Below are 57,671 nucleotides of genomic sequence, written 5' to 3'. Positions count from 1 at the left end.
AGCCAAGCGGCAGAAAAATTGCCGCCACAACCGACAACACATAACTGTTTCGACTGAGAGCATGCGCGCGATCCGCATCGATATGGTCCCGCAATGCAGAGAGGCGGTCGCGTGTCGCATCAAGTTCTTCAACAATACGTCGAGTGCGGTTCGCAGTCTCACGCAAGAGTGCCAATTCATCTGGCGCAATAATCCAGTTTTCCAATGTGGCAAGCATAGATATCGCTTCGCGCTGTGGATTGATGAACCGGCGCATTTTGATGACAGCTTGCCGTATATCTCCGAGCTTGCCAGTTGGTATACGCCTGCCTTCTGCAATGGCTTCTTCCAGTTCATCCGTTTGTTCCTCCAGCCCAAGTGAAACGGTCTCGATGCGGCTTGTAAGCCCATACGTGAGCTCTGCTAAGAACTTGCCGGCGGTTTCAGGGGCCGCCCCTGCTTCGGCGGATTGTCGGATGGAATCTAACGCCCACACTTTTCGTATCCGTGCCGACACAATCGCATGTTCAGTGATCCACATACGGAGTGACACCATATCTTCTGGATCGGACTCCGGGTTCAGGTTGACGCCGCGCAAGTTCAGGATCAGGCCGTCATCCAATCGTTCACAGCGAGGACGTGTTTCACTTTGCCAAAGTGCGCGGGCAGCGATGTCCGGCAGATGCTCCTTCGCCCATGGACGCAGCGCTTCATCTTGCGAATTGACGTGTATCCAACGGTAGCCTTGGCTGGCATTCAGGTCCAAAGGGCCGCCACCGATCGCTGTCGCTTTGCCTTTTTCAACATCGAAAGCCGCTATTGGCGTGATACTATGCATGTCCATCTGGCCAACCTACGGTCAAAACTTGCTTCCAGCCAGATACTAAACGCGAGTGCGCAAACTGCAGGACACTGGCCGCGACGATCATACACATGATCCCTTTTTAAAGGTTGCCGACAAGTTTGAATACCATGTCATTCTTGTTCTGATGGGCAGCGTTGGGGTGATCACCTTGCTTGCCATGGTGTGGCTTTTTTCGGGATCTATGATGCCGTCTTTGTCGATTGGGATGTCAAGAACTACCATGCGGTGCAGATTCTGTTCGGCATCGTCATGACGTTCTGATTGCGCTGGAAATTGGCAATTCTATCCTGCGACATATCCGCGAGCATTCGACCATTGTTCAGGCGAGAGCGGTCATCCTGATCGGCATGATGGCTGTCGTTCGCGAAGTGATGATCATCGACCTTTCGGTGGCTTCCCCTTGGCAAATTGCAGCACTGGGAGCCGTCGCAGTATCGCTTGCCAGCGCATATTGGTTCATGCGCGACAATTGATAGAGCTGGTCACTGCACAGCCTGTCGTTCGCCATTTCATCTCAATGACAACGGCATTGCGACATGAATGGAAACAACATGTTGGGAAGCTTGCCGATGGTGTTCGGCGGCTGGAAGTTTCATAGTCATACGAAAGCAACATGAGGATTCGCCACATGCTCGTTATCGGTTGGCAGGAACGGGTGGATTTACCCTTGCTCGGCCTCACAAACCTGAAAGCCAAAATTGACACTGGCGCGCGGACATCGGCGCTGCACGCGACTGACATCGTCGAGTTTGAACGGAATGCCGCGCCATGGGTCCGGTTTCATACGCGTTTCGATGATGATGCGCATGACACGGACGTCGAATGCCCGATCCATGATCGTCGTCAGATTACGAACACAAGCGGTGTTCCTGAGACCCGTATTGTTATTCGTACCAAATTTCGCATTTCTACACACCTTTGGAAGATTGACCTGTCACTGACAGAACGCACGGAGATGAAGTTTCGGATGATCGTTGGGCGCACTGCCATGCGGCGACATTCGATCCTTGTCGATCCCTGCAAACGAAACTTAACGACCCCCACCAGACCCAAGCGGCCTAAGGAGAAGTCATGAAAATCGGTATGCTCGCTCGCAACCCAGAGCTCTATTCGCACAAGCGATTGGTCGAGGCCGCTGAAGAGCGCGGGCATCAACTCGACATCATCAATACCTTACGCTGCTACATGAACATCGCCTCACGGCGCCAGGAGATCTACTATAACGGGGAAAAGCTAGAAGGGTATGATGCGATCATTCCCAGGATTGGGGCCTCTGTCACATTTTACGGAATGGCGGTCCTGCGCCAGTTTGAAATGATGGGCGTTTATCCTGTGAACGAAAGTGTGGCGATTGGCCGTTCGCGTGACAAGCTGCGGTCGATGCAGCTGTTGGCGCGCGATGGCATTGGCTTGCCAGTGACGACCTTTGCACATGATCCCAAACAAACCGAAGAGGTTTTGGAATTGGCTGGTGGCGCGCCTTTGGTCATCAAGCTGCTTGAGGGGACGCAGGGTTTGGGTGTTGTGCTGGCTGACACGGACCGGTCCGCAAAATCTGTGATTGAGGCATTTCGTGCGACCAAGACCAATATCCTTGTGCAGGAGTTCATCAAGGAAGCTGGCGGTACTGATATCCGCGCCCTTGTGGTCGGGGGTAAGGTTGTGGCGGCCATGCAGCGTACCGGTGCTGAGGGTGAATTCCGCTCGAACCTGCATCGTGGCGGATCGGCCAAAATCATCAAGCTGTCGCCTGAAGAGCGCTCAACCGCTGTACGGGCGGCAAAATCGATGGGGTTGAATGTTTGTGGGGTTGATATGCTGCGTGCCAATCACGGGGCGGTCGTGATGGAGGTCAATTCCTCACCCGGTCTGGAAGGCGTCGAAAAGGCTTCTGGTATTGATATCGCAGGCAAGATTATCGAGTTCATTGAAAAGAATGCCAAACACGGTGCGACAAAGACCAAGGGCAAGGGCTAGTGAAAAAAAGACAAGGTTTCACAATCGGCGACACTGTTGTTCCTGCCGGGAAACGTTTGACAGTCGATATGCCCGTCAGCGTGTTGTCTGATCACACGCCGGTTACGATGTCAGCCCATGTCATTCATGGCAAAGAGGCCGGTCAGACCGTTTTTGTCAGTGCAGGCATTCACGGCGATGAAGTGATCGGCATTGAGATTGTGCGCAGACTGCTGGGCTCGCCGAAATTGCGCGGTTTACGGGGAACACTGATCGTTGTCCCTATCGTCAACTCCTTTGGGTTTATCAATAAATCCAGATATCTGCCCGATAGACGAGACTTGAACCGCTGTTTCCCGGGAAGCGAAGGCGGATCGCTCGCGGCGCGATTGGCAAATCTGTTTCTCAGCGAGATAGTCGCGAAATCGGACCTTGGCATCGACCTGCACTCGGCAGCTATTCACCGGACAAACTATCCGCAAATTCGTGTGACACCTGAGGACCGCGATATGCGCAAGCTGGCGGAGGTATTCGGTGCCCCAATCATCATGAAATCGCCATTGCGGGATGGATCGCTGCGCAAGGCCGCCGATGATCTTGGCAAGAAGGTTCTCCTCTTTGAGGCGGGCGAAGGTCTGCGATTTGACGAAACATCTGTGCGGGCAGGGCTGGCTGGCATACTACGACTGTTGAAATCGCTCGATATGATACCGGGTAAAGGTATCGTCCCTGCCAAGGCGCCACCACAATTCTGCCCATCAAGCAAGTGGTTACGCGCGCCGATGGGCGGATTGCTTCGCAGCTTTAGATCAGACGGGGATCTTGTGCGGGAAAACGATGTGCTGGGGTCGGTGGCTGACCCCTTTGGTGAGGAAGAACGGGACATCAAAGCACCCTTTGGTGGCATCATCGTTGGACGGGCGGTCATGCCTGTCGTCAATGAAGGTGACGCGGTATTCCATCTCGCGCGCGTCGGATCTCTCAAGGAGGCCGAGAGCAAGCTGGACGAACACGCGACCCAACTCTCAGATGATCCCATGTTCTATGAAGACGAAATCATCTGATACTCATTGGTCCAATGCGCCTTTTCCAGCAATGATCTTTTCGTGAAAGCCAGCAATGCGCCTGAATCCGGTTTCCGATTGCTTTGCCGAGTTTAGGTTAGGGACATAGCTTTTGCACGACCACGCGTGAGGTTGTCAGACGCCTCAGCCATTTCCGGATCGGCAGCCAATGCGTCGACCCGTTCTGTTGGAAAACCGGGCTCGGTTGTGTCCTTTGGTGCTTTCAAACCTTTGACGGCATATCTCATTCGCCTCACTCAGATAAGAGCGAATGATAGCCTCCATATCGGCGACTTGTTCGGTTTCGATGAGACGTAGCATATCGCGGTGCTGACTGTTTGGACCTGTCGCGGTTTGATGCCGCCTCTTTGATAGTATTTACTGCACCAACTAAGCTCGGGCGCGGGCTTCCCAAGCGGGCTACGCCCTCGCAAGCCTGACATGTTTGCAGACTGGGGCGAAGAAATCCGCCCTTTTTTGTTTTGAATAGGGGCGCTGGGTTCTGGCGTCGTCGATAGTTAATCCCAAATGTGAAGCAACGGGAGTAACCGGCATTCGCTGCAGTGCCGAAATGCAGTAATCTTGGATTCTCTGCCGAATTCGTCGCGCACCGCATGAAAGTTTGCTCCGTCAGCTCTGAAGGGAATGTTCAGTTTTCGGCCATTCGGCCATTCGGCCTGTTGGTGAGATCAGTCCCTAGTGCGGGACGAATCGACCTTTCGCCGCGATTGTATCAAGGTCAGCTCTCTGTGGCTTGGTGACGCAACAGGGCAGCGCTGTGTCGACAACGCTTATCACTCACATGCGAGGAAACGTCTGTGCCCTGGGCATAGGATCGGCTGACTAGGACCTCTGCAATTCATCAAGGAGCTGCTCGGTCGTCACCTGTCGACAATAGCCTTTGATTGTGGAGAGCGAATTGTCCTGCCGCGCTTGGGTTTCGGTGGCACAGGCGTCTGTGACTTGCGTGACCAAATACCCCAGATCGCAGGCGTCGCGGATGGCGCTTTCGACACATTGATCTGTCAACAAGCCGCTGATGACCAGTTGTTTGACACCCAGATTGCGCAGGACATAGTCGATATGGGTTGAGACAAACACCGAGGACGAGGATTTCGGCAATACGATCTCATCCTCAGCCGGGGCGATCTGGTCAATGACCTTGCCGTCCCAGGATCCCTTGGCCACGTTGAAGCCGGTGATTTTGTAATCGAGGCTACGGTCTCGCCCGTCTTTGGTTAGGCTTTCGATAGTGGTGTACATCACTTCTATCTGCGCCTTGCGAAACGCTGTTTGTAGGGCCTGCATACGGGGGATGACCGTTTCCAACTGTTGGAATAGCCAGCCGTGTTTTTGGGCGAACTGGGCGTCGCTCAGGCCAGCAAACTCGCCGCCATCCCGATGGGCCGAGAAGTTCTGAACATCAATGAACAACAGTGCCGATTGCGACGGCACCAGGGCGAGGTTTCGGGTCAGGGTCATGCGGTGTCCTTTAGGTATTGGTTCACAGCAGATACAAGCATATCCGCCCAGGTGGATTGCTCATTGTCATCACGGATCAGGTCGTTTCTGATTTCAATCAGGCTATGTGGCAAATTTCTCGCCTCGCCGTGTTGGGGCACAAACCAATCAGACGCATCTTCGATCTGATAGGGTTGGTTCATGCCGATGATCAAATCGGGTTTGGTTGCGGCGATGAACTGACTCAGCCGGGTTGAAGTTTCGGTGTCCTTGCGAAACAGGAAACCCACGTCCCAAGGCCGTTGAACCCCTGCTAGTGACGGCGTGAAGCTATGGATAGAGAGCACGATACGGCGCGGTTGACGGTCAAAAAGCGTATCCACTGTGGTGTGAAATGGGGTGAAAATCTCATCAACACGGGCTTTGCGGTCTGCTGCGTCCAGGTTCTGGTTTCCGGGGACAGTAATGCCGTGATTGTGAGCGGGCATGGCATCCGCCGCGTCTGGCGGACGATTGCAATCTATCACCAGACGGCTGTAGCGCTGGATCACAGCCGGGGCGCCCAGAGCCCGCGCCATTTTCCGCGTGACCGCCTCGGCGCCGATGTCCCAGCCCACATGGCTTTGAATTTCCGCGCCCTTAAGGCCAAGGCCATGCAGTGCTTGCGGCACCGCTTGCCCGGCGTGTTCGCACACCAGCAGCAGCGGATGGGCGCTGTCGGGGTTCAGCAGATCAACCGGAGCCGGGTCGCCTTTTTGCAGCAGCGTTGCATTCATACTTTTTCACTCTTGAGAGAGGCGGCAGGGATCAGCCCGTTTGGCCGGAACAACAGCACGACAACCACAAGGCTCAACCCAATCGGTTCGCGGAATTCCTGCAATTCAGGGGGCAGGAAGGCAGCGAGGTATATTTCGATAAAGCCCAACAAGAAACCACCGGCAACCGCGCCGCGCAGGCTGCCCAGCCCCCCAAGGATCGCGGCGATAAAGGCTTTGACCACGGGCAGGAACCCCATATGCGGATCAACGGAGGAGCGTTGCGACACCCAGAGAACGGCGGCTACACCGGCAAGCATGCCCGACAGCGCAAAGGCCCCCGCGATGACGGTGTTGGCGCGGATCCCCATAAGGCGCGCGACGTTGAAATCTTCGGCGGCAGCGCGCATCGCAATGCCTGTCTTCTGGCGCTTCATGAAGATATCCAGAAACACCAGCATCACAATCGTGGTCGCGATGGCTGCGATTTTGTTCACGCCGATGATCAGTCCAAAGACATTCACGGAATCCGACAGGATCTGCGGCAGCAGCACAGGCTGCGAACGGGTGGAAATAAAGTTCTGAAACAGGACCTGCAGGATCATGGAAACCGCAAAACTGGTCACCAGCATCGTCGCGCCGGAGCTGTTGCGCACGGGGCGAAAGGCGATGCGTTCCATCAGGATGGCCGCGATCATGGCCACCGCAACGGCCAATGGGACAGCCAGCACAAAGGAGACGCCCGCGATCCCACAATACATCAGCGTATAGCCGGAGATCGTCATCAATTCGCCATGGGCAAAGTTGATCAGCCCCATGATCGAAAACACCACCGCCAGACCCAGCGCCAACAGGGCATAGGTGCCGCCAAGGGCAAAGGCGTTCACGGTTTGCTGCAACAGTAAATCCATCACGCGGCCCCCAGATAGGCAGATTTCAATGCATCGGACCGGGCCAGTTCCGATGCCGCGCCGGAAGCGACGATTTCTCCACTGGCAAGCACATACCCCCGGTCCGCGACCTCCAGCGCCATTGAAACGTTCTGTTCGACAACCGCCAGCGTGACGCCCTGATCGCGCAGCAGCGATATCAGATCGAACACCTGACCGATGATCTTGGGGGCAAGACCCAGTGACGGTTCATCCAGCAACAACAGTTTTGGGCTGCTCATCAAAGCGCGCCCGACGGCCAGCATCTGTTGCTGGCCACCGGACAGAGTTCCGGCGAATTGGTCACGCCGTTCGTGAAGAATGGGGAACAGGGAATAGACGCGGTCCCACGCGGCCTCAATCGCCGCTTTGTCCTTGATGGAAAAGGCCCCCATGCGCAAATTCTCGGCCACACTTAGCGCGCCAAAGACGCGCCGTCCTTCGGGGGATAATGTCATGCCCGCGGGGGCCAGGCTTTCCGGCGGCCAGTCGGTGATATCCTGCCCTTTGAAACTCACCTTGCCACTGGTCACAGGCACCAGCCCAACCAGGGCGTTCAGGGTAGAGGATTTTCCCGCCCCGTTTGCGCCAAGGAAGGCGACGATCTCGCCTTCCTTGATGTCAAAATCAATCCCTCGCACCGCTTCAATCGGGCCATAGCTGATGCTGAGCGATTGTACTGAAAGAAGCGATGTCATGGGATGTGTGCCTTACTGCATACGTGGGGCTGGGATCAGATCAGCCGTTGGGCTGGGCTGGCCAATCAATTCACGTTCGCCGTCCTTTACGCGGATCAGCGTGACTTCACGTACAGGCATGCCGTTGGTGCCTTTGTATGTGATCAGGCTGGTTGCACCGCGCACATTTTCAAGCTCTGCCATGGCAGTGCGAATGGCCACAGGATCGGTGGAGCCACCTGCGGCTTTGACCGCTTCGGCGACAACAATGATCAGATCATAGCCCACCGCGTTGAACACCGTTTCAGACGCACTGCCGGTGGCGGCTTCATATTTGGCGTTGAAGTCTGCCAGTGGGCTGCCCTCCGTCGCGTGACCGGCTGTTGTGAACACCACGCCTTCGCCCGTGTCCCCCAGTGAGAAGGTCGTTGGGCTGTCGATCCCGTCTGATCCGATCATCTGTGCCGTCACACCTGCAGCGCGAAGGGCTTTCAGCATGGACGGGAAATCAGGCTCGTAAGACGAGGTCATGATGACATCCGGCTGCGGATTAAGTGCGGCAATGCGCGTGGCAATCGCTGAGAAATCCTGCTGGCCGATGGAGTGTGTGTCCTCACCCAGCATCTCGCCCCCCAGTGCCTTGAACACATCTGCGAAGTAGAGCGGCATGGTCGTGTACTGGCTATCTGGAGAATAGATGATGTAAGCCGATTTGTGGCCTTGCTGATGTGCCCATTCCGCGCTGACCGTGGCCTGTACATTGTCGCCTGGGAAGTTGGCGAACATGAAGTCACCCCCGATCATCGGCAATGTGGGCGACGAGGCGCATGTCGAAATCGCCGGGATCTGGGCCGAAGTCACCGTGCCGATTGCGGCCAGTGATGGGTCCGCGTCACAGGGCAGCACAAGGACAGATACGCCTTCATCGGCCAGTTCCTGCACCGCAATCGCTGTTTGTGCAGCGTCAGAGCGAACATCTTTTTCGATCAACTCAATCTTGATGTTGCCATTGATGCCACCCGCTGCGTTGATCTCATCCACCGCGATGTGCAGGCCTTCGATGACGGGGCCGTCATATCCCGCAAGCCCGCCCGTTTGGGCCGTTGCGAGGCCGATCTTCAGCACCTCGGCAGAGACAGGTGCGGCTAGCGTCGCAACTGCCATGGTTGATGCAAGCAATATTTTTTTCATTGTTTTTCCTCCGGTTGGTTTCGTTCGTCCTGTCGACTGGGGCCAAGATAAGCTTCGATCACGTCGGGGTTGTTTTGAATGTCTTTGGGGGTGCCTTCGGCGATCAGGCGACCTTCGTTCAGAACGGCGATCCGGTCACAAAGCTGATTGATCAGTTTCAGATCGTGATCGACCAACAAGATGCCGAGACCCAAATCGCGGGTCAGGCGGCGCAGGGTTTCCATCAGGCTGTCGGTTTCTTCGCGGTTCATGCCTGCGGCGGGTTCATCAAGAAACAAGAGTGATGGCTCACAAGCTAATGCACGGGCAATCTCAACCCGCCGCTGGTCCCCATAGGACAAGGTCCCCGCATCTGCATTGGCGTGGCGTTCAACCCCCATACGGGCAAGGGCTGCATTGGCCCGCCCCTCGGCATTTTCACCGCCGCGCGTGGACAGGGCCGCGACGAGCACGTTTTGAAAAACGCTCAGATTGTCGAACAGGCGGATGTTCTGAAAGGTCCGGGCGATGCCGTGATCCGCGATCTGATGTGAGGTTAAGCCAGAGAGCTCATCCTTGCCCTGGAAAAACTGACCTTTCGTCGGCACCAACACGCCTGAAAGCATGTTCATCAGTGTTGTCTTACCAGAGCCATTCGGGCCGATCAGCCCGGTGATCTCTCCGGGCTTCAAGGTAAGGTTCACATCGTTCACCGCGATCAATCCGCCAAATTGCATTGTCATGCCCGTGGCCTTCAGTGGCACGGCCTGTGTGATGGTGCGCATGTCAGACTGGGAATGCGGTTCGCGTCTGTCCGGAAAAACCCGTTCCTCCCATTCCTTGAGACCGGCCAAACCGTTCGGTTTACGGAACATGGCAAACAGGATAATCAGACCAATCCCGATTTGCGTGGTGCCAAAAACCGCAGGCATCTCCAAACCCGCCAGCGAAAAACCGCCCTCAAACCGGCGCAAAATCTCGGTGACGATTGTGATCGCGACAGCCCCTGTAATGGCGCCGGTCACGGTGGTCATGCCGCCAACAATCAACATGGCGAGCAGCAGGAAGGTATCAGTGAAATAAAATTTCTTTGGGCTGATCGCGCCTAGGAAATGGGCTATCAACGCGCCTGACAGGGCCATCAGGGCGGCACTGATCACAAAGGAAACCAGCCGTTCCCGTCGGATGCGGATGCCTACGGCACTTGCCGCGATCGCGTTTTCCCGTCCCGCACGCAGGCGCAGTCCAGAGATGGAATCGCGATAAAGCCGGGCCACGATCAGCGCCACGACAACACCCGCAGCTGCCACCCAAAGCGAGGTTTCGCGTGGAATGCCGAAGAACGTTTGCGAGCCACGGGTGACATCGCGCCAGCCAATGGCGATGCCATGAACGATGATCAACAGCCCAAGGGTTGAGATCACAGCGGCGGAGCCTTCCAGCTTGCCGATGGCCATCCCGATCAGCAGAGCCACAACGCTGGTCAAAAGGACTGCCACCAAGGTCGCAGGCAGAAGGCCCAGTTCGGTTGTTGCCAGCCAGTCGGGTAGTTTGGGAAGGGTCGCGACCTTCAGTTGCGCAGGCAAGGTCAGTAGGGCGGAGGCATAAGCCCCGATGGCCATAAACGACAAATGCCCGAAACTCAGGATGCCCGAATTGCCGCTATAGACTCCCATGCCAACCACCGCGATGAGCGAGATGAAAAACACGCTCAACACCCGTTCGCTCGCTGCGCCAAACGTCGTTGCGACCAAACAGGCAACGATCACCGCCAGAGCGATGGCGGCAATGGAGACGAGGATATGTTTGCGTGGAGCCGTGATCATGACGAATCCCAAAGAACAGTTGCATCACAATAATGATCTACATTTTTCAAAGTCAATATTTGCGTAATTGTTGACATTTTATTTTCACAATGGTTCATAAACACGGCAGGAGGACACATGCAGGTTCGAGAACGCATAGAAAAATTGTCAGAGGATCTGACCGCGACAGAGCGTAAGCTTTCGACGGCGCTGTTGCTGGACTATCCCTTTGCCGGGCTGGAACCGATACAGGACCTGGCCAAAGCCACCAATACCTCCCCCCCCAGTATTTCTCGGTTTGTGACCAAGTTGGGGTTTCAGGGGTTTCAGGAATTTCAACGCCATTTGATTGGCGAATTGAAGCAAGGCCAGCGCTCTCCCGTTGAATTGCAAGCCTCCAGCGCGCCCATCCATGGCGCGTTTCTGGAGAGCTTTCTGGACCGGGCCAGCGCCGTGGTGAAAGGCGCAACCAAGGCCGTGTCCGAAGCCCAGTTCGAACGCGTGTCGGAAAAGCTGGCCGACGAAAAACGCAGCATCTATGTGATTGGTGGCCGGATGAGTGATACATTGGCCCAACACCTGTCACGGCACCTGCGCCAAATTCGCGCCAAGGTGTTCCATCTACCTTCCGACCCAGAGGTTTGGCCTGAATACCTGCTGCGGATGCGCGCGCGCGATATCTTGTTTATCGTCGATTTTCGCCGTTACCAAAACAGCCTGTCCATTTTTGCGCAAAAAGCCATCATGGCACGCAATGTGCAGGTTGTTCTGATGACAGATGCCTGGTTGTCACCAATCTCGGCGCAAGCAAGCGAAGTGTTGGCCGTACCAATCGACAGCGGCACCCTTTGGGACAGCTATACCGGTGCATTGGCGTTGCTGGAGGCCTTATTGACCCGCATCGCCGAAGAAAACTGGGAACAAACAAAAGGCCGCATTGAGGAATGGGATTCCGTGCGGTTGGATTTTGGGGAGACTGAAGATGATCAATAACCCTCTGATCTTTGCCGCCACCTCGGACATCGCCGGCAAGACACGCGGCAAGGCCTTTCCCCTGTCCGATCTTGAAAACCGCCTGGAAAAGGGCGTGGGCTGGACCCCGACCAATGTGATGATCACCTGCTTTGATGCCATCGCTGACAGCCCCTTTGGCGCCTTAGGGGATTTGCTGTTGCTGCCGGATGAGAGTGCGGGCGTCACGCTGGATTTTGAAGATGGCGGGCCGGTTGAACGCTTCATGCTAGGCGACATCACCGATCTGGACGGCACACCATGGGCGTTCTGCACACGCTCGCTGCTGAAGGCCGCGCTTGAGCGGTTGAAGGCTGCGGGTGGGGTCAGCCTGATCTCAGCATTTGAACATGAGTTTCAGTTCAAAACCGGCGGCGACCAACCGGGGCAGGCCTATGGTCACGGCGGTTTTGCCACGCGCCGCCTGTTTGGCGAAACCCTGATGGCCGCCCTTGATCAAAGCGGGCTGGGTGCGGACACCTTCATGAAGGAATACGGCGCCAAGCAATATGAGGTGACCAACGATCCCGCCCCGGATCACCGATCCGCCGACCAGGCAGTGGTCCTGCGCGAGGTGACACGCTTGACGGCGCAACGCCTTGGTGAGGACGTGACCTTCACCCCGATCCGTGACCCCGCAGGGGTAGGCAACGGCGTGCATATCCACATGAGTTTTCTGGATGAAAGCGGCACGCCTGCCACCTATGACGAAAACGGCGTTGCAGGCATGTCGACCGTTACCGGATCTTTTATCGCCGGCGTTCTGAAATACCTCGACAGCATCATCGCGCTGACTGCCCCGTCCGATGTGTCCTATCTGCGCCTGACGCCGCACCGCTGGTCGGCGGCCTACAACAATCTGGGCTTCCGCGACCGCGAAGCTTCTGTGCGGATTTGTCCGGTGACGGCGGCGGACCCCTCTGGCATCGCCCGCCAATACAATTTCGAATACCGCGCCGCAGATGCCGCTGCCTCGCCCCATCTGGCGCTGGCAGCTATCATCCATGCTGGGGCGCAAGGGATCGAAGACGCTTTGCCAGCGCCACACGTGACCGAAGAAGACCTATCTGTTCTGTCTCCCGAAGACCTGGAAAAACGCGGCCATGTCCGGTTGCCCGGAACACTGGAGGACGCCTTGCAGCGGCTTGAACGCAACGAAACGGTCTGCGGCTGGTTCCCGACGGATTTCACATCTGTCTATGTAGCCCATAAACGAGGCGAGCTTGCCTATCTGGATGACATGGACACCGCCGCCCGCTGCGCGGCCTACGAAGCCGTTTTTTAAATATATCAAGCCTAACTTCCGAGATGATACGACGGCTCTCGACGCAGTATACGCGTTCATACATCACGCAGCAGTGGTCAAGGGCTCTCTGAGTGGGCGCAGCCCATCGATGCCCTGCCACGACACCCGGTATATGCAATCCGAGCACGCGGGCGAAGCCGTTTATAGGTGCAGCCCTGCGTCAATTTTCTGGAGTTTTTTGCGTGGTGTCGCTGGTCCGGACTGTTGCCGGAAAGCGATTAAACCTTTGTCGTTGAAGAGCTTTGACAGATTGGAAGGTTTTATTCGTTTCCGCCTGGCAAGGGCTTCACGGCATCTCTTTGGCAAGTCGTGATTGTAGAGATCCGATCTGCCATGCGCTCCAATATCGGCAACCCGACGTTGGTAGAAGCCCTCTATCACAAAATACTATGCTGCCTCTGAAGCCGGGAATGCGCCCAAAGCCACCGAAGCTGTGTTTGTCACGAATGGCGGCGCTTTCGTTTCAGCTGTTTGTCATACCAGCAATCATTGCGCCAAGCGCGACGAGGTGGACCAGCATTAACGCCTTGTCATTCCACAGAGCGCCCACAGCGAACCATCCGACCACACCTACAATGAAAAGGTAGAGGTTCCAGGGTGTCCAGCCGAACCCTGTTGCAGTGTATCCCATGATCTGAACAGCGGAAGCGCCCCATTTAACCGCCAAGATAAGACGCTCACGCGATGTTTCGCGGGCAATGATATCAGACGGCACGGGTCAGGCCGCCATCTATGCGCAGGTTTTGGCCAGTCATGTAGCCACCCTCGTCGGAAGCGAGCCATGAAATCAGTGACGAAACCTCCGACGCGGAGCCGTAGCGGCCCATAGGAATACGCGCTTTGCGATCTTCGGTTTCGGGCAGGCTGTCAATGAACCCGGGAAGGACGTTGTTCATGCGGATATTCTCGGGTGCGTATTTATCCGAGTAGAGCTTTGTAAATGCGGCGAGCCCGGCCCGAAAGACGCCAGACGTTGGGAAAAGTGAGTCGGGTTCGAATGCCGCAAAGGTCGAGATGTTGATGATCGTCCCGCTGCCTTGTGCTTGCATCACTGGAGTGACCAGCCTTGTCGGGCGGATCACGTTCATCAGGTAGAATTCCATTCCTTGATGCCAATCGTCGTCACTGATCTCAAGAACCGATCCCTTTGGTCCGTGACCCGCTGAGTTGACCAGGACATCAATACGGCCCCAACGATCCGTGGCACCCGCAACCAAGGCGTTCAACGCATCTGGGTCAAGATTGGAACCAGTCACACCAAAGCCGCCGAGTTCACCGCCGAGTGCCTCACCCTTGCCAGATGACGACAGGATACCGACTTTGAACCCGTCTTTCGCCAACCTGCGGGCTGCGTCCGCACCCATGCCGCTACCACCTGCTGTAATCAGAGCTACTTTTTCTACTGGCATTTCGATCACCCTTTCATGCTTGATCTCTATAATATCAATGTTTTTTAGATTTTGGATTGAGAATTGATGTTACTTGGCAGTAGATATACTATTGTTAGATGGCTGAACTTCCCCCTCTCAATAGTTTGCGCGCTTTTGATGCAGCAGGTCGCCGCCTAAGTTTCCGAGCTGCAGCAGATGAATTGGGTGTCACACAGGGGGCCGTTGCACAGCAGGTGCGACAGCTCGAAGCGCATCTTGGTGTGGTTTTGTTTGAACGTGTGCCGAAGGGTCTGGCGTTCACGTCGGTTGGGCGCAGCTTCCACAATCGGGTCGCCGACGTGTTCGCTGACCTTCGATCCGCAACTGCTGAGCTGAAGCCTGAGCCAAATAAAGTGCTGATCAGTGTCACCCCGACCTTTGCCGCGAAATGGCTGATCCCTAATTTACCAGACTTCACGGCAGCACATCCCAATATCGATTTGCGAATTATGGCCACCGAGAAAGTTTCCAGCTTCCAGAGCGACGGGATAGACCTTGCGGTGCGCCAAGGGTCGCCGCCATTTGGTGCATCATTGGACGTAACATTGCTGTTCAAGCAAACGCTGATCGCTGTAGCAGCGCCATCGATTACTCGCGATGCACCACATTCGTTTGAACCAGAAACACTGTCAAAACTGCCGAAGATCCATGACGCGCATGACCTCTGGCCAAGCTATCTTGCGCATTTGGATGTGCCAGACCAGTCGCCTCGTGGTCTTCGCCTGAGCCAGACATCACTTGCGGTGGATGCCGCTATTGCTGGCCAAGGCGTAGCCTTGGTGAGCCGCTTTTTGGTGGCTGATGATCTCGAAATCGGTCGCTTGGTTGAGGTTGGTGAGGCTTGGGAAGCAGGCGGAAATGACTTCTACGTCCTCATGCCGCGCACCGCAAAAAACAATACACCGGTGGTGGATGTCCTGACCTGGATCAAAGCGCGTTCCGCCGCTGCGCTCTGACGGCCTTAGAAGTTCAAAAAGTCAGTCAATTGATCAAGACGACTGGCGCCATGGTCCTGGTCGAAGCCGACAGAAGCATCTTTGCATAGACTGCTTTCCTGTGCCTCAGGCGCCGCGGCCCCGTTGATCTGTGACGCGGCGAACGTAGGAGCGGCAAGGCGATGCCATTCGACGGACGATGCGCTCCTGCAGGTGCAGCTGAGGACACGGCCCGGTCTACCGGGGGCGGAGGTGGAGGGCAGCGCCATTACTTTCAGCGTCAAGGATGTTTGGAGGATCAGATATTCGCGCTGTTTTGCCGCCCCGGGGCCAATTGAGGGCGCATACAGGTCCTTGTAGGTTCGGAAAAACTATGGGGGGGCATGTGATGGTCAGTGGGCATGGGGCTAAGACCTACGCTGCCGCCGAGGACAAGATCCTGCTGCTTCCTGAGGGGCTTCACAGCTTCGCCGGGGCAGAGGCTATCATGACCAATGGTCAGGCCGGGATTTTTCATAAGCTGCTGTATCAAGATGCCTTTGGGACTGAGTTTTTCTCCAATGTGCCCTGTCTTGCGTATGTGCTGCGGGGGCGTGAAACTTTTTTCGACGCGGATGGGGAAGAGACGGCTGTGGCACCGGGTGACACGCTGTTGGTGCCGCGGCATCACCACATGGTGTCTGAGTTCTCAAGTGAAACGGGACCGCTTGAGGCGGTTCTATTCTTTTTCAGCGATGCTGTGATCACGGAGTTTCTCGCGGCCACCTCATGTGGTGTGACAACCGCACCGCGCAGCAAGACCGCCCTGTTTTCGGGGTCGCCGTCGCTGCGCGAATATGTCGGTGCGCTGCCCCGGGTATATGGCCGCCTGCAGGCCTCCCCTGCACTTGTGAAGTCGAAACTGTTGGAGCTGCTGTTGCTGCTGGATCTGCACGATCGTCAGGGGCAGCTATGGCGATTTCTGGCACATGAGAACTCCCAACGCGCCCGCCGCAATATAAAGCAGGTTATGCGAGCGCATGCGCTTGCGGATCTTTCGGTTGCGGATTATGCGAGGCTTTCTGGGCGTTCGGTCTCGACATTTCAGCGTGACTTCAAGCGTGCCTTTGGGGAGGTTCCGAGTGTCTGGCTGCGGCGTGCGCGGCTGGATCATGCCCGGGACCGGGTGATCGAGGGGAAAGATACGATTGCCGATATCGCGCTTGCTGCAGGGTTCTCCGACACCTCACATTTCATCAAAGCCTATAAGTCTCAGTTCGATCTTACGCCGAAGCAGCACCGGTTGCATCTGGCCTGATCCGGTGTGTGTAACTGACCAATAAACCCGATTTTTGAGGCTGGTTTTCTATCTCTAAGTGCAGGTTGCGGTGACACTGCCCCTGTCACAACGAAGGAGACTATCCATGACGATTTGGGTCACGCTTGAAATGCGCGTAAAGGACGGGGCGTTTGATGCATTGTCGACGTTTCTGGAAGAAAATTTGCCGAACGTGCGCGGCTTCGACGGAGCGTTGAGTGTTACGCTTTACTACGATGGGCAAACACGGGCGTTTCTCCTCCACGAAGAATGGCTGAGCCGTGAGCACCATCAGGCCTATCTCGCCTTCATTGAGGAGCGCGGAGTTATGGCAGCTCTGCTTGGCTTCATGGAAGGGCCGCCTAGGGTCACCTACTACGAACGGCTTGTGGTATGATGGCTGCGCGACTTCACCTTTCCCGGCGTAGTGTGATTGCTGCAATGGCCGCCTGTCTGCTGGCTTGCCGTGCAGGGGCTGGGGGTGCGCCTGACGCGCCTGCGTTCGGTTCTCAGCTCGTTTTGCTGATCAAAACCAGGGTATCGGAGGCTGAAGCGGCTTCTTCGGCGACCGCTTTGCGGCGCGCCGGGATGTCTGCGAGTCGATGTCCTCCGGGGGGCGATCTAGATTTGCCACGGCCACGATGCGGGTTTTGCCCTGGTGCAGCTTGCCCTGCCGCTCGTGGGCGGGGTCCTCACAGCGCCGTGGGGCTTTTGCGCGACAAGGGGCGTTACGCGGCGTGGCGATCGGCAATGTCGCGGCGTCTGAGGGATCGGCGGGCGAGATCGCCGTAGGTCTTGCGGACCTGACGGCGGCCGGGCTCACCTGACAGCCCATGCACTGTTGCCAGCTCCGGGAACAGCGTCAGCAGCTCACGCAGGTCATCTGCCGACAGGCCGCGGATCGCCTCCGGGCCGGGCCAGAAGGTTTCGGTCGCGATGCCTTCTGCAAAAATGACCTCGTGTTGCTCAGTCATCAGGTGGACATAGGTGACTGGAGCCCGGTGCATTACCTGTGCGACAAAATCCTCGTCCATCTCAGCAAGGAGTTTTGCGGAAACAAAGCTTTCGTCACGCGGTTGTTCCGGCATCAGGCAGCGGTCATTGACGATCAGGCGGTGTTGCGGGGACAGCAACATCGGCCGGTCCGGTGACAGCACCCCGCCCGGGCGCAGGCAATAGGGGCGCAACTGCGGGCGCTTTTCCAAGTCCGCCACGCTCAGAGACCGCTTGCCAACCCAGATCACTGGCTGAAACCCATTGTCTGCGGTTTGCAGCAGATCCCCGACACGGATTTGACCGGCCGGGACAGCGCCCCGGCGTGTGGCCAGCTGCACGTCAGGCGTAAAGCAGGGAATGCCCGCCGCGTAGAGCTGGTTGTGACTGCTCATCTGTGCGGGGGTGACCCCCTGAAGCACCAGTTGCTCCCCGCCGGGGAAGGTCAGGAGCGCGTTGCCGAACCCGTCGTCGGCCACGGCGACATCGCCGGTCAGCACGGCGCCGCCGGTCCCGCTGCCGCCGGCCAGGTCAGAGACATCCAGCTGGTCATTATAAAACCCGTTGCCATCGTCATCGTTCAGATCGAAGTCGCTGACGGTATCGACACCGCCGCCCTCCGTCAGAAGCAGGTCATCATCGCCGGCCCCACCTGTGATGGAATCGTCGCCTTCACCGAATGTGATCGTATCATCGCCAGCACCGGCATCGATATTCACCCCGGCGTTATCAGCAGAGGCATCAACCACATCCGCCTGATCGGTCAGCGTCAGCTGTTCAATCTCGCTGAAAGAGATCGTGTCGGCCCCATCGGTGATCTGGCCGGCCTCAAATCCGGAATACGTAACGCTGACACTGCTGGTGACATTCGACATGTCGATATGGTCGGAGTCATTGCCGGCCTCACCGCCAGAGATGGTGTCATTGCCAAAGCCATCCGACATCTGGAAGGTATCAGCATCCGCTTCGCCATACATCTTGTCATCGCCGGCGCCGCCGACCAGAAGGTCATCGTCGTTGCCGCCGTACATGGTGTCCGCGCCATCGCCGCCTTCCAGCGTGTCATTGCCATCGGTGGCGACAATGCTGTCATCACCGGTACCGCCGACAAGGCTGTCATCGCCCGCCGAGTTGCGCAGCGTGTCGTTACCGGCCCCACCGATGAGCGTGTCATTGCCAAGCCCGGTGGTCAGACTGTCGTCGCCGTCGCCGCCGTCAATGTAATCGTCACCATCGCCACCTGCGATGGTATCGGCCCCAAGGCCACCCATCAGGGTATCGTTGCCAACCCCGCCATCCATGACATCGTTGCCATCGCCCCCATCCAGGCTGTCGTTGCCCGTTTCGCCGTACATCAGGTCGTTGTCGGCGCCACCCAGCAGCAGGTCATCGTCATTGCCGCCGTACATCGTGTCGTCGCCATCGCCGCCTTCCAGCGTGTCAAAGCCGTCTGTCGCAACAATACTGTCGTTGCCGACCCCGCCGACAAGACTGTCATCGCCGGCAGAGTTGTTTAGCGTGTCATTGCCCTCACCGCCGAGAAGCGTGTCGTTGCCAATACCGGTCGAAAGCTGGTCGTCACCTTCGCCCCCTTCGATGTAGTCGTCGCCGTCACCACCAGAGAGGGTATCACCACCGCTGCCACCCATCAGGGTATCGGCACCCACACCACCCTCTATGACGTCATCGCCGTCACCACCATCCAGGCTATCGTCGCCTTCTTCCCCTAGCAGTGAGTCGTTCCCGCCCTGACCGTAAACCACGTCATTGCCTTCGCCGCCCATGACAGTATCGTCACCCTGCTCGATGATTGTGGTCACCGGATCGTCCAGAACATCACCAGACAGGGTGAAACCAGCCAGGCCTGCACGGGTTTGCAAGGTGAACTCAATTGACGATCTGTCCTCGAATGAGGCGGAGAACCAGGAATCCTGGTCGGTGTAGTCGTTAAGCTCGGAACCGGTGGCCTTGACCACGTTTCCATTAACGTCCGTCGTTAGCGAGGAATCGGAGGAAACGCCGAAAGATGTGAAGCTGTTGCCATCAATGATCACCGCCTCGGCGTCGCCGGAATAGCTGTTGTCGTCGATGTCATTGAAGGTCGCTGTGGAGTTGAGATAGACTGTCTCGCCGGTGGCTGGATCGAAGAACTCCAGCCGGAATTTGGCCTGATCGCCGGGCTGGTCCCCATCCAGCAGGATTTCGGCACCGTTCGTATAGCCAAATTCCACCGACATATTGGCATTGGATTTTTCGACCAGAATCAATTTTCCAGAAATGCTGGTGCCGTCCTCAAGCGTGGCGACATTGCTGAACACCGCGTAGTTGCCGACGGAGCCTGTGCCACCGTCATGGGACACGCTGTGCATATTGTTGATATCAAGGGTCAGGGGAGAGGCCTGCACACCCTGCTCGAAGCCATCCCCCATGTCGCCATAAACAATGTCATCGCCTTCGCCAGCATCAATGACGTCGTGTCCTTCCTCACCCGCAACCGTATCGTCGCCTTCGCCGGCGTCCATGGTGTCGTCACCCTTGGTGCCACCCATTTTATCCTTACCCTTACCACCTTTCAGGGTCGCGAGGAGATCTTCGAGCCAACTTGGACGGGGCATGGGGGTATCAATCCTTAATCAATTTATACAACTGTCGTGTTGACCAGTAAGCACGCGCTGCATGGTCGATGGTGGGGACATACATCAGCGGAAGCTTAAGCGTTTCGCGATAAAAAAGCGTAAATCAGCAAGGCTGCGTGTTGCGCAGCGGTACAGCAGGCATCGCAAAACGGGATGCGAAGTCCGGTGTTTGCTCTACAGGCTGAGAAGGATAGGCGTTGAGCCGCTGGCCAGATTTCGCCGTAAGCTCGCAACCGAAGCTGCAGTCTGGCGGCTCAAGGGGCAGCCTATGTCAAAAGACGCTCTCAGTGATCACAGGCATCTTCGGGAGATAGTGCTACGATGCTGGAAATTTTATGAGTGTTTGGTGGAGCCTAGCGGGAGCTGACTGCCGCCACCACTTATCATTCAAAATCAATGGCTAATGCTGAGTGCTACAGCCAATTGTGTACCACGTGTGTGGTCCCCTGAAAAGCCCACTTTCGCTCACGTGATCTCGCGCAGGCAAGGCTTCTGCAACGGAGCAGCGTCTGGTAGCGGAGGAGGGATTTGTGATTTGAAGTCATAAGCATTTGTAAGTATTAAATTTTAATATTGGGCAGGTGTACCCATGTGTACTACCTTAGTCACCCAAGGTTAGGATATTGATCTGACCAAGCGGTGTCAGTTTTTGGTATGTGGGGACAGGCAAGCTCCAGTATTTGCGATGGTTGCCCCGCTAGCAAATCAATGACGACGACCGGCCCTGATCCGCTCGTATAGTTCTCGTGCAAGACCCTTGTGGACTGCGGCTCGAAACGGTTGGTCGCTCATTACTTTCGAGAACACCTCTTCATTGCCATCCATGCGGTCTATGAACAGTTCATCCAACATCCGTTCGAGATAGGACGAGAAGTTGTCGTACTTGTTGGCAAGCGCAGCTTCGACAATGCGGTTATCGCTTTCGGCACTCTCACGGATCTGTTCGAAGAATAGCTGATCCGCACGGGTAAAGCTGGTTCCGAACCGCTCGTTCAGCCTCTCCACAAGGTCTCGCAGCCCCACCTCCTCATCTTTCCGCCCACCCGAACCCACATCTGTCGGCCCTTTCAGCGGGTCGGTCTCGCCATCATCAAGGTCGATTGATCCCTGTGTCATCTGCTGGATGCGGAAGTACTTCAACGCAACTTCGTCATCCAAAGTGAATGACGACCCATCTCCCGGAGGGGGCAGCTTGGAGATCAGGTTGCGGCAGAAGGTATAGAACTGCTCAAGCTCGCTATCCTGATAAGGGATGATCTGCGACAGGAAGGCGTAGAGGTTGCGGAACGCGATGATCTGCCCCCTGAACTCTTCACGCTCTTCTTCCTCACGATCCTGAAAAGCGTCAACCGCGCGATCCAGAATAGCGTTCATCGTCCGATGGTCGGATGCGGTGTGATCCTTCTTCTTGCCATACCAGACGACAGAAAAGGCGCTGACATCCTCTGGCGTGAAAATCGCCCACTCCAACAGTCGGTGCTGTAGCTCGTTCAGGCGCTGCGGGTCTACGTTCTCGCCGGTAGGCGTGTCCTCGTAGTACGGCTTAAACGCCTTGAAGATGTCGTCTTCCTCATTTGCGAAGTCGAGAACAAAGGTCCGAGACTTGCCCGGTGCCATGCGGTTCAACCGCGACAGTGTTTGAACAGCCTGCACCCCCGCCAACCGTTTCACCACATACATCGTTTGCAGCAGCGGCTGATCGAACCCGGTCTGATACTTGTCGGCGACCAAGAGTACGCGATACTCATCGCTGTCGAATGTCTCGGGCAGCTCTGCTTCCGGCAGCCCATTGTTCATTCCAACTTCGGTATAGGCGCTTTCGGGGATGCCGGGGTCTTCGACGGTGCCCGAGAAGGCCACGAGAGACTTGATCCCCTTGTAACCGCGCTCCTCAAGATAGCGATCAAAGGCGAGTTTGTAGCGCACGGCCTCTAGTCGAGAGCCGGCCACAACCATCGCTTTTGCCCGTCCGCCAATCTCGTGCATCACGTTCGAACGGAAATGCTCGACAATGATCGTGACAACCTGCTCAATGTTGTGAGGGTGCAGCGTGAGAAACTGTGTCAAGGCCTTCGCGGCTGCCCGCTTCGGAACCTGTGGATCGTTCTCGATCTGCTTCACCAGCCCAAAGAACCGTTTGTAGGTCGTATAGTGCTTGAGGACATCCATGATGAAGCTCTCTTCGACGGCCTGCTTCATCGTGTACTCGTGGAATGGCGACAGACCATCCGGCCCCGGCTCATCGAACATCGCCTTGGTCTTGAACTTGGGTGTGGCCGTGAAGGCGAAGAAACTCAGGTTCGGTTGCTTCCCACGCCGCAGCGTGTCCCGCAGGATCGCCCATTTTGCGTCATCCGTCAGGTTCTCGTCTTCCACATCTGAAAGCTGGGCAGCAATTGCCGCCTCGATACCGTCCTTGTTCAACATCCCCCGCAGGGCTGATGCTGTTTCACCAGTCTGCGACGAATGAGCCTCGTCCACGATCACCGCGTAACGCTTGCCTGCTGTGGTTAGCGTCAGCTCTTCGCCCTTGTCCTCCAACGTCCGTAGCGCCTGAGCGATGAACGGAAACTTCTGGATCGTGGAAATAATGATCGGGACGCCATTCGAGATCGCACGTGCAAGCTGCTGGGTGTTCTCGTCGATCTTCTCGACAACCCCGGTCTTATGCTCGAACTGGTAGATCGTGTTCTGCAACTGCTGATCCAGAACAAGGCGATCCGTCACCACGATCACCGAATGGAAAATCTTCGCATCAACCGCGTCATGCAGGCCCGCCAGCCGGTGTGCCAGCCACGCAATGCTGTTCGACTTGCCCGACCCCGCCGAGTGCTGCACGAGATAGTTGCGGCCTGCTCCATGCTCTTTGGCATGGGCCACCAGCTTCCGCACTGCATCAAGCTGGTGATACCTGGGGAAAATCATCGTTTCCTTACGAACGGTCTTCGGACCCCGGTCGGTGGCGACCTTCTTCTCCTTCACCTCCAAGTGCATGAAGCGTTGCAGGATGTCCAAGAGGCTATCCCGCGCCAAAACCTCATCCCATAGGTAGGCGGTCTTCCAGTTCCCCTCTACAGGCGGATTGCCCGCGCCCCGGTTGTGCCCTTTATTGAACGGCAGGAAGAACGTCTCGCCCCCCTTGAGGCGCGTGGTCATCCACACCTCGTCAGGGTCCACGGCGAAGTGGACAAGGGCGCGTTCCTTGAACTTGAACATCAGGTCGCGTTCGTCGCGGTCGCGCTCATACTGCTTCTTGGCATCCACCGCCCGCTGGCCGGTCAAAGGGTTCTTCAGTTCGGCAGTGGCGACCGGCAGACCGTTCACGGCAAGCGTCACGTCCAGGATGCACCGCTTGGACTTGCCGCCGGGGGCTTTCTTGACCGAGGTGAAGGCGACCTGCCGCGTGATCGTCAGTTGGTTCTTGGCATAAAGCGCGGTCGTCTCAGGGTTCATACCCGTGTTGGGTTGGAAGTATGCCAACCGCAGTGTCTTGCCATAGCAGCGGAACCCGTGACGCAGGACGTGAAGCGTGCCCTTGGTCGTCAGTTCCTTGGTGAGGTCGGACAGCACCTGATCCTCGGTCTGCCCCTTCAACAGGGCTTCGAGCTGATCCCATTTCTGGGGCTGCGTGTCCTTGAGAAACCCGACTACATCGGCAGGAAACAGGCACAAGTCCTCATCGAAGTCGGCAGGCGACCGGCGAGCGTATCCCCCCTGCGAGGTCAGCCCGTGTTCAATCGCCTTCTCAAAATGGGTCTCGGTGTGCCCTGCCATATCATCAGACCCCGCAGCCCGCGATTAGGGCGTCGTCGATCTCGATGCCTGCCTTTTTCATCCGGGTTGCAAGCCGAACTGCAACTTCACGAACCTCATCATTGAAGTCCAAGCGCAGAACTCCATCGACATCGCTCGGATGCTCCAAAGCACCTTTCTTTAGGATCGCCATGCGGTCCCTGCCAAGCGAGGCCAGCACCATACCCATCTCAAGAATGACGTTCTGACGAGCACGGGGTTGCGTCGCCTCGTCCCCCTTGGCTTTGGCATAACCGTAGTCGTCAGGCGTCATCAGGACGATCCCGAATGCCGCTTCTTTGTAAATCTGCTGCTCCAGCGCCTCAATGATGGTATTCCCGCCGCCGTCATTGTTTTGCAGGATGAAGGGATCAAGCCCAAGACGGCGCAGGATCAGTTCCAGTTGGTCAAGCGTGTGCCTGTCGTGGCCATGCACCACGAAAATCTTGGTTCGCTCATCTTTAACCGCAGCAGCAACTTTCGGAGCGGCGGCGGCAGGTGCATCACCCGCAAGCACTGCCTTCAAGGGAGCCTGCGCCTCGGGTTTACCCTGATACTGCACGGTCCCTTTGTTGGGCCAGTAGTTCAAAACCCCGCGTTCACGGGACCGAAAAACATGCTTTGTGCCGCCCGCCTCTTCGGTCCATTCACCAATGATGCCACTGGCGGCAACCCGTGCCATCAGAGCGTCAATCCCATCGTGAAATACGTCAGCCATCTAATCCCTCCATCAATACTGAAGCGCCACGCGCCTTAACTCTTTCTCTTCGTATGCTCACCCAGCCCGCGTGGGGTGAGGCCCTTTTCGCGCATCCATGCGAGGGCGCCATGCCAGCGGTCGGAGCTGATCTGGCGTTTGCTCTCGGTCCAGTCGTTCAGGATCAGGTTCACAATCTCATCATCACTTGGCGTCTTGCCCTCCAGCAGCAGATCGTTCCACGCAGCGAAAGCGGTCGAGACGATTTCAGCCTGTTGGGTCTTCATCGGCGCGATCAGGGCGAGCAGGTCTTCTAGCGCCTCCTTGCGGTTGCCGAAGTAGCGGTCGAAGTGATCGCGATAGCTGTCTACTTTCTCGCCTCGGGCATAGGTCCAGCCCTTGTCGCCCTTCACCGGCGCGATCCAGCCCTGCTTGTCGATCTGGGAATGGACCGAGCGCATCATCTGCGTGTCAAACGGACCAGCGGCATCGCGGTGGTAGTTGCCCGCGACCTCCTTAATTTCCAGATGCGCTTCGCACAGGTGCAAGAGCTTCTGGAACTTCACCCGGCCAAAGGTGGGTTGGTCACAGAGCGTGTCGGCGATATAGGCGGCCAGCACCGAACGCTTGAAGGCGGTGGGGGCTTCCTTCTTGGCGGACTTGGGTGCATCCTCAGTGAGCAGCGCCTTGATCTTTCCTGTCACGGCGGCGGTTACGAGGGCAGCGCGGTATTCAACCAACTTCTCAATGGAAGCTTCAACGCGCCGCATCACGTGCTCGGCCCGTGCTTTTCGCTCGCTGACATAGGCAATGATGTCGGTCTGCTCGTCGTGAGGCGGGAGTGCAATGCGGATGGTCTTCACATCGCCCATCCCAATGGTTCCGATGGTCGTGCCGTTCGTGATCCTCATCAGCTCACCCCGCATTCCGTAAATCACGAAGAGCAGGAACTCGGGAGCGAGCACCTCTTCGGAACAGAGCCATGCAATAATGTGCTGTGAGACTGCCATAGGGCGCGTCGTGATCGCGGCCTCGCCGATAGTCGCGTCCCGAGTGAAGACAACTGCACGGGCAGGAAGCAGACGGGCCGACGAGTTGGCGATGCCTTCTGTCGTGATGCTGAAAGCCGTCTCCTCGATATAGTCGCCACTGCGAATGGCTGCGGTGTCGTTCAGCGACACCCACGGGATTTCTCCGTTCCAGTACTCGTCCTGCTGCTTGTCGGGGGTGTGCCCACTTTGCAGCTTGGCAACGCGCTTGACTGGCTTCACCTCCCAATGCGCCGGAACCTTGCCGAGCCAGTCTATGCCGCTGTCTTTCAGGGGGGCGTCGGGGTTGAGGCCACGTGTGACGGCACGGGTGATGAGGGTTTGGCGTTTCTCGACCAGGCGGTCCAGCAGCGCCCGTTTCTTCGCGATCAGCACATCAATCCGCGCCGTCTTGTCATCCAGATACCCCGCAATCCGCCGTTGGGTGTCGAGGTCGGGAAGGGAAACAGGAAGTGCTGCGAGCTGATCCCGAGCCAGTTCTTTGAAAGTCGTACCATTGGCCCGAGCATTCAGCTCATCTACCCTTGAAGCTAGTAGATAGTAGCAAAAGTGGCTGTCTAAGTTAGGGCCAGGCACAATCGAACGACAGCCTTGATTGAAGACCATTGCCTTGCCCGCGATCCCCATATGACCAATGGGTGCGCGAGTGGACAAGAGCAACGAGCCCGCTGGCACGCGACTTAGATTGACCTCTGTGACAGCTAACTCTGTGACGGTTCGTCTTGTGCTGTCGATTGTCGTCCCCGATAGTTTTCCCAAGTCCTCAGGCGTAGCCCACAAAACATCGCCACTCCAGTAGTCCGGGTCGCCGCTTGCGGGCGTCGTCCCATTTCGGACCTGTGCAAACCGCTTAAGATTTCCGGCAAACGCACTCAAGACACCAGCCCTTCCAGAAGCTTGGCGATCTCGCCTTCCAGTGTCTCAATCTCGCCTTCAATCTCATCCAGCTCGCGCGGGGGCTTGTAGACGTAGAAATGCCGGTTGAACGGGATTTCATAGCCGACCTTGGTCTTTTTGTAGTCCACCCAGGCATCAGGCACATGGGGCAGCACTTCGGCCTTCATGTAAGCATCAATGGCCGGGGTCATCAGTGTGACTACCTCGCCATTCAGCTTGTTCTGCGGGTCCGGGCCGAATTGCATCGGCAGGGGGAACCGGGTGTCGTCGGGTAGCGGCACGTTCTCGGTATCGCGCAGCTCGGCATCGGGTTCGGGGCGGTTGCCCACCCAGACGCACGGCTCGGCCTTTTGATCCTTGTCGCCGATGGTCAGCCACAGGGTCTTGCGCACGCCCTTGCCCAGCTTGATGTCCAGATCGGCGGCGGTGGCAACCACATCGGCGTCAAACTCGGCAAGGTCCATGTAGAGGCGATCAGCGTCTATCGCCTCGACCACCGCCCGCATATCCGCGACCGGGTGCTTGTCGGGGTCAAGGTCGTCCAGCCGCGCGATCCGTTCCGGCGTCGTCTGGAAGTTCATGCGCAGGGGGCGTTCCACGACGATGCGCAGGAAGCCGAACTCATGGTTCTTGAAGATGCGCGAGACCGTGCGGCTTTCCTTCTCGCCCGTCTTCTTGTTCACCACCACCTCGGCCTGTTCGCCGTCGCGGTAGTTGCCATAGATACGGGTCAGATCGGCGATCTGGGCATCGGTGATGCGGTGACGCTTGTTGTTCAGGCTCTTGTCCATCCGCTCGGCAAACAAGGTGCCGTCGATCAGCTGCACCTTGCCGCGCCGCTCGGGTGGTTTGCGGTTCGTGACCATCCAGACATAGGTGTAGATGCCGGTGTTGTAGAAGAGCTGATCCGGCAGGCCGATGATGGCGTCCAGCCAGTCGTTTTCGATGATCCAGCGCCGGATGCTCGACGGACCACCCCCTGCGCTGCCGGAGAACAGGGGCGAGCCGTTGAAGACCACCGCGATCTTGGACCCGTCGCCGGGGTTGTCTTGGTCGTCCGGGCTGGGGTGCATCTTGGAAATCATATGCTGGAGGAACAGCAATGACCCATCGTCGATGTCGGGCGTGCCCGCGCCAAAGCGCCCGTTGAAGCCCAGCGTTTTGTGCTCCTTCTCTACGACCTTCTTCTGGTCCTTCCAGTCCACCCCAAAAGGCGGGTTCGCCATCATGTAGTGGAACTGGTGCCCCTCGAAGCCGTCGCCCGTCTTGCCGTCGCCCAGCGTGTCGCCAAGGATGATGTTGTCGGTTTCTTCGTCCTTGATGAGCATGTCCGAGCAGCAGATCGCCCAGCTCTCATCATTGTATTCCTGACCGTAGAGCGCGAGGTTTGCCGCGTCGTTGCCAGCCCGGATGTGCTGTTCCGAGATCGACAGCATCCCGCCCGTGCCGCAGGTCGGGTCATAGATCGTGCGGTAGATGCCGGGTTTATAAACGTCCTGTTCGCCCGTGTAGACGAGGTTCGCCATCAGCTCGATCACCTCACGGGGCGTGAAGTGGTCCCCGGCCTCCTCGTTGGCCTGTTCGTTGAATTTCATCACCAGATGTTCAAACAGGTAGCCCATCTGGAGGTTGTCCACCTCGTCAGGGTGCAGGGGCACGGTCGCCATCTGCTGAACGATATGGAACAGGCGGTTGCTGTCGTCGAGCTTCTGGATTTGTTCAGCGAAGTTGAACTTCTCGAAGATCGCGCGGGCCGTGGGGGAGAACCCGTTGATATAGGCCACGAGGTTTGGTGCGATGTTCTCAGCGTCGGCGGTCAAGCGGGCGAAGGTGTATTTGCTGGTGTTGTAGAGGGGCTGCTTGCGGTCAGGGTCAGCAACCCGCGCCAGCATCCGTTCCATCGCCTTTTCGGGTGTGCCCGCTGCCCTGAGGCGGGTGTATTCGGCATGAACCCGGTCGATACTGTCCGCAAGCACACAGTCGAGACGGCGCAGAACCACCATGGGTAACATGACAAGACGGTATTGCGGGGGACGGTAGGGGCCGCGTAGGCGCTTGGCAATTTCCCAAATGTCGTCTGTAAGTTTCTTATGCTGCTGAACGTTCACAAATCTCCGCCCCGTAGTATTGCCCCGGTTGTGGAAGTGCTAGTTCTGCACCGGGGTTCAATCAGTATGCTTGTTCAGCAAGCGATAAACGGTCGAACGACCTAGTGAAAGCTCTTTCGCAATCTCAGGGGGAGTAGCGCCTTCTGATTTCAAAGCGATAGCCTGTTTGATCTTGGTTTTCGGGACAGGTGCTCGACCTTTGTACCGCCCTGCTGATTTGGCCTTGGCGATGCCTTCCCGTTGGCGTTCTAACATCATCTCGCGTTCAAACTGCGCCATCGCGGCGAACATTGTGAGCATCAGTTTGCCGCTTGGGGATTTGGTGTCGACCTCAGCGCCACCAAAATCGAGAATGCGGAGGGCAACACCCTTGGCTTCCAGCTCATCAACGATCTTGAGTAGGTGCTGGGTAGACCGAGCAAGGCGGTCCAGCTTGGTGACGACCAGCGTGTCTCTGCGCCGCACAAACTTCAGCACGTTCTCCAGTTCCGCGCGTTGGGCGACGGACGAGACTTGTTCACTGAACACCTCCTCGCACCCAGCTTGGATGAGGTCACGCTTCTGGGCTTCAAACCCAGCGACCTGATCGGCGGTTGATGTGCGTGCGTAACCTACCTGCATGGTGAACCTCCCAATAGCATCTAGAGTTGGAGAGAAAGGCGTCTCTCTTTGAAAAACCACTTCATAGAGACAGGTTTCAGGCGGCGCGGTCTGTCTCTGATAACCCCGCCCTATAGAGAACCGGGAAGGGTCTGCGCGCGGGCGCTGGGCGGTTGTTTCCAGCCGATGTTGAACGCGTTGTCGTTCTTGAACCGCTTGGGCTCTGTGCAGGGTAGAGAGGCTATCAGATGGTCTGCAAGGTCTTGCCACCCATCATGGTCCGTATGCCCCTCGTTGAAAGCAGGAACGATGATACAGGCTGATGCACCCGCGTTTCCGTCAGCGTCTCGGTGGTCCCAGATATGGGCGGCATAGTTCTTTTCGTTGCTTGCGCATTTGAGGCCCAGCCTGTGCCCCAGCGCATTCAGACTGGCGGAGCGAAAGCCGGAGCGCACGATGATCGGACCGAACTCAGACACGATGGGTTCCAGCACATTGGCGCATAGCCCGCGCCCCACCTCGATAGCCAGTTCAGCGTCATCGGGCATGTTGACGACGCCATAGGCCGCAGCGATTTCAGAGTGGAGGAACTGGCGGAACGTGAAGTGCTTGGACAGCTTGATGCGTCCGAGCCTTTCCAACTCCCAGAAGGTTGATTTCATGTCAGACCTCAAGTCGAGAGGGTGCAAAGAGCAGTGTTGCTGGTGCGGTTCGATGCGCGCAAGCAGTCCGCGCCCCTTGCACCCGGGTTCATTTTCGAGCGAGGTCAGTCAAACAGCTCATCGACTGCTGACTGATCAACCTGGCCTGCGAACTCGGCAAGGCGCGCTTCCGGAGCGTAGGGGGCTTGAAAGGATTTCAGATCACCTACGCTAGTAATGTGGTCAGATGCCTCTCCGTCGATGGGGGCGACTGCCAGTTGCCCATTCTGAAGCCTGCCCACGACAAACACATCCCAACTGGAAGGGTTGGAGAACGACTGAAGAATGCAGCCCACAAGATGCAGGCCGTCAACAGCTTTGCGTCTGCATGTCACGGCGGCATATCGGCTGTTGTCAAAGTAAGACGACCTGTTGCCCTTGAGGTTCATTTCATAAAACCCACGCAGGGCCGCGAGGGCTTCCTTTGCATCAGATCGAGAGGTCGCCGCCGCAAGTTCTGGTGCGACCACAGCCCAGCCCTTGCTATTTGCTCGACAGTAGGTAGGCCAAGGGGCACTCATGGAAAGCTTGTTGAGCTCCCATTCCTTGATCCCTAGCTGAGACGCGAGGTTCACCGTTAGATCCCGCTGTAACGCGTCATATCGCCCCGTGATTTCTTTGCGGGCTTTTTCACCAAGGTTAGCGTCCAGCTCGGCATCACGCTGTTGAGATAAGGTGCGTTGTGCCGCCTTCATCTCGCACCACCGCGCGATTGCTTCGGCGTTGTTGCGAAGTTGAGAGGCTGTCGTGATGGCCTGCCCATCGGAACTCGGCGCTGTCGCAGCCGAAGCTGTTTCTACGCGGTCGGTGGCACTCTCCAGAGCGAGCGGTGCTGATGCTTTGCCGCTGCTCGCGTCAGCCAACCCCTCGCCCAATACCCCGCCCAGAGCAGCGGTACACACAAGGGCGCTGAAAGCTGAACCTGTGGCCAGCCACGCTCCCTTCCTGCGACGGCTTCTGAATAGAAGCATGACCAGCCCGACCAATACGGCGATGGAGGAGGCAAGAATAGCTAGAGATAGAATAGTAGTAATGACGTTCACGTCTAAACTCCCAATGTTCCAAAGAAACGGTCACCAGAGCGCCTCTGGTGACCGGGGAGTTAGTAAGCCGCCAAGCGACAGCCGCTACGGCCTTCGGGCCAAGGCCCTATTGTATACGCCGCAGCCTCCCCGACCATAAAGGTTGAGGAGGCATTTTTCCGGTCATGCCAGACCGCGCTTGGAGGGGTTACTAAGCCCCGAGGTCACGCCGTTTTACGTAGCCCTGCCAACATTTTACCCTGTGCCAGAGCCTAACTCAAGGAGAATGGGGCATAGCTGACAGGTGATTTCGAGGCATGCACAGGGGCGTCGCGGTAGCCTTGCTGCGGTGCGTACCAATTGCGTTCTAGGGGGCTGACATCGGAGACACGCTAAACGGCTGAGCTATGCATTAGTATCCTGCTCTGAAACGCCTTCGCCACCGTGCACCTCAGCAAGAAGCACCTCTCTGGCACGCCGATATTTCGGGGCAAGAGTGCGGACATGGCCACTGTTGGGGGCTAGGAGTACTCGACGCCTTTGCAGTAGAGCGACAGCCTTGCGAAGCCGCTCCTGTGGCATTGGTGCAGCTCCATTACGTCTCACGATGAGGCTAATAAGCATCTGCTGTGCAGTGGCTATTCGGCGTCTGTTCTCCGCTGTGTTGGCTAGGTCGCGGTGTTCATCATTCACGGCCCGCATAATCTCCCGAACCAATTCGTAAGGCGGTGACTGTTCGACGTGCGTAGTCCCACCGGGAAGGCCCGGGCGCAACATGTCCAACGCGCTGTTCACGTGGGTGGTTGCATCTTCAGCAATGGCCTCCATCAGGGCGATCATACCCTCAAGGTCTGATGTGGTCTGTGCCGTGAAGGGGAAGTTCCGGTCGTTCAGGCGCTCATCAAGCGCGGTGCGGGCCTCCACTCGGATACGTTTGTTAGTCTTCGCATAGATGACCAGCTCAAGACCTCGTGCCAGATCCACCCTATAACCGATTTCGTTGCCTTGGATGTAGTCGCTTTGGGACCAGTCGCTGATGCGCAGGTTTCTCATGTTCTGGCTCAGGGTGCGGATGTATGGGCGCAGGCTTTCTATCGTCTGCAATGGGTTGTCGCACTGGAACTCATGATAGTTCTCGACGCTTTGCAAGCTGAAGCGCGGCAGGAAGGCGAACTGGTTCGGCATGTCAGGATCTTCCAACTGCGCTCGCAGGCGCTGATCGAAGAATTCCAGCCATGCACGAAAGTAATTGTCGCGCAGGTGCCTGTAGTGGGGCGGCTGGGACATGAGGTGACGTCGCACGTCGATGATGACGTTGTCATGATTGGCGAGGGTGAACTCGCCTTCGTGGTTGCCGTCAGCCACGCCGCGCCGGGAGGTGAGTAGCATTATCTCGGGATAGGTGAACCCCGGTTCATTTCTTTGGGAAGCGGCGTCCCGCAGGTACTGATGGTTGATCATCCGCGTAGGGTTAAGGGTTAGCTGCGCGGAGATGTGATAAGGCGTCGGTTCGAAGTCATCGGGATCATATGGCGCTGGCTCTTCAAATTCTTGCCCGGCCTGAAGTGCCTCGCTTCGCCGCTGGAGGTACTCTTCTCTTTCGTGCCTTAGCCTCTGCAGTTCGATTTCAGGAAAGGGGGTGCGTCCCACGCGGCTCTGGTCTGAAAAATCCAATGTGCCTCTGGCGAGAGGTAAGCCGTACAGTGGACCGTCCTGATCATTGATCGGTCGCTTAGTGAATTGAACGGACCTGCTTCGATACCCATAGTCGCGCGGGGTGTTGAAGATACGTCGGGCAGCTAAGTTTTGGTTGCCGGGGATCGCATGCTCTTCTTGAGCGATTTGCGTGGCCGCGTGAAAAGCCTCGCCTGCTATGTCGTGGAAGGTCCAGTCTCCCTCTATTTGACGCGCACCCTGTCTTGTTTGGCGGTGTCGGCGCTGACTTGTATCGTGCTGTCAAATAGAGGGAGACGTCTATAGCAGTATTGTTGGTAGCAGAAGTGTAAATCTGGGGTGGTTAAGAAGGCCGGGTGGTGAGCTATAGGTAGCTTCTGACTGGTGCCATATCTGAACGAGGGCTGACCTCTGCGCGTTGATAACGACTGTAGCACAATCGCCACATGGTGGCAATGGCCTTAGAGCTTTCCAAACAGCCCCTGTCTGAGTGTCGAGCCTTGCCCCATCGGCTTAGAAGTGGCTGAGGTCCAGCCCTTCCCAAGTGGTTCTCCATAGCTCATCATGAGGTCATGACATCAAGCCGCCACCAGCGTAGGTTGTCTATCCCTCTCCAACTAAGTGGGCGCAGGAAACTAACCGGAACGCTGTCGCAAATGATCAAGCGTCAGGCCCTCGTATCTGACCTTGGCAACCTCGCTAGCAGCCGCCTTAAGCGCAAGGCTCGACGCATAGTGATCGGCAGTATCCTTAGATGACCAACCACCGACTTGACGAATGATATCCGGGTTCGCCTTGGCATAAGACATCGCCCCACGAAAGCAGTATCGAAAGCTGTGAAACACCTTCGAGCGGTCACTGATGCCAAGGCCGCGAATGTACCTGCCAAACCAGTCGCCCACATTGCGGGAGACTTTGCCGTCGCTGCGAGCCGGTAGTTCTGGGAAAAGATAGTGCTGCCCTTCAGCTTTGCGCCGTTGGTGAAACTCAAGAAGCCCCAACCTTACCAACTCAGGGTGTATCGGGATACGACGCACGGAGTTGTCATTCTTGAGGTGCTTCCTGCGCCCGGTTTCCAACTGGTCAGTCTCTTCAGCAATGTCCCACTCTGTCGAGATGAAGGGGATACCGTCCTGCTCTCCGATAGCGGCTACCTCAAGCTGGCAAATCTCTTGCAGTCGCATACCGGAGAAGAGCGCAATCAAAGGCACCCAGTAGCGCGCGTGCATAGGAAAGGTTTCTGGATCGAAGCTCATGCGCGTCCGCGCTGGGCTAGCGTTTTCCTTATACGCCTTGCCAAAGATCATGCTCAACTCAGCATCGGTAAACGGTCCACGCTTCTTCAGGCTGGGTGGGTTGGCAGATTGGGCCTTAAGGCCGAGCGCCACGTTCTTGTCAGCGATCTCCTCAACCACGCAGAACTGCAAGAAGGCCCTGAAGTTTGAGAAGTGCTTGTTCAAAGTAGCGGGTGCGATAGTTTGGCCACCAGCCATCTCATTGGCGCGGCTGGCCTCTGGAACGGTCATGTGCCGGAACTCAGAGTGCTTGGCGGCATTGGGGGGAAGGTGCTCCAACATATGCAGGAAGTCGCGCGCATCCTGCCGTGTGATGTCCCGGATCGGTTTGTCCGGCCCGAAGAAGTCCTTCATCATCTCACCGAAGGCTTTGAGGTATTCGACGGACTTGAGCCGTAGCTTGCGCTTGTCGGACAGATACTGCTCGAATGTATCCCGCAGGCAGGCGCAGCATTCTGAATGCGCCACAGAGTGTGTGGCCAAGGCGGCGCTGGGCGCAAGGTCCGGCGTGAAGTCGCCACGATAGCGATCAAGGCTTCTGCGTTCTGATCTGAGGGCTTGGCGCATCAGCAAACTGGTTAGTGTGCTGCGTGTGTCACTGGACAAGTCAAAGCCGTGCTCCGTGAGAAGCGCTTTTGCCCGCTGCTGGAAAGCCCCCAAGGCCGATGTGTCGCCGTTCTGGATGACAGCGATGTCTTCCAGCGTGTTGTGTAGCGCCGCTCTCTGCGCCTCGGGATCACCAAGTAGCTCGGTTGCGTTGCGTTCCGCATCAGCCTCGATCTGGGCAAAGTAGGCTTCGGAAAGTGCAGTCAGGTCTTGCTCAGTCGCGGTGACCGGATCGTGGTTATAGGTGGAACGGATGACTTGGAACGCCGCCTCAAGTTCGTTGCGGAGCGCGAAGTAGGGGGCCTTAGCATCGGTGAGTTTGCGCACATTGAGCGTCCGCTTGAACTCCTTCTTCACGCTGAGCGGCTGGCCGCGCTTTCTACTGGTCAGCGCATCTCGCCATTTACTCAGCCGTGCACCCGGGTTCACGGCAAGAGCTTTCCAGACCGATGGATCTCCCTCAATCAGCGCTGCAATGTCTTGCGGTATGCGCATTCGGACGGCGTAAACACCGCTCGGCTTTCGAACTAGGCCGGGATATGCAGACAAGTCTTCCACACCTCGTGTGTACCACCAATGTGTACCACTCGGGAAGATAAAGCTGTTTGATTTCAATGCCCTCCTGTAACATCAAGTGTTTAGGAGGTGTTTGGTGGAGCCTAGCGGGATCGAACCGCTGACCTCCTGCATGCCATGCAGGCGCTCTCCCAGCTGAGCTAAGGCCCCAAACCGCCGCGTTTCGTTTCCGTCTCGCGGTGTGTGTCGGTGATTTAAGGGAGGCTGGCGCGTGCCGCAAGCGGAAAATGCACCATCGTCCTAGATTTTTTCGATACCGGTTTTCCAGCTATCTTTGGCGGTATCCGGGGGAGGTGGCAGCACCTCCCCCAAGGGCCTTGTGGCCTTAGGACTCGTCGTCTTCGGACGCGACGTCGGCGATCTCGTCGAGCGAGACGTTGTCCTCGTCATCATCGTCATCCAGGACGTCGTCGCCCAGATCCAGATCGACATCATCTGCATCGTCAAGCACCGCGTCATCACCGTCGGTGTTTTCCTTGGCCTTGCGGCTTGCCGCGTCTTCGGCGTCGGCTTCGATCATGCGGCTTTTGCCGTTGTTCAGTTCGACAACCTCACCGGTGTAGGGGCTGACGATCGGGTTCTTGTTCAGGTCGTAAAAACGTTTGCCGGTTGTCGGGCAGACGCGCTTTACACCCCATTCTTCATTGGGCATGTGGATCCCCTTGATTTTCTGCTGAGTCGGTTCGACGATTCAGGTGCCTTGCCATATGCGCCGGGTACTGTCAAAGCCTTTGCCAAAAGGGGAGGCCGTCATGGCTGATCATCACCTGCCCGGAGACCCGCCGGTTCCACTGACGCTGCGCCGCTCTGCGCGGGCGCGGCGGATCAGTTTGCGTATCTCTGGGCTGGATGGTCGGGTGACGCTGACGCTGCCATCACGGGTTCCGGATCGCGAAGCGCTGGATTTCGCGCGGGAAAAGGAAGGCTGGATTCGCGATCACCTTGCACAGCATCCCGAGTGCATCGACGTGGATTATGGCTGCGTGCTGCCGATTGATGGCCAGCCACGGCATGTGGTTGCCGGGCGCGGACGCAGAGTGCTGTTGGACCTGGACCAGTTGACGGTACCGGGTGCCGCCAGCGGGGCAAAGCCCGGGCGCCGGATTCAACGGTATCTGCAGGAGCTGGCGCGCGATAGGCTGGCGGCCGCCTCTGATCACTATGCAGCGGCGCTGGGACGGCCCTACAGCCGCATCAGCCTGCGGGATACCCGATCGCGCTGGGGGTCGTGTTCGTCAGACGGGGCGCTTATGTACTCCTGGCGATTGATCCTGGCACCGTCTGAGGTGCTGCGCTATGTCGCCGCGCATGAGGTGGCCCATCTGGCGGAGATGAATCATTCGCCCGCGTTCTGGGCCACCGTCCGGCAGCTATATGGCAACTACGACGGCGCGAGAGAGTGGCTGCGCCGCGAGGGCAATCAGTTGCATCGCTACCGTTTCTGACGGTGTCGGGGCGGCGGGCCTGTGTTCGGCGAGTGGTACCGGTTGACCTGATCGGGATTTGTGATCACAACACCGCCATGTCCGATCCTGTATCCAACCCCATTCGCCCGACTGTTGAGCCGCCCACGGGCTCTGCCCACGACCGTGTCTACCGCGCATTGCGTACCCGGATCATGCACGGTGAGATGGCACCGGGGGAGGCGCTGACGCTGCGGGGGATTGGTCGTGAGTTTGATGTGTCGATGACGCCCGCCCGCGAATCGGTGCGGCGGCTGGTGGCCGAAGGAGCCTTGTTCCTGTCGTCTTCTGGGCGGGTCTCTACGCCGGAGCTGACAAACGAGCGGATTGAGGAACTGGCAGCCTTGCGGGCGTTGATTGAGGTCGAGCTGGCCAGCCGTGCCCTGCCGCGCGCGCATATCGCGCTGATCGACCGGTTGCAGAGCATCAACAGCAATGTTGCCGAGATGATCTCCAAGCGGGATGCTGTCGGTTATCTCCGCACCAATCTGGAATTTCACCGAACGCTGTATCTGCGGGCACAGGCGCCGGCCATGCTGGCGATGGCGGAGACCGTCTGGTTGCAGCTGGGGCCGACGATGCGGGCGCTTTATGGCCGGTTGCGGCGGACCGAGCCGCCGCAGAATCACAAGTTGATCATTGCCGCGCTCAAGGCGGGGGATGAACCGGGGTTGCGACTGGCAGTGCGTTCAGATGTGACGCAGGGGCTGCGGATGCTGGCGGGGTAGGGCGTGTCGTCAGTTATCGCCAAGCGCATCGCCCAAGGTCTCCGTGCCGCTCTGGCTGGCCTTGGGCACAACGCGGTACATGGCATTTATCCAGCAGAACAGGGCAAAGCCTAGAAGGCCGAGGCAGAGAGCCGTGACCAGGATCTGCCCAAAAACCTGCTCCTGCAGCCAGTCAAAGACACTGCCGATACCGTCTGGATTTTCGGCTGAGGCCGAGATGGCGGCCTTTAAGATCAGCGCTCCGATAACGCCAATAACAACGCCGTTCGCGGCGACCCCCATTTTGAGCAGGGTATTGAGGCGTCGGGTGAGCTGATTGGCCCTGAGGTGTACCCGGTAGCCTTCGTCCCATGCTTTGTGAAGGTAGTAGCCAGCTGCGCCTAGGGTCAGAAGACCTGCTGCGCCCAAAAGCATTGTGCCAGTTGAAGACGCTGCAAGCTCAGTAAGCGTCCCGCCGCCGGAACTGCCCTCAGATTGGTGATCGATTAGAACGGTGACGGCAAGGCCCGCCATGACGAGATGAATGAGACCTGTCACGATCATGGCTGTGCGGGCGACAAGCCCTTTCATGCCCCTGCCATAGGCTTCGAGATCCCAGATGCTGTCGACAACACGCCAGAGTGCGTAGGCCGCCAGCCCAAGAATGATGAATAGCAGAACGATCGTGCCCCATCCGCCGTCCAGCCATTCCAAGGCCGCAGTGGTTCCCTTTGCCTCTCCTCCCTGCCAGATCGACCAGAGAGATGTGCCGGCAATCGTCAGATAGACCAGCGCCCGACCACCGTAGCCTGCACGCATGATGGGTATTGCCCAGGAAAAGTCATCCGGGTTGATCTGGTCCAGGATCTCATCGCGGGTTTGCTGCGAGGGCAGGGCGCGATTTGCGAGCCCTGATTTTAGATGGTCTGACATGATAGTGCTCCTGACCCCGGGAAAGGGCATCTACCAGTCAAATGCGCAGAATCGGTCAATTGTTCCGAAGCGGACCTTCACTGACGGGACACGAATAGAAAAACCCCGGCCAAGAGGCCGGGGTTTCGCATTCAGATCAGGATGTTGTGTGCGAGGTTACGCCGCCAACCCCTGGGAGCCGATGTCCAGGAACTTCTGGCGGCGGTCCTTGATCAGGGCCGCGGCGTCCTTGCCGTCCAGCTCTGCCAGCATGTCGGCCAGTGCGCCGCGCACCGCCTCGAAGGCGGCTTCGGCATTGCGATGGGCGCCGCCCAGCGGCTCGGGGATGATTTTGTCCACCACCGCCAGCTCCTTGAGGTTTTGGGCGGTGAGGCGCAGGGCCTCTGCGGCCTCGCGCATTTTCTCGGCATCCTTCCACAGGATCGAGGCGCAGCCTTCGGGGCTGATCACGGAGTAGACGGAATGTTCCAGCATCGCCACACGGTTGGCAGTGGCAAAGGCCACAGCACCGCCAGAGCCGCCCTCACCAATGATGATGGAGATCAGCGGTACGCCGATTTTCAGGCACATTTCGGTTGAACGGGCGATGGCCTCGGACTGGCCACGCTCTTCGGCCCCTTTGCCAGGGTAGGCGCCTGCGGTATCGACCAATGTCACCACGGGCAGACCAAACCGGCCGGCCATTTCCATCAGGCGGATTGCCTTGCGGTAGCCTTCGGGACGGGCCATGCCGAAGTTATGGGCGATACGTGCCTTGGTGTTGGAGCCTTTCTCATGGCCGATCACCATCACAGGCTGATCGTTGAAGCGGGCCAACCCACCCATCACAGCCAGATCATCGGCAAAGTTCCGATCGCCGGCCAGCGGTGTATATTCTGTGAACAGCGCGTCGATATAGTCGCGGCAATGGGGGCGCTCCGGATGACGAGCCACCTGACATTTCCGCCAGGGTGTCAGATCCTTGTAGAGATCGATCAGCAGCTGCGCCGCCTTCGCATCCAGGGCGGCGGCCTCATCGGTCAGATCAGCCTCTTCATTTGCCCGTGCCAGGGCGCGCAGTTCTTCCGCTTTGCCTTCGATTTCGGCCAACGGTTTCTCAAAATCCATGTACTGGGTCATGTCGTCTCACTCGAGCGGTTTGCCCGATATATGGCCCCAAGGGCCGACGGATGCAACTCAGCAAGATTTGTGAAGTGCTACTATGGCATCCAAATCGGGTCAGAAGAGGGACGTTTTCCATGAGCAGCTCTTATGAGAACCGCATTCTGCGGGTGCTGGGATATATCTACGACAACCCGGAGGGGGATCTGTCGCTGGATGCGCTGGCGGATGTTGCGGCGATGTCGCGGTTTCACTGGCATCGGGTGTTTCGCGCCCTGACCGGTGAGACCTGCGCGCAAGCGGTGCGCCGGATCCGGTTGCATCTGGCCGCAACAGCGCTGGTACAGGGCGCAGCCCCGATCGAGAGCATCGGTCGCGCGGCGGGGTATCCCAATACCCGATCTTTTGCGCGTGTCTTTGCCGAGGCTTATGGGGCGTCGCCCGCGGCCTTTCGCAGGAAGGGCCGTCTTCTGCCGCCCAATCCCAACCTGATGTCCCAAGGAGATCCCATGTACCCCACCATTATTCGCACTGAACCCGCCCGCACCCTGGCCGCATTGGCCCATAAGGGGGCCTATAGTGAGATCGGTCGTAGCTTTGAGGCGTTCTCAGCGCTGTGCACGGCACGCAATCTCTGGCCGCAGATGCGCCAGATGATCGGTGTCTATCTCGACAGTCCCGATACAGTCCCCGATGCGGAGCTGCGCAGCTATGCCGGGGCAAGCACGGCCGAGGGGGTCGCTCTGCCTGAGGATATGGAAGAGGTGGCTCTGCCTGGGGGCAAGACTGCGGTGATGACCTATAAGGGGCCGTATTCCGGCATCCATGCCGCCTATGGTGATCTGTTCGGTGCGTGGTTGCCACAGTCGGGCGAGGAACCCGCCGATGCGCCCTGCTATGAGATCTATCTCAATGATCCACATCAGGTCGCACCGGAGGAGTTGTTGACGGAGATCTGCCTGCCGCTGAAGTGACGCTCAGCGCTGCAGCAGGATCGCGGCCAGCGACGCGAGAAGCAGGGCGGCCATGGTCCAGTTGAAAGCCCGCAACTGTGCGGGGCGGGTCAGCAGCCGTCGCAGCTGCTGGCCCAGCAATGTCCAGGTCGAGGCCGAGAAACAGCCCACCAGCAGATAGGTGCCGGATACCCAGAGAATAGCAGTCACATCGCGGCTGGCTGCATAAAGGGTGATCGCGCCAAGGGCCATTGCCCAGGCCTTGGGGTTGACCCATTGGAACGCGCAGGCCTGCAGGAAACTCAGCGGTGTGCCCTGTGCCTCGCCTTCACGGGGAGGCGCCGCATTGGCGACTTTCCATGCAAGCCAGAGCATATAGGCCACCGAAAGCGCCGTCATAATCCAGGTGAGCGCTGGGAAAGCATCAAAGAGCTGCATCACCCCGAGGCCGACCGGCAGAATCATCAACGGAAAACCGACCGCAACACCTGTGAGATGCGGGAGTGAGCGGCGAAAGCCGAAATTTGCACCGGAGGCCATCAGCATCAGATTGTTGGGTCCGGGCGTGAAGACAGTGCCAAAGACAAAGGCGGCGAGGGCGAGGAAGAGTTCGTAAGTCATGACGATGAAAATGCAGGGCATTTGAGCGAATGAAATTGCGTTCTCTACGAATTGGCGTCATGTTTTGCAATAAATGGCGAAGCTGGATCAAATAAACGACAGGATATTGCAGGAGTTGAACCGCGACGGGCGGATCAGCAATCTTGAGCTGGCGGATCGCGTGGGGCTGTCGCCTTCTGCCTGTCTGCGTCGGGTGCAGGAGCTGGAGCGCAGCGGAATCATCACCGGATATCGTGCGGTGTTGAACCGGCAGGCGATGGGCGTTGGCTTCGTCACCTACATTGGGGTGGGTCTGGGCGAGCATACCAAAGAAGCGCAAGAGGCGTTTGAGGTGGCCATGCGGCGGGCGCCGGAGGTCGTGGAGTGCCACAATATCACCGGAACCATCGAATATCTGTTGCGGGTCGAATGTGCGGATCTGCCCAGCTACAAGCAGTTTCATACCGACATTCTGGGGACCTCTCCCTATGTGACCTCAATCACCACCTATGTGGTGATGGGATCGCCCAAGGATATGCGGGCCTGAAAGCCGGGGCGGCGTTTTTTGAGTATTTTGGGAAAGGTGACGGGGCTGACGTCAGTCCGCGCCTGTGAGGTTCTGCATGGCGACGGCGGGGGAGGCCAGCACCGGAATCTCTGTTTCAATCAAGGCGGCAGCGCCGGCCATGGAGGCCTGCGCCAGCACCACGCAGGAGGTGTCTGCCACCAGGGCGAGGCTGGTGCTGACCCAAGTGGCGATCTGTTTGTGGAACAGATCGGTTTCGCCTGCGGTGAAATGTGACCAGAGGCCGGTCAGAGGCAGGGTGCGGATTTCCGCTGATTTGCCGAGGTCGCTGAAGGCGCGCTCCAACAGGGCGGTTGAGGGTGCGCGTGTGCTTTCCAGACAATAAGCAATCAGCACCGGTCCGCCGATCTGCGCCGCAGCCTGCATCATCGGCCAGTCGAGCCGGGTGGCGCCGGCGCTTTCGGCCAACTCGCCCAATGTGGTGCAGGTGCAGAGGACAGGGCCGGTCAGGCGCTGGATTTCGGCGGTAATTTCCTGGCGAAGTGCGTCATCGATGCCGTCTTGTGCCCGCTCCAGCCAGTCGGGACGGACGATATGATGCAGCTTTGCTGTGCCCGCCAGCGCATCGAAGCTGGCGACATGGACCTCGGCAGTATGAAACAGGGTGAGATCGACCATGTGTTTCGCCTACCTTTGTCTACATCTTGACGGATCATTGTTTTTCCGGGGGCACTGTCGCACCCCCGGTTTTACAAATCATTAGCCGTTCTGGGCGATCAGCTCCGATTGGGCGACGATCACCTCGGCCTGTTTGATGGAGGCGATATCGACCAGACGTCCCTTGTAGACAGTGGCCCCTTCGCCATTGGCCTTGGCTTGCTCCATAGCGGCGAGGATTTCGCGCGCCTCACCTACGGCCTCATCCGAGGGGGTGAAAACCTGATTGGCCAGCGCGATCTGTTTGGGGTGGATGGCCCATTTGCCCACCATGCCCAGCGTGGCGGAGCGTTTGGCCTGGGCGATGTAGCCTTCGTCGTCGGAGAAATCCCCAAACGGACCATCGACCGGCAGAATGCCATGTGTGCGGCAGGCAGCGACAATGGCGGCCTGCGCCCAGTGCCAGGGATCGGACCAGTGTTTTTCACCCGCGCGCAGCATGTAGTAATCCTCCTGCGTGCCGCCGATGCCGGTGGTCTGCATGCCCATCGAGGCGGCAAAATCCGCCGCACCCAGGCTCATTGCCTGCAGGCGGGGGCTGGAGGCGGCAATGGCTTCGACATGGGCGATGCCGGCGGCAGATTCGATGATCACCTCGAAGGATATCGGTTTGGTTCGGCCCTTGGCGCGTTCAATCGCCGTGACCAAGGCATCAACGGCATAGACATCTTCGGCGCAGCCCACTTTGGGGATCATGATCTGGTCCAACCGGTCGCCCGCCTGCTCCAGCAGATCGACCACATCGCGGTACCAATAGGGCGTATCCAGCCCGTTGATCCGCACGGAGATGTATTTGTTGCCCCAGTCGACGGTGTTCAGGGCCTCGATCACATTGGCGCGGGCCACGTCCTTGTCCGAGGGCGCGACCGAATCCTCGAGGTCGAGGTTGATCACATCTGCTGCGGAGGCCGCCATTTTGGGAAACAGCTTGGTGTTGGAGCCGGGGCCAAACAGTTGACAGCGGTTCGGGCGGGCCGGGGCGGTAGGTTGGATGCGAAAGCTCATGTTGGCGACCTCTGGGTAATGATATGTCGTAATCGATTGTCGTTTTGGTATTAAATTGCAACATGCCCCGCAAGTCTTTTGTGCAGATGCAGCATTGCGCGCGCAGAAACAGTCACTGTGAGGACCGACCGGAGTGAGAACACAAGCAAGGAACGGGCGTATATTATCCATGACCGGGAGGATCTGCTGACATTACGTGCAAAATTCGAAGATTCATGCGTCAATTTTCAGATGTTGCGCAGAATTCGGGATCCCCTCGCATGGGGCCTCTCTTACACTCGCGCGGAACTCGACTTTTACTGAGGAGGCCCCGCCATGATCGAGACCCCATATCTGCTGTTCCTGGGCGATGCGCCCGATATGCTGGCCGCCAAGGTGGCCATCGGTATTCGCGATTGGCGCCCGGACCACGCCGTGGGCCAGATCCGCCTGCCGGGCTGTGGTGCCGATCTGGGGCTGGCCGACATGACGCTGGCCGAGGCCAAGGCGGCGGGTGCCAAAACGCTGGTGATCGGTGTGGCCAATCGTGGCGGTGTGATCTCTCCGGCATGGAAAGAGGTGCTGATTGCGGCCCTTGAGATGGGCTATGATCTGGCGTCCGGTCTGCACAATCTGCTGCGTGACGAAGGTGATCTGGTCGCGGCAGCCCAGACCCATGGTGGCACCCTGCATGATGTGCGCGTGCCGACCGTTGGCTATCCGATCGCCAATGGGGTGAAGCGCAGCGGCAAACGCTGCCTCGCTGTTGGCACCGATTGTTCAGCGGGCAAAATGTATACAGCCTTGGCGATGGATGCCGAGATGCAGAAACGCGGCATGAAGTCGACTTTCCGCGCGACGGGTCAGACGGGTATTCTGATCACCGGCCACGGGGTGCCGTTGGACGCGGTAATCGCGGATTTCATGGCAGGGTCGATCGAGTATCTGACCCCGGATAATGAGGACGACCACTGGGATCTGATCGAGGGGCAGGGCTCATTGTTTCACGTGTCCTATTCCGGTGTGACCATGGCGCTGGTGCATGGTGGCCAGCCGGATGCGCTGATCCTGTGTCATGAGCCGACCCGTGAGCATATGCGTGGTCTGCCGGGTTACAAGCTGCCGACCCTTGAACACCTGCGCGATACGGCGCTGCCGCTGGCGCAGGTGTCCAATCCAGACTGCAAAGTGGTCGGTATCTCGGTCAACACCCAGCATCTGAGCGAAGATGAAGCGAAATCCTATCTCGCTGAAGTTGAGGCCCGTATGGGGCTGCCTGCGGTGGATCCCTATCGCCATGGAGCAGGCCGCCTGGTGGACGCGCTGAACGCTGTGTGATCTAACCCCTGCTGCCGCCGGGGGTGAGCCGAACGGTTCGAAGCCTCCGGCGGGAGTATTTTTGGAAAGATGACAATGGGGCGCCCGGCACCACGCGCGCGCCCTGAGCCTTATCCGGCTCTTTTGACAAAGACCACAACCGCAGTGATGGAGAGACATATGCAGATCAGCGTGACACCCGATACTTTCAAGCTGGCGCAGGTCTTTACCATTTCCCGCGGATCACGCACCGAGGCCAAGGTGCTGACCGTGTGTATCATACAGGACGGCGTGACCGGCTGTGGTGAATGCGTGCCCTACGCGCGCTATAGCGAGACGCTGGAGAGTGTGACGGCCGAGATCGAAGGTCTGCCAGAGACGTTCAATCGCGCAGAGCTGCAATCGCTTCTGCCTGCGGGTGCCGCGCGCAATGCGGTCGATTGTGCGCTCTGGGATCTGGAGGCGAAGCAGGCTGGCAAGCGTGTCTGGGAGCTGGCAGGTCTGCCAGAACCAAAGCCGGAAATCACCGCCTATACGCTGTCGCTGGACAGCCCTGAAAACATGCAGGCGCAGGCCGCCAAGAATGCCCATCGCCCGTTGTTGAAGATCAAGTTGGGCACCGCTGATGACATGGCCCGTCTGGAAGCCGTGCGCGCCGGTGCCCCGGAGGCCCGCATTATTGTTGATGCCAACGAAGGCTGGAGCGCCGAGGTCTACGCCGATCTGGCCCCGCATCTGGTGCGGTTGGGTGTTGATCTTGTAGAACAGCCTCTCCCTGCGGGTGAGGATGCTGCGTTGCTGGGGATGGAGCGGCCAGTGCCGGTCTGTGCAGATGAAAGCTGTCATGATCGCGAGAGCCTCGCAGCGCTGGAGGGCAAATACGATGTCATCAATATCAAGCTGGACAAGACCGGCGGTCTGACCGAAGCGCTGAAACTGCGCGATGCGGCGCTCGCGCAAGGCTTTGAGGTGATGGTGGGCTGTATGGTCGGATCTTCGCTGGCCATGGCGCCTGCGACACTTGTGGCACAGGGCGCGGTGGTCACAGACCTTGACGGACCGCTTCTGTTGGCCGAAGACCGCGAGGAACCGTTGGATTTTGACGCAGACGGCGTGCACCCGCCCAAAGCGGCCTTGTGGGGCTAAGGAGAGAAATATGACCCGTACCGTATATGTAAATGGCGACTACCTACCCGAAGGGGACGCCAAAATCTCGATCTTTGACCGCGGCTTTCTGATGGCTGATGGCGTCTATGAGGTGACCTCGGTTCTGGGCGGAAAGCTGATTGATTTTGAAGGCCATGCCGTGCGTTTGAAACGGTCGCTGGATGAGCTGGAGATGGCGGAACCCTGCTCGAAAGAAGAGCTGCTGGAGATCCACCGTAAGCTGGTCGCGCTGAACGAGATTGAGGAAGGTCTAGTTTATCTCCAGGTCACACGTGGCTCGGATGGGGATCGTGATTTTGTCTTCCCCTCGGCGGATACCAAACCCACAATCGTATTGTTCACGCAGAACAAACCCGGCCTGGCGGATAGCCCAGCGGCCAAGAAGGGTGCCAAGATCATCTCGATCGAGGATATTCGCTGGGGTCGTCGCGACATCAAGACCGTGCAGCTGCTCTATCCGTCCATGGGCAAGATGATGGCCAAGAAGGCCGGGGCCGATGACGCCTGGATGATCGAAGATGGTCATGTGACCGAAGGCACCTCCAACAACGCTTACTTCGTGAAGAATGGCGTGATCGTCACCCGTCCGCTCTCCAATGACATCTTGCACGGCATTACCCGCAAGGCGGTTCTGCGCATGGCAGAAGAGGCGCAGATGAAGATCGAAGAGCGCCTGTTCACCATTGAGGAAGCGAAAGAGGCGGATGAGGCGTTTACCACCTCGGCCTCCGCCTTTGTGATGCCGGTGGTTGAGATCGACGGCGTGGCGCTGGGCGATGGCACACCGGGCCCGATCGCCAAGCGCCTGCGCGAGATCTATCTGGAAGAAAGCATGAACGCCGCGATCTGATCGCGCATTCACCGCTTACTGAAAAGGCCGCCCGCATGAGTGCTGGGCGGCCTTTGCCTTTTGGTGGCGTCTAATTCAGGCCGACGGCTTCAGAGCAGGGCAAGCAGCTGTTTGGCGGCCTCTTCCGAGGAGGCGGGGTTCTGGCCGGTGACCAGCTTGCCGTCGGTAAGGGCGAAGGAGGCCCAGTCGTCACCTTTTTCGTAGGTGGCGCCATTCTGAGCCAGCATGTCCTCCACCAGGAAGGGCACGACATCGGTGAGGCCGACGCCGTCTTCTTCGCTGTTGGAGAAGCCGGTGACACGCTTCCCTTGCACCAGCGGCGCGCCATCCGCATCCTTGGTGTGGCGGAACACGGCCGGGGCGTGGCAGACCGCGCCGACGGGACGGTCGCTGTGCGCGAAGGCCTCGATCAGGCGACGGCTGTCGGCGTCTTCGGCCAGATCCCAGAGAGGACCGTGACCACCGGGGTAGAATACCGCATCAAAGCCATCATCTTTGACTTCTGCCAGCGGTTTGGTATTGGCCAAGGCATCCTGCGCGGCGGTATCTTCCTTGAACCGGCGGGTGGCATCGGTCTGGGCGCTTTCGTCATCGCTCTTGGGATCGAGCGGGGGTTGGCCCCCTTTGGGGGAGGCCAGTGTGATGTCGGCGCCTGCGTCTTTCAGCACATAATAAGGCGCGGCGAATTCCTCCAGCCAGAAGCCGGTTTTTTCGCCCGTGTCGCCCAGTTTGTCGTGGGAGGTGAGAACCATCAGGATTTTCATCTCGGGTCTCCTTTGTTTTTGGAGTTCAGATCAGTCGGCGAGGTGGATGACGCGCTTGCCAAACGCTTCGCCTCTCAAGAGACCAACGAATGCTGCAGGCGCTTGTTCCAGGCCTTCGATCATTTCTTCGCGGTATTTCACTTTGCCGTCCTGCACCCAGCCGGTCATCTGCTTGGCAAATTCCGGGTAGAGATGACCGAAATCGTCAAAGACGATGAAGCCGCGCATGGTGATGCGTTTGCGCAGCAGCTGGCCCATCAGATAGTTCATCCGGTCGGGGCCTTCGGGCAGGGCGGTGGCGTTATATTGGGAAATCAGGCCGCAGAGCGGGATGCGGGCAGAGGGGTTGAGGCGTGGCATCACCGCGTCAAAGACGGCACCGCCGACGTTTTCAAAGTAGATATCGATGCCATCCGGAACCGCCTTGGCGAGGTCGTCAGCAAAGCCGTCTGCCTTGTAGTCAATGCAGGCGTCAAAACCCAATGTGTCGATGACGTGCTGGCATTTCTCAGCCCCACCGGCGATGCCCACGACGCGCAGGCCGAGGATCTTGCCGATCTGGCCGACAGTTGCGCCAACCGGGCCGCTGGCGCCTGCGACAACCAGTGTTTCGCCTTCTTTGGGCTGGCCGATCTGAGTGAGACCCGCCCAGGCGGTGAGGCCCGGCATGCCCAGAACGCCAAGCGCCCAGGAGGGGTTCTGCGGGTTCTTGCCCATGTTGATCACGCCGGTGCCGTCCGACAGCGTGTAGTCCTGCCAGCCGCCGAATGCGACGACCCAGTCGCCTTTTTCATATCCCTTGACGTTGGAGGTGACGACCTCGGCCACGGTGCCGCCAACCATGACTTCGTCGATTTCGACAGGGGCGGCATAAGAGGGCGCGCTGCTCATCCGGCCACGCATATATGGGTCCAGCGACAGATACTCGTTGCGCAGCAGCATCTGGCCTTCGCCCGGGGTGGGCACTTCGGTGGTTTCCAGGCGCAGGGTGCTGTCTGTCGGCTCGCCCTTGGGGCGTTCGGCGAGGACGAACTGGCGGTTGGTGGTGGATGTCTGTGTCATGTTTAGATCCTTTTCTGAAGGGATTAGACCGATCGTCTAGTGATCGGCAAATTTTTTTGACGGCAACCATTTGCGCCAGAACGGCTCTGACGGGCTAGGTTTGCCGGGGCGGGGGAAGCATGGTCCGGGTCTGGACCATGGCGGTGTCAAACGGGGTGCTGTCTTGCGACAGATGGGCCATCAGGCTGGCCCCAAGCCAGATCTGATAGAGGGATGTTGCAGTCTGGACGGGGTCGACGTCCGGGCTGAGAGAGCCGTCCTGCTGGCCTTTACGCAGGCAGTCGGCGAGCCGGGCAGTAATGCCTTCGACGGCCTGTTGCAGGATGCCACGCATCGCCGGGGAGAGATCCGCGATTTCAGCGGCCAGTTTGACGATGAGGCATTTTTGACCGGCCATGTCTGAGCTCTGCCGGTCTTGCCAGGCGGTGACATAGGACAGCACCTGATCGCGCCCTGTCAGCGACGGGTTGTTCAGCGTTGGCGCCAGCTCAATCCGGTACTGCTCCACGTAATGGCGCAGCAGGGCGCAGCCGTAGTCCTCTTTGGAGGAGAAGTAGTGGTAGAAAGACCCCTTGGGCACCTGTGCCGTCGCCAACAGCTCCGTCAGGCCGACGGAGGTATAGCCACGCTGCGCTGTCAGGGTGCGTCCAGTATCTAGAATATGCAGTCGGGTGTCACTCATGTGGGTAGACATAAGCTCATTAGACCGATTGTCTAGTGGAGGTCGCAACTTTTTTCCGGTCCCCCAAAAACGAGACAAGGCCCCGCGTCTGCGAGGCCTTGCGCTGGCTGATGCCAAGTATTCGGGAGGCGTTACTTGATCATCAGTTGCGGGGAGACGACGTCGATGCCGAGGGCTTTGCCGACCGCGAAATAGGTCAGCTTACCAGCATGGACGTTCAGGCCGTTCAGCAGATGCGGATCGTCAGCGCAGGCTTGCTTCCAGCCTTTGTTGGCCAGATTCAGCAGGAATGGCAGAGTCGCGTTGCCCAAGGCCTGAGTCGAGGTACGGGCAACGGCGCCCGGCATGTTGGCCACGCAGTAGTGCATGATGCCGTCGACCTCATAGATCGGGTCGGCGTGGGTGGTGGCCTTCGACGTTTCAAAGCAGCCGCCCTGGTCAATGGCGACGTCTACGAGGACTGCGCCGGGCTTCATCTCGCTGAGTTGTGCGCGAGACACCAGTTTCGGGGCTGCGGCACCGGGGATCAGAACCGCACCGATCACCATGTCTGCATCACGCACCAGCTCAGCGGTGGCCCCTGCGGTGGAGTACTGGTTCTTGAAGTCACGACCAAAGACATCGTCGAGATATTTCAGGCGGGCCAAGGAACGGTCGAGAATGGTGACATCCGCGCCCATGCCAGCGGCGATCTTGGCTGCGTGGGTGCCAACGACACCGCCGCCGATCACCACGACTTTGGCCGGGGCCACGCCGGGGACGCCGCCCATCAGGACGCCACGACCGCCATTGGCCTTTTGCAGGGTATAGGCGCCAACTTGCGGTGCCAGACGGCCGGCAACTTCGGACATCGGGGCCAGCAGAGGCAGACCGCCACGGTCGTCGGTCACGGTTTCATAAGCAATCGCGGTGCAACCGGAGTCCAACAGGTCGCGGGTCTGGTCCGGATCGGGGGCCAGGTGCAGGTAGGTGAACAGCAGCTGGCCTTCGCGCAGCATCTTTCGCTCAACCGCCTGGGGTTCCTTCACCTTGACGATCATGTCGGCGGTGGCAAAGATTTCTTCTGCGGTGTCGATGATTGCGGCACCTGCGGTGGTATAGTCTTCGTCGGTGAAGCCTGCGCCCATCCCGGCACCGGCCTGAATCAGGACGGTATGACCATGGTTTACGGCTTCACGAGCGGCGTCCGGCGTCATGCCGACGCGGAATTCCTGCGGCTTGATCTCTGTGGGGCATCCGATTTTCATGTAATCACTCCTCCTACATGCTTGCGCTATTGTGCCGCAGAAAGGGTGAGATTTGCTGCTTTTTTAGGCGAAATAAAAAGGTGCATATCGAAGGTTCTTCGAATAAGTTCGACCTTCATCGAAGGATCTTTCACGATATGTCACTTGATCACACGGATCGTCGCATCTTGCAGGTATTGCAGAAGCAGGGTCGGATTTCTAATGCAGAGCTCAGCGAGCAGGTGAATCTGTCTGCATCGGCCTGTCACCGGCGCGTGCAGCGGCTGGAGGCTGATGGATATATCCGTAATTACGTCGCTCTCTTGGATGCGCGCAAGATGAACCTGCCGGCAACCGTCTTTGTGGAGATCACGCTGCAAAGCCAGGCGGATGAGTTGCTGGATGCCTTTGAAAAGGCAGTGGCGCGTATCCCGGATGTTCTGGAGTGTCATCTGATGGCAGGTACTGCGGACTACATTCTGAAGGTGGTGGCTGAAAACACCGATGATTTTGCCCGCATCCATCGCCAGCACCTGACGCGACTGCCTGGTGTGGCCCAGATGCAAAGTTCCTTTGCGCTACGCACGGTGTTCAAAACCACGGCGCTGCCGGTCTGATACACGTACCCGCGCGGGTCTTCGCGTGGCTTGTCAGGCGAGGGGATCTGGGAAAGACTGCCCCGGCAGAACAAGACGGCAGGATTGTCGCGGGCGGGGGCGTATGGACTGGGATTATATCATTGTCGGAGCAGGCAGCGCGGGCTGCGTGCTGGCTAACCGGTTGAGTGCGGCAGGTCAGCGGGTGCTGCTGCTGGAGGCGGGTGGCAAAGACAACTACCATTGGGTGCACATCCCGATGGGATATCTTTATTGCATCAACAACCCGCGCACCGATTGGATGTATCGGACAGAGGCCGAAGCCGGTCTGAATGGGCGCGCGCTGATCTATCCGCGGGGCAAGGTTCTGGGCGGCTGTTCGTCCATTAACGGAATGCTCTATTTGCGCGGGCAGGCGGCGGATTATGATGGCTGGCGCCAGCGTGGGCTGACCGGTTGGGGCTGGGATGATGTGCTGCCCTATTTCAAGAAGTCCGAGGATTACGTCGACGGCCCCTCTGACATGCACGGGGTCGGCGGCGAGTGGCGGGTGGAGAATCAACGTCTGCACTGGGATGTACTGGATGACTGGATGCAGGCCGCCGCCGAATGGGGCCTGCCGAAAGTTACGGATTTCAATACCGGCAACAATGAGGGCGTTGGCTATTTCCGGGTGAACCAGCGGAGCGGCTGGCGGATGAACACCGCGAAGGCGTTTTTGCGCACGGCGACTGGTGAAAACCTGAAGGTAGAGACCGGCGCCCACACCCGGCGGATCCTGATTGAGAACGGCCGTGCTGTGGGGGTGGAATACAGTCAGGGCGGCGCGGTGAAAACAGCGCGGACGGAGGGTGAGGTGCTGCTGTCGGCGGGGGCCATCAACAGCCCGCAGATCCTGCAACTGTCTGGTCTGGGCCCGGCAGCGCTGTTGCGCGACCACGGGATTGCGGTGCAGCGTGACATGCCTGAGGTCGGTCAAAACCTGCAGGACCATCTGCAGCTGCGCTGCGCCTGGCGGTTGAAAGGGGCAAAGACGCTCAATACACTGGCGAATTCTTTGATCGGCAAGGCAAAGATTGCGGCTGAATATGCCATGCGCCGTTCCGGTCCGATGTCGATGGCCCCCAGTCAGCTCGGGGCGTTTTCTCGTTCACGCCCGGATCTGGCGACGCCGGATCTTGAATACCATGTCCAGCCCCTGACACTGGAGGCTTTTGGTCAGCCGCTGCATGATTTTCCGGGGCTGACGGCAAGCGTGTGTAACTTGCGACCTGAGAGCCGGGGCGAGGTGGCGATCACCAGCGCTGATCCCATGAAGGCGCCACGTATCGCTCCGAATTACCTATCGACCGAAGGCGACCGTCAGGTGGCGGTTGCGGCGATCCGGCAGGCGCGGGCTATTATGGGGCAAGAGGCCATGCAGCGCTACGCGCCGGTAGAGATGAAGCCGGGCGGCGGGTCCGATGAGGAGGCGGATCTGATGCAGGCGGCAGGCGCGATCGGGACAACCATCTTTCATCCGACCTGTACCCTGCGAATGGGGGCGGAGGAGGCGGCCCCGGTGGATGGCGCGCTGCGGTTGCGCGGGGTTGGCGGCTTGCGGGTGGTTGATGCCAGCGTGATGCCGGTGATTCCCAGTGGCAATACCAATGCGCCCACGATCATGATTGCGGAAAAGGCAGCTAACATGATTTTGAGCGATCATCGCGGGTAATTGGTCGTTCGGGCACCATGCCCCCTTGCGTCCGCTGTCAATATTCGATTCCCTGTTCCGATCCGGCTGGCGCGTGGCTTGCGGGATGCGCTGGCCCCTTTTCAGGGGACGGAGGAGCTGACAACAGCATTCATCGCTTGCCTGAATGTGACACGAAACGATCACATCCGCCTGCTACTGCCGCGTGACTGACCACTGACCGACCAAGGAGCCTTAGCGTGACCAGCGACCATGACCCTGATTCTTTTGACTGGCTGGACGCCGAACTTCAGGACACGCTGGACGAGGATTTCGAGATCGAATTCGCCGAGCCGATGCTGTCGATGGAGCTGCGCAAGATCTATCGCTCGCAGCATCCGGAGATGCTGGATCGCAAGGTCTATTTTCGCAACCTGCTGCGGCTGCAGGCGGAGCTGATCAAGGTTCAGGATTGGGTTCAACACACCGGGGCCAAGGTTTGTATCCTGTTTGAAGGCCGCGACAGTGCCGGTAAGGGCGGCGTGATTAAGCGGATCACCCAGCGCCTCAATCCTCGTGTGGCGCGGGTGGTGGCGCTGCCTGCGCCCAGTCGCCGTGAGCAGAGCCAGTGGTATTTTCAGCGCTACGTCCCCTATCTGCCGGCGGCGGGCGAAATCGTGCTTTTTGACCGATCCTGGTACAATCGGGCGGGGGTAGAGCGGGTGATGGGTTTTGCCAGCGATGATCAGGTCGAACAATTTTTTCAGGACGTTCCAGAGTTTGAGCGGATGCTGGTGCGGTCCGGGATTATCCTGCTGAAATATTGGTTCTCCATCACCGATGAAGAGCAGCAGCTGCGGTTCCTTATGCGGATCCATGACCCGATGAAGCAGTGGAAACTGTCGCCGATGGATCTGGAAAGCCGCATCCGCTGGGAGCAGTATACCAAGGCAAAAGAGGACATGTTCGAGCGCACCAATATTCCCGAAGCGCCCTGGTATATCGTTGAAGGGAACGACAAGAAGCGCGAGCGGCTGAATTGTATCGAGCACCTCCTGACCAAGATCCCCTATTGCGATGTGCCGAGTGAGCGTGTGTCGCTTCCGGATCGCGAATACAAACCCGACTACGAGCGCAGGGTGCTGCCTGATGATCTCTATGTGCCCAAGATTTACTAACCAAAGCTGACGTGGCGACCTCACCGGGATCGGGCGTACATGTGCCGTGCTGATTTTTTCTTCGCGCGGATGAGGCTGGGAAGAAGGAACCCGGAGCGGCAAATGCCTTGGTTGTAAGGGGGTAAGACAAGCGCCTGATGGGGGGGAGACGCTGCCTGCTCCGGGTTAGACCATCGGGTGTTCCAAATCCGATGGAGCGGGCAGCTGCTGGGGAAACGCGTCAGCCTGCCCGTGCATTAACCACACTAGCGCAGTTTGTTCAAAACGAACACACGCATTGCGTGTAATTTTCGATAAAATATTAAGTTTATAGGTGGCGGATTGTCGCACTCGCTATTTATGGGGAGGCCAAAAACGACAAACCCCCGCGGCTGAGCCTCGGGGGTCGTCATTTTGCGTCCAGAACTGCGGACAAAGGACTCAGAGGAGGCCTTCGCGCTGTGCTTTCTTACGTGCCAGTTTACGGGCACGGCGAATCGCTTCAGCTTTCTCGCGCGCTTTTTTCTCGGACGGCTTCTCGAAATGTTGCTTGAGCTTCATTTCACGGAAGACGCCTTCACGCTGCAGCTTTTTCTTCAGGGCACGGAGCGCCTGATCGACGTTGTTGTCGCGAACACTAACCTGCATGTGGTTTTCACCACCTTTCTAAGTTGAGTTGCAAGGATTTGCAGGAAGTGGCCATATAGCAAGGTCGTACTAGCTTGTCCAGTACCGGGCCAGTCGGCGGTTAGGGTCACAGGGTTGATTGACAGGGCCGAGCCAGTGAGACGATTGGCCCGGTGGATTTTGCCGATGTGACATTAGATATCCGGTGTCACACAGATGCGATTGCACTTAGTAAGACGTGAAATTTCGGAAGGCGAGACCATGACGATTGAGGATCACACCGACCCACGCGCTGAGCCTGAGGCGGGAGATATCATCGGGCAGCTGCTGGATGCGGCACTGTTGCATGTGCCCTTTGATGGCTGGAGCGCGCAGACGTTTGCGGCGGCTGTCGAGGATGCGGGGATTACACCCGCGCTGGCCGAGGCGCTGTGTCCGCGTGGGGCCGTGGATCTGGCCGTTGCTTTTCACAAACGCGGCGATCAGCTGATGCTTGACCGTTTGGCGGAGGAGGACATGACTGGCCTGCGGTTTCGCGACAAGATTGCACGTGCTGTGCGGCTGAGACTGGAAGTCGTTGATGACAAGGAAGCCGTGCGTCGCGGCACCACACTGTTTTCCTTACCGCAATACGCTGGCGACGGGGTTCGGTTGATCTGGGGCACGGTGGACGCGATCTGGAACGCCTTGGGCGACGGATCTGAGGATATCAACTGGTACACCAAACGCGGCTCGCTTGCCGGGGTCTATTCCGCGACTGTTCTGTATTGGTTGGGGGATGACAGTCTGGAGCATCAAGCGAGCTGGGAGTTTCTGGATCGTCGGATCGACAACGTTATGCAGTTTGAAAAGCTGAAGGCGCAGGTACAGTCCAATCCGTTGCTGAAACCATTGCTGGTGGGGCCGAATTGGCTTGCGCAGCAGATCAAGGCGCCGAGCACCCGCGATGACCTGCCAGGCAGCTGGTCCGCGCCGCGACGCTGAGGCGCGCAACGTTTCAGCGATCCGTGGTGGTGCGGGACCTATGACAGGTAGGCGTCCTTTGCTAGGCAGTGACAACAGCGGAGGAATGCCAATGACCGAAATGATGCGCGCGATTGAGATCCAGGAGCCCGGTGGGCCAAGTGTTCTGCAGGCCTGTCAACGCCCGGTACCGTCACCCGGGCATGGGCAGGTGGTTCTGAAAGTCGCTTATGCAGGCGTCAATCGCCCCGATGCGCTGCAACGTGCCGGCAAATATGCACCACCTCCCACAGCCAGCGATCTTCCGGGGCTGGAGGCTTCGGGCGAGGTGGTCGCCATCGGCGCTGGGGTCAGCGAGCTGATTGTGGGCGACCGGGTCTGTGCGCTACTGCCGGGCGGCGGCTATGCTGAATATGTCGCGACGCCAGCGGCGCATTGCCTGCCGGTACCTGCGGGCCTGTCGATGAAGCAGGCAGCCTGCCTGCCGGAGACCTGTTTCACCGTTTGGTCCAATGTGTTTACCCGCGGCGGCCTGCAGGCCGGGGAGCGGTTTCTTGTTCACGGAGGGTCATCCGGTATCGGAACAACCGCGATCCAGCTTGCCTCGCAGCTGGGCGCGCGGGTGTTCACGACCGCTGGATCAGATGAGAAATGTGCGGCCTGCCTGAAACTGGGGGCCGAGCGGGCGATCAATTACCGGAACGAGGATTTTGTAGAGGTATTGAAGACCGAAGGTGGTGCCAATCTAATTCTGGACATGGTGGGTGGCGACTATATTCCGCGCAACGTGCGTGCGCTCGCGGATGATGGCCGCATGGTCCACATCGCGTTTCTGTCGGGTCCGAAGGTGGAGTTGAACTTTGCTCAGATCATGGCGCGGCGGTTGACGCTGACCGGTTCAACCCTGCGCCCGCAGAGCGATCTGGCCAAAGCGCAGATTGCCCAGGATCTGCGCGAAGTCGTCTGGCCACTTATCGAGGCGGGGAAGTTTGCGCCGGTGATGGACCAGACCTTTGCCCTGGAAGAGGCGGCGGCGGCCCATGCACGGATGGAAAGCTCCGCTCATATCGGCAAGATTGTTCTGGAGGTTGGCGGCGAGGGCTAGGCACCGCCGCGCGGGCTGATCGTGCCGGCGCGGTTGTCGCTGGCACGTGTCATGCAACGGCACGACGATAGAGATGCCAGGTGGCGTGTCCCAAGACCGGAACGACCACGATCATGCCCGCAAACATCGGCATCGCACCAAGAATGAGTAAGGCGGTGACGATGACGCCCCAAAGCAGCGAGACCACAAGATTCTGGCGCACGACTCGCAGGGATGTGGCGACTGCGATGGGAAGGCCGACATGGCGGTCCAACAACAGCGGAAAAGACACGAGGCTGACGGCCAGCGCGGCAAACGCGAAGGCGGCGCCCACTGCGCTCCCGATCACCAGCATTGCCCATCCGGGGGCGGTGGTGAAAATATCCTCTATGAAGCGCATTGCCGACTGCGGCGCCTCAGGGCCAAGGGTGCGGTTGTAGATTGCCGCAGCCATCGTCAGCCACAGAATGCAGAGCGCGGCGAGATACAAGCCCAGCATCAGGATCGACAGGAACGCGGGAGACCGCAGCACCGCAAAGGCGTCCATCCAGTGCGGGGTGAACCCGGCCTCGCGGCGCGATGACATTTCATATAGCCCGACAGCGGCCACAGGTCCGATCAGCGCAAAGCCCAGAACCAGCGGGAACACCAATGGCAACAGGTTCATCGACAGGCTGAGAACCACCAGGGCAACGCCAATCAGCGGATAAAGAAAGACGAGCGCCATGGCATCGGAACGGCAGGCGGTGAAATCCTGCCAGCCCGCGCGCAAGGCAGCGCCCAGATCCGCGATGTCCAGTTGCAGCACGCGCGGCATGTCGCCAGTCTTGTCGCTGCCTAGATGATCCACCGATGCAGAGACGTGAGAGCCGGTCAGGCCAAGGGATTTGGCCAGCCAGCTGATGGGATTTCCGATCGTACGTTCCATGATCCTTCCTCTCGGATTAGCGTAGGGCGCACCGAGGGGGCAGGTGGAGGCGGGCGTGACAAGTCCGGATCAGTGACGCCCCAAGCCGGTGCGTATCCGCAGGGTATCACAAAAGCAGCGCAAAACGGGTCACTATGGCGCGAGGGGCATCCGGGACTGGTCGGTGGGCCGAGGCTGTCGCCAGGTGCCGGGGGTGATCTTTACCGGATCGGCTCAAATACTGCATTTTTCTGCGTGCAATCACGGATCACGTCGCGGCCACAGGGGACCGGTTTCAGGTCGCGGGACAAACAGACACGCGCCTCC

Annotated in this window: 53 protein-coding genes and 1 tRNA gene (2 of these 54 cut by a window edge); 21 read left to right on the top strand and 33 right to left on the bottom strand. The window is 58.3% G+C overall.

Translation table 11 applies throughout. The features are described from left to right. Positions 1–823, bottom strand: partial view of a zinc transporter ZntB gene (locus tag J4721_RS11610; protein WP_014875952.1) — the 5' portion only. 140 nt of this gene lie to the left of the window's left edge; 823 of the gene's 963 nt are visible here — the first part of the coding sequence; the start codon lies at positions 821–823; its stop codon lies beyond the left edge, outside the window. 221 nt (positions 824–1,044) lie between these two features. On the opposite strand from J4721_RS11610, the gene J4721_RS19915 reads away from it, so the two are divergent. The 4 genes from J4721_RS19915 (at position 1,045) to J4721_RS11590 (ending at position 3,864) form a co-directional block, all read left to right on the top strand. After that, positions 1,045–1,317: a phosphate-starvation-inducible PsiE family protein gene (locus tag J4721_RS19915; RefSeq protein WP_076617489.1), complete on the top strand. Its 273-nt coding sequence runs from the start codon at positions 1,045–1,047 to the stop codon at positions 1,315–1,317. 155 nt (positions 1,318–1,472) lie between these two features. Next, positions 1,473–1,919, top strand: coding sequence for a RimK/LysX family protein (locus J4721_RS11600; RefSeq protein ID WP_027248579.1), 447 nt, complete (start codon positions 1,473–1,475; stop codon positions 1,917–1,919). After that, positions 1,916–2,821, top strand: a complete 906-nt coding sequence (gene rimK / locus J4721_RS11595) for a 30S ribosomal protein S6--L-glutamate ligase (protein ID WP_014875950.1) — start codon at positions 1,916–1,918, stop codon at positions 2,819–2,821. Before J4721_RS11600 ends, rimK begins: the two co-directional genes overlap by 4 nt. Further along, positions 2,821–3,864: a succinylglutamate desuccinylase/aspartoacylase family protein gene (locus J4721_RS11590; protein WP_014875949.1), complete on the top strand. Its 1,044-nt coding sequence runs from the start codon at positions 2,821–2,823 to the stop codon at positions 3,862–3,864. The genes rimK and J4721_RS11590 overlap by 1 nt, the downstream gene beginning before the upstream one ends. 843 nt (positions 3,865–4,707) lie before the next feature. Here the strand turns inward: J4721_RS11590 and J4721_RS11585 are convergent. From J4721_RS11585 to J4721_RS11560, 6 genes are read right to left on the bottom strand one after another with little or no spacing between them, the layout of a single operon-like run. Next, positions 4,708–5,346, bottom strand: coding sequence for an isochorismatase family cysteine hydrolase (locus J4721_RS11585; protein WP_014875948.1), 639 nt, complete (start codon positions 5,344–5,346; stop codon positions 4,708–4,710). Continuing rightward, positions 5,343–6,101 (bottom strand): N-formylglutamate amidohydrolase, encoded by a 759-nt coding sequence (locus J4721_RS11580; RefSeq protein ID WP_211002734.1) that lies wholly within the window; start codon positions 6,099–6,101, stop codon positions 5,343–5,345. Before J4721_RS11580 ends, J4721_RS11585 begins: the two co-directional genes overlap by 4 nt. Beyond that, complete coding sequence (locus tag J4721_RS11575; protein ID WP_211002733.1) at positions 6,098–6,991, bottom strand: branched-chain amino acid ABC transporter permease; 894 nt, start codon at positions 6,989–6,991, stop codon at positions 6,098–6,100. The genes J4721_RS11580 and J4721_RS11575 overlap by 4 nt, the downstream gene beginning before the upstream one ends. After that, on the bottom strand, positions 6,991–7,707 hold the full coding sequence (locus tag J4721_RS11570; RefSeq protein WP_076617475.1) for an ABC transporter ATP-binding protein: 717 nt from the start codon (positions 7,705–7,707) through the stop codon (positions 6,991–6,993). Before J4721_RS11570 ends, J4721_RS11575 begins: the two co-directional genes overlap by 1 nt. Before the next feature lie 12 nt (positions 7,708–7,719). Continuing rightward, a complete protein-coding gene (locus J4721_RS11565) occupies positions 7,720–8,877 on the bottom strand; it encodes an ABC transporter substrate-binding protein (RefSeq protein ID WP_027248587.1) in 1,158 nt (385 codons plus the stop codon). Further along, positions 8,874–10,682 carry a branched-chain amino acid ABC transporter ATP-binding protein/permease gene (locus J4721_RS11560; RefSeq protein ID WP_102855477.1) on the bottom strand — a complete coding sequence of 603 codons (1,809 nt, stop codon included), beginning with the start codon at positions 10,680–10,682 and terminating at the stop codon, positions 8,874–8,876. The genes J4721_RS11565 and J4721_RS11560 overlap by 4 nt, the downstream gene beginning before the upstream one ends. 117 nt (positions 10,683–10,799) lie before the next feature. Here J4721_RS11560 and J4721_RS11555 point away from each other — a divergent pair, with 117 nt between their 5' ends. After that, positions 10,800–11,654: a MurR/RpiR family transcriptional regulator gene (locus J4721_RS11555; RefSeq protein ID WP_102855476.1), complete on the top strand. Its 855-nt coding sequence runs from the start codon at positions 10,800–10,802 to the stop codon at positions 11,652–11,654. Next, positions 11,644–12,957 (top strand): glutamine synthetase family protein, encoded by a 1,314-nt coding sequence (locus J4721_RS11550; protein WP_211002732.1) that lies wholly within the window; start codon positions 11,644–11,646, stop codon positions 12,955–12,957. Before J4721_RS11555 ends, J4721_RS11550 begins: the two co-directional genes overlap by 11 nt. Positions 12,958–13,441: 484 nt before the next feature. Here J4721_RS11550 and J4721_RS11545 read toward each other — a convergent pair whose 3' ends face one another. Next, positions 13,442–13,693: a DUF6552 family protein gene (locus J4721_RS11545; protein WP_014875940.1), complete on the bottom strand. Its 252-nt coding sequence runs from the start codon at positions 13,691–13,693 to the stop codon at positions 13,442–13,444. Then, positions 13,683–14,387, bottom strand: a complete 705-nt coding sequence (locus J4721_RS11540) for an SDR family oxidoreductase (protein WP_076617462.1) — start codon at positions 14,385–14,387, stop codon at positions 13,683–13,685. Before J4721_RS11540 ends, J4721_RS11545 begins: the two co-directional genes overlap by 11 nt. Positions 14,388–14,485: 98 nt before the next feature. On the opposite strand from J4721_RS11540, the gene J4721_RS11535 reads away from it, so the two are divergent. From J4721_RS11535 to J4721_RS11525, 3 genes are all read left to right on the top strand, one after another. After that, entirely contained in the window at positions 14,486–15,364 is an 879-nt protein-coding gene (locus J4721_RS11535) for a LysR substrate-binding domain-containing protein (protein ID WP_102859321.1), read from the top strand. 367 nt (positions 15,365–15,731) lie between these two features. Continuing rightward, a complete protein-coding gene (locus tag J4721_RS11530) occupies positions 15,732–16,640 on the top strand; it encodes an AraC family transcriptional regulator (protein ID WP_014875937.1) in 909 nt (302 codons plus the stop codon). Positions 16,641–16,746: 106 nt separating this feature from the next. Then, a complete protein-coding gene (locus tag J4721_RS11525; protein ID WP_014875936.1) occupies positions 16,747–17,037 on the top strand; it encodes a putative quinol monooxygenase in 291 nt (96 codons plus the stop codon). Positions 17,038–17,368: 331 nt separating this feature from the next. Here the strand turns inward: J4721_RS11525 and J4721_RS11520 are convergent, their stop codons facing one another. The 12 genes from J4721_RS11520 to J4721_RS11465 all read right to left on the bottom strand — a co-directional run bounded on the left by J4721_RS11520 (position 17,369) and on the right by J4721_RS11465 (position 35,938). After that, the gene (locus tag J4721_RS11520; protein ID WP_211002730.1) at positions 17,369–20,248 is read right to left on the bottom strand and encodes a Hint domain-containing protein; all 2,880 of its coding nucleotides are present in this window, start codon (positions 20,246–20,248) and stop codon (positions 17,369–17,371) included. A 726-nt stretch (positions 20,249–20,974) separates the two neighbouring features. Then, complete coding sequence (locus J4721_RS11515; RefSeq protein ID WP_211002729.1) at positions 20,975–24,043, bottom strand: type I restriction endonuclease subunit R; 3,069 nt, start codon at positions 24,041–24,043, stop codon at positions 20,975–20,977. Between the two features lie 4 nt (positions 24,044–24,047). Continuing rightward, a complete protein-coding gene (locus tag J4721_RS11510; RefSeq protein WP_211002728.1) occupies positions 24,048–24,779 on the bottom strand; it encodes a TIR domain-containing protein in 732 nt (243 codons plus the stop codon). Between the two features lie 35 nt (positions 24,780–24,814). Beyond that, positions 24,815–26,683, bottom strand: a complete 1,869-nt coding sequence (locus tag J4721_RS11505) for a restriction endonuclease subunit S (RefSeq protein ID WP_211002727.1) — start codon at positions 26,681–26,683, stop codon at positions 24,815–24,817. Continuing rightward, positions 26,680–28,812 carry an N-6 DNA methylase gene (locus J4721_RS11500; RefSeq protein ID WP_211002726.1) on the bottom strand — a complete coding sequence of 711 codons (2,133 nt, stop codon included), beginning with the start codon at positions 28,810–28,812 and terminating at the stop codon, positions 26,680–26,682. The genes J4721_RS11505 and J4721_RS11500 overlap by 4 nt, the downstream gene beginning before the upstream one ends. A gap of 57 nt (positions 28,813–28,869) precedes the next feature. After that, positions 28,870–29,433, bottom strand: coding sequence for a recombinase family protein (locus tag J4721_RS11495; protein ID WP_211002725.1), 564 nt, complete (start codon positions 29,431–29,433; stop codon positions 28,870–28,872). A 110-nt stretch (positions 29,434–29,543) separates the two neighbouring features. Further along, complete coding sequence (locus J4721_RS11490; protein ID WP_211002724.1) at positions 29,544–30,074, bottom strand: peptidase M15; 531 nt, start codon at positions 30,072–30,074, stop codon at positions 29,544–29,546. A 104-nt stretch (positions 30,075–30,178) separates the two neighbouring features. Then, positions 30,179–31,156 (bottom strand): hypothetical protein, encoded by a 978-nt coding sequence (locus tag J4721_RS11485; RefSeq protein ID WP_211002723.1) that lies wholly within the window; start codon positions 31,154–31,156, stop codon positions 30,179–30,181. 384 nt (positions 31,157–31,540) lie between these two features. After that, the gene (locus J4721_RS11480; protein ID WP_211002722.1) at positions 31,541–32,809 is read right to left on the bottom strand and encodes a hypothetical protein; all 1,269 of its coding nucleotides are present in this window, start codon (positions 32,807–32,809) and stop codon (positions 31,541–31,543) included. Positions 32,810–33,444: 635 nt separating this feature from the next. Further along, entirely contained in the window at positions 33,445–35,259 is a 1,815-nt protein-coding gene (locus tag J4721_RS11475) for a site-specific integrase (RefSeq protein ID WP_211003476.1), read from the bottom strand. Positions 35,260–35,360: 101 nt separating this feature from the next. Continuing rightward, positions 35,361–35,436, bottom strand: a tRNA-Ala gene (locus J4721_RS11470). 175 nt (positions 35,437–35,611) lie between these two features. Then, the gene (locus J4721_RS11465; protein ID WP_014875934.1) at positions 35,612–35,938 is read right to left on the bottom strand and encodes a TIGR02300 family protein; all 327 of its coding nucleotides are present in this window, start codon (positions 35,936–35,938) and stop codon (positions 35,612–35,614) included. Between the two features lie 100 nt (positions 35,939–36,038). Here J4721_RS11465 and J4721_RS11460 point away from each other — a divergent pair, with 100 nt between their 5' ends. Further along, positions 36,039–36,731 carry a M48 family metallopeptidase gene (locus J4721_RS11460; protein WP_044040840.1) on the top strand — a complete coding sequence of 231 codons (693 nt, stop codon included), beginning with the start codon at positions 36,039–36,041 and terminating at the stop codon, positions 36,729–36,731. A 77-nt stretch (positions 36,732–36,808) separates the two neighbouring features. Next, positions 36,809–37,477, top strand: a complete 669-nt coding sequence (locus tag J4721_RS11455) for a GntR family transcriptional regulator (RefSeq protein ID WP_014875932.1) — start codon at positions 36,809–36,811, stop codon at positions 37,475–37,477. 9 nt (positions 37,478–37,486) lie between these two features. Here the strand turns inward: J4721_RS11455 and J4721_RS11450 are convergent, their stop codons facing one another. Continuing rightward, complete coding sequence (locus J4721_RS11450) at positions 37,487–38,389, bottom strand: DUF1206 domain-containing protein (protein WP_211002720.1); 903 nt, start codon at positions 38,387–38,389, stop codon at positions 37,487–37,489. Between the two features lie 156 nt (positions 38,390–38,545). Then, positions 38,546–39,508, bottom strand: coding sequence for an acetyl-CoA carboxylase carboxyltransferase subunit alpha (locus tag J4721_RS11445; RefSeq protein WP_211002719.1), 963 nt, complete (start codon positions 39,506–39,508; stop codon positions 38,546–38,548). A gap of 119 nt (positions 39,509–39,627) precedes the next feature. Here J4721_RS11445 and J4721_RS11440 point away from each other — a divergent pair, with 119 nt between their 5' ends. Further along, a complete protein-coding gene (locus J4721_RS11440) occupies positions 39,628–40,464 on the top strand; it encodes a GyrI-like domain-containing protein (protein WP_076617444.1) in 837 nt (278 codons plus the stop codon). 3 nt (positions 40,465–40,467) lie between these two features. Here the strand turns inward: J4721_RS11440 and J4721_RS11435 are convergent, their stop codons facing one another. Next, positions 40,468–41,064: a LysE family translocator gene (locus J4721_RS11435; protein WP_173677682.1), complete on the bottom strand. Its 597-nt coding sequence runs from the start codon at positions 41,062–41,064 to the stop codon at positions 40,468–40,470. Between the two features lie 73 nt (positions 41,065–41,137). Here J4721_RS11435 and J4721_RS11430 point away from each other — a divergent pair, with 73 nt between their 5' ends. After that, positions 41,138–41,590, top strand: coding sequence for an Lrp/AsnC family transcriptional regulator (locus J4721_RS11430; RefSeq protein ID WP_014875927.1), 453 nt, complete (start codon positions 41,138–41,140; stop codon positions 41,588–41,590). 51 nt (positions 41,591–41,641) lie between these two features. On the opposite strand, the gene J4721_RS11425 is transcribed toward J4721_RS11430, so the two are convergent. Further along, positions 41,642–42,247 (bottom strand): hypothetical protein, encoded by a 606-nt coding sequence (locus tag J4721_RS11425; protein ID WP_102855468.1) that lies wholly within the window; start codon positions 42,245–42,247, stop codon positions 41,642–41,644. Between the two features lie 81 nt (positions 42,248–42,328). Further along, complete coding sequence (locus J4721_RS11420; RefSeq protein ID WP_211002718.1) at positions 42,329–43,291, bottom strand: CoA ester lyase; 963 nt, start codon at positions 43,289–43,291, stop codon at positions 42,329–42,331. Between the two features lie 315 nt (positions 43,292–43,606). Between J4721_RS11420 and dgcN the strand changes: the two genes are divergently transcribed. The 3 genes from dgcN to J4721_RS11405 all read left to right on the top strand — a co-directional run bounded on the left by dgcN (position 43,607) and on the right by J4721_RS11405 (position 46,604). Continuing rightward, on the top strand, positions 43,607–44,608 hold the full coding sequence (gene dgcN, locus J4721_RS11415) for an N-acetyltransferase DgcN (RefSeq protein ID WP_211002717.1): 1,002 nt from the start codon (positions 43,607–43,609) through the stop codon (positions 44,606–44,608). A 159-nt stretch (positions 44,609–44,767) separates the two neighbouring features. Next, positions 44,768–45,733 (top strand): N-acetyl-D-Glu racemase DgcA, encoded by a 966-nt coding sequence (gene dgcA / locus J4721_RS11410; RefSeq protein WP_211002716.1) that lies wholly within the window; start codon positions 44,768–44,770, stop codon positions 45,731–45,733. 10 nt (positions 45,734–45,743) lie between these two features. After that, positions 45,744–46,604 (top strand): D-amino-acid transaminase, encoded by an 861-nt coding sequence (locus tag J4721_RS11405; protein ID WP_014881177.1) that lies wholly within the window; start codon positions 45,744–45,746, stop codon positions 46,602–46,604. An 89-nt stretch (positions 46,605–46,693) separates the two neighbouring features. Here J4721_RS11405 and J4721_RS11400 read toward each other — a convergent pair whose 3' ends face one another. The 4 genes from J4721_RS11400 to ald form a co-directional block, all read right to left on the bottom strand. Then, positions 46,694–47,368, bottom strand: coding sequence for a type 1 glutamine amidotransferase domain-containing protein (locus J4721_RS11400; protein ID WP_102914458.1), 675 nt, complete (start codon positions 47,366–47,368; stop codon positions 46,694–46,696). A 30-nt stretch (positions 47,369–47,398) separates the two neighbouring features. After that, complete coding sequence (locus tag J4721_RS11395) at positions 47,399–48,430, bottom strand: NADP-dependent oxidoreductase (RefSeq protein WP_102855466.1); 1,032 nt, start codon at positions 48,428–48,430, stop codon at positions 47,399–47,401. Positions 48,431–48,524: 94 nt separating this feature from the next. Beyond that, positions 48,525–49,112, bottom strand: a complete 588-nt coding sequence (locus tag J4721_RS11390; protein ID WP_231739837.1) for a TetR/AcrR family transcriptional regulator — start codon at positions 49,110–49,112, stop codon at positions 48,525–48,527. Positions 49,113–49,243: 131 nt separating this feature from the next. Continuing rightward, entirely contained in the window at positions 49,244–50,359 is a 1,116-nt protein-coding gene (gene ald / locus J4721_RS11385; RefSeq protein ID WP_014881174.1) for an alanine dehydrogenase, read from the bottom strand. Between the two features lie 137 nt (positions 50,360–50,496). On the opposite strand from ald, the gene J4721_RS11380 reads away from it, so the two are divergent. From J4721_RS11380 to ppk2, 3 genes are all read left to right on the top strand, one after another. After that, positions 50,497–50,955: an Lrp/AsnC family transcriptional regulator gene (locus tag J4721_RS11380; RefSeq protein WP_014875917.1), complete on the top strand. Its 459-nt coding sequence runs from the start codon at positions 50,497–50,499 to the stop codon at positions 50,953–50,955. A 103-nt stretch (positions 50,956–51,058) separates the two neighbouring features. Then, positions 51,059–52,648 (top strand): GMC family oxidoreductase, encoded by a 1,590-nt coding sequence (locus tag J4721_RS11375; RefSeq protein ID WP_211002715.1) that lies wholly within the window; start codon positions 51,059–51,061, stop codon positions 52,646–52,648. 218 nt (positions 52,649–52,866) lie between these two features. Then, positions 52,867–53,784, top strand: coding sequence for a polyphosphate kinase 2 (gene ppk2 / locus J4721_RS11370; RefSeq protein WP_014875915.1), 918 nt, complete (start codon positions 52,867–52,869; stop codon positions 53,782–53,784). A 420-nt stretch (positions 53,785–54,204) separates the two neighbouring features. On the opposite strand, the gene rpsU is transcribed toward ppk2, so the two are convergent. Further along, entirely contained in the window at positions 54,205–54,411 is a 207-nt protein-coding gene (gene rpsU / locus J4721_RS11365) for a 30S ribosomal protein S21 (protein ID WP_005614280.1), read from the bottom strand. A gap of 240 nt (positions 54,412–54,651) precedes the next feature. Between rpsU and J4721_RS11360 the strand changes: the two genes are divergently transcribed. Next, entirely contained in the window at positions 54,652–55,374 is a 723-nt protein-coding gene (locus J4721_RS11360; protein ID WP_102873506.1) for a COQ9 family protein, read from the top strand. A 91-nt stretch (positions 55,375–55,465) separates the two neighbouring features. Continuing rightward, positions 55,466–56,458: an NAD(P)H-quinone oxidoreductase gene (locus tag J4721_RS11355; protein ID WP_211002714.1), complete on the top strand. Its 993-nt coding sequence runs from the start codon at positions 55,466–55,468 to the stop codon at positions 56,456–56,458. Positions 56,459–56,507: 49 nt separating this feature from the next. Here the strand turns inward: J4721_RS11355 and J4721_RS11350 are convergent, their stop codons facing one another. Both J4721_RS11350 and J4721_RS11345 read right to left on the bottom strand, forming a co-directional pair. Then, positions 56,508–57,365, bottom strand: coding sequence for a DUF2189 domain-containing protein (locus J4721_RS11350; protein ID WP_211002713.1), 858 nt, complete (start codon positions 57,363–57,365; stop codon positions 56,508–56,510). Positions 57,366–57,565: 200 nt separating this feature from the next. Further along, on the bottom strand, positions 57,566–57,671 hold the end of the coding sequence (locus tag J4721_RS11345) for a ribonuclease T2 (protein WP_211002712.1). Its footprint extends 560 nt past the window's final position; the window shows 106 of its 666 coding nt (coding positions 561–666); the start codon falls outside the window, past its right edge — the gene reads right to left on this strand; it ends in the stop codon at positions 57,566–57,568.

Origin of the sequence: Phaeobacter sp. HS011 (assembly GCF_018101215.1) — a bacterium.
Lineage (GTDB): Bacteria > Pseudomonadota > Alphaproteobacteria > Rhodobacterales > Rhodobacteraceae > Phaeobacter > Phaeobacter inhibens.
This window is presented reverse-complemented; position numbering and strand designations above follow the sequence as displayed.

Coding starts and splice junctions, on each gene's coding strand:
- J4721_RS11600 (WP_027248579.1), top strand. CDS start 1,473: ATGCTCGTTATCGGTTGGCAGGAACGGGTGGATTTACCCTTGCTCGGC.
- J4721_RS11445 (WP_211002719.1), bottom strand. CDS start 39,508: ATGACCCAGTACATGGATTTTGAGAAACCGTTGGCCGAAATCGAAGGC.
- J4721_RS11380 (WP_014875917.1), top strand. CDS start 50,497: ATGTCACTTGATCACACGGATCGTCGCATCTTGCAGGTATTGCAGAAG.
- J4721_RS11490 (WP_211002724.1), bottom strand. CDS start 30,074: ATGAAATCAACCTTCTGGGAGTTGGAAAGGCTCGGACGCATCAAGCTG.
- J4721_RS11420 (WP_211002718.1), bottom strand. CDS start 43,291: ATGAGCTTTCGCATCCAACCTACCGCCCCGGCCCGCCCGAACCGCTGT.
- J4721_RS11425 (WP_102855468.1), bottom strand. CDS start 42,247: ATGGTCGATCTCACCCTGTTTCATACTGCCGAGGTCCATGTCGCCAGC.
- J4721_RS11535 (WP_102859321.1), top strand. CDS start 14,486: ATGGCTGAACTTCCCCCTCTCAATAGTTTGCGCGCTTTTGATGCAGCA.
- J4721_RS11450 (WP_211002720.1), bottom strand. CDS start 38,389: ATGTCAGACCATCTAAAATCAGGGCTCGCAAATCGCGCCCTGCCCTCG.
- J4721_RS11360 (WP_102873506.1), top strand. CDS start 54,652: ATGACGATTGAGGATCACACCGACCCACGCGCTGAGCCTGAGGCGGGA.
- J4721_RS11580 (WP_211002734.1), bottom strand. CDS start 6,101: ATGAATGCAACGCTGCTGCAAAAAGGCGACCCGGCTCCGGTTGATCTG.
- rimK (WP_014875950.1), top strand. CDS start 1,916: ATGAAAATCGGTATGCTCGCTCGCAACCCAGAGCTCTATTCGCACAAG.
- J4721_RS11390 (WP_231739837.1), bottom strand. CDS start 49,112: ATGAGTGACACCCGACTGCATATTCTAGATACTGGACGCACCCTGACA.
- J4721_RS11575 (WP_211002733.1), bottom strand. CDS start 6,991: ATGGATTTACTGTTGCAGCAAACCGTGAACGCCTTTGCCCTTGGCGGC.
- J4721_RS11435 (WP_173677682.1), bottom strand. CDS start 41,064: ATGACTTACGAACTCTTCCTCGCCCTCGCCGCCTTTGTCTTTGGCACT.
- J4721_RS11510 (WP_211002728.1), bottom strand. CDS start 24,779: ATGGCTGACGTATTTCACGATGGGATTGACGCTCTGATGGCACGGGTT.
- J4721_RS11520 (WP_211002730.1), bottom strand. CDS start 20,248: ATGCCCCGTCCAAGTTGGCTCGAAGATCTCCTCGCGACCCTGAAAGGT.
- J4721_RS11515 (WP_211002729.1), bottom strand. CDS start 24,043: ATGGCAGGGCACACCGAGACCCATTTTGAGAAGGCGATTGAACACGGG.
- J4721_RS11560 (WP_102855477.1), bottom strand. CDS start 10,682: ATGATCACGGCTCCACGCAAACATATCCTCGTCTCCATTGCCGCCATC.
- J4721_RS11460 (WP_044040840.1), top strand. CDS start 36,039: ATGGCTGATCATCACCTGCCCGGAGACCCGCCGGTTCCACTGACGCTG.
- J4721_RS11565 (WP_027248587.1), bottom strand. CDS start 8,877: ATGAAAAAAATATTGCTTGCATCAACCATGGCAGTTGCGACGCTAGCC.
- dgcA (WP_211002716.1), top strand. CDS start 44,768: ATGCAGATCAGCGTGACACCCGATACTTTCAAGCTGGCGCAGGTCTTT.
- J4721_RS11555 (WP_102855476.1), top strand. CDS start 10,800: ATGCAGGTTCGAGAACGCATAGAAAAATTGTCAGAGGATCTGACCGCG.
- J4721_RS11375 (WP_211002715.1), top strand. CDS start 51,059: ATGGACTGGGATTATATCATTGTCGGAGCAGGCAGCGCGGGCTGCGTG.
- J4721_RS11430 (WP_014875927.1), top strand. CDS start 41,138: ATGGCGAAGCTGGATCAAATAAACGACAGGATATTGCAGGAGTTGAAC.
- J4721_RS11570 (WP_076617475.1), bottom strand. CDS start 7,707: ATGACATCGCTTCTTTCAGTACAATCGCTCAGCATCAGCTATGGCCCG.
- J4721_RS11355 (WP_211002714.1), top strand. CDS start 55,466: ATGACCGAAATGATGCGCGCGATTGAGATCCAGGAGCCCGGTGGGCCA.
- J4721_RS11405 (WP_014881177.1), top strand. CDS start 45,744: ATGACCCGTACCGTATATGTAAATGGCGACTACCTACCCGAAGGGGAC.
- dgcN (WP_211002717.1), top strand. CDS start 43,607: ATGATCGAGACCCCATATCTGCTGTTCCTGGGCGATGCGCCCGATATG.
- rpsU (WP_005614280.1), bottom strand. CDS start 54,411: ATGCAGGTTAGTGTTCGCGACAACAACGTCGATCAGGCGCTCCGTGCC.
- J4721_RS11395 (WP_102855466.1), bottom strand. CDS start 48,430: ATGACACAGACATCCACCACCAACCGCCAGTTCGTCCTCGCCGAACGC.
- J4721_RS11525 (WP_014875936.1), top strand. CDS start 16,747: ATGACGATTTGGGTCACGCTTGAAATGCGCGTAAAGGACGGGGCGTTT.
- J4721_RS11350 (WP_211002713.1), bottom strand. CDS start 57,365: ATGGAACGTACGATCGGAAATCCCATCAGCTGGCTGGCCAAATCCCTT.
- ald (WP_014881174.1), bottom strand. CDS start 50,359: ATGAAAATCGGATGCCCCACAGAGATCAAGCCGCAGGAATTCCGCGTC.
- J4721_RS11455 (WP_014875932.1), top strand. CDS start 36,809: ATGTCCGATCCTGTATCCAACCCCATTCGCCCGACTGTTGAGCCGCCC.
- J4721_RS11400 (WP_102914458.1), bottom strand. CDS start 47,368: ATGAAAATCCTGATGGTTCTCACCTCCCACGACAAACTGGGCGACACG.
- J4721_RS11495 (WP_211002725.1), bottom strand. CDS start 29,433: ATGCAGGTAGGTTACGCACGCACATCAACCGCCGATCAGGTCGCTGGG.
- J4721_RS11465 (WP_014875934.1), bottom strand. CDS start 35,938: ATGCCCAATGAAGAATGGGGTGTAAAGCGCGTCTGCCCGACAACCGGC.
- J4721_RS11585 (WP_014875948.1), bottom strand. CDS start 5,346: ATGACCCTGACCCGAAACCTCGCCCTGGTGCCGTCGCAATCGGCACTG.
- J4721_RS11540 (WP_076617462.1), bottom strand. CDS start 14,387: ATGCCAGTAGAAAAAGTAGCTCTGATTACAGCAGGTGGTAGCGGCATG.
- J4721_RS11550 (WP_211002732.1), top strand. CDS start 11,644: ATGATCAATAACCCTCTGATCTTTGCCGCCACCTCGGACATCGCCGGC.
- J4721_RS11530 (WP_014875937.1), top strand. CDS start 15,732: ATGGTCAGTGGGCATGGGGCTAAGACCTACGCTGCCGCCGAGGACAAG.
- J4721_RS11440 (WP_076617444.1), top strand. CDS start 39,628: ATGAGCAGCTCTTATGAGAACCGCATTCTGCGGGTGCTGGGATATATC.